Annotated in this window: 43 protein-coding genes and 1 pseudogene; 17 read left to right on the top strand and 27 right to left on the bottom strand. The window is 45.8% G+C overall.

The window, feature by feature from the left end:
- Positions 1-251: 251 nt before the first annotated feature.
- The 5 genes from JGK11_RS12045 to JGK11_RS12025 all read right to left on the bottom strand — a co-directional run bounded on the left by JGK11_RS12045 (position 252) and on the right by JGK11_RS12025 (position 6713).
- A complete protein-coding gene (locus JGK11_RS12045; protein WP_293192714.1) occupies positions 252-569 on the bottom strand; it encodes a hypothetical protein in 318 nt (105 codons plus the stop codon).
- Between the two features lie 307 nt (positions 570-876).
- A complete protein-coding gene (locus tag JGK11_RS12040) occupies positions 877-1407 on the bottom strand; it encodes a hypothetical protein (RefSeq protein WP_293207583.1) in 531 nt (176 codons plus the stop codon).
- A 17-nt stretch (positions 1408-1424) separates the two neighbouring features.
- Positions 1425-4739, bottom strand: coding sequence for a PAS domain-containing protein (locus JGK11_RS12035; protein ID WP_293211810.1), 3315 nt, complete (start codon positions 4737-4739; stop codon positions 1425-1427).
- Positions 4740-5067: 328 nt separating this feature from the next.
- Positions 5068-6198 (bottom strand): aldo/keto reductase, encoded by a 1131-nt coding sequence (locus JGK11_RS12030; protein ID WP_293184824.1) that lies wholly within the window; start codon positions 6196-6198, stop codon positions 5068-5070.
- Positions 6199-6203: 5 nt separating this feature from the next.
- On the bottom strand, positions 6204-6713 hold the full coding sequence (locus JGK11_RS12025; RefSeq protein ID WP_293184826.1) for a bifunctional nuclease family protein: 510 nt from the start codon (positions 6711-6713) through the stop codon (positions 6204-6206).
- Between the two features lie 235 nt (positions 6714-6948).
- On the opposite strand from JGK11_RS12025, the gene ribE reads away from it, so the two are divergent.
- Positions 6949-7665, top strand: a complete 717-nt coding sequence (ribE, locus tag JGK11_RS12020; RefSeq protein ID WP_293211807.1) for a riboflavin synthase — start codon at positions 6949-6951, stop codon at positions 7663-7665.
- A gap of 34 nt (positions 7666-7699) precedes the next feature.
- Here the strand turns inward: ribE and JGK11_RS32870 are convergent, their stop codons facing one another.
- The 5 genes from JGK11_RS32870 to JGK11_RS12000 form a co-directional block, all read right to left on the bottom strand.
- Positions 7700-7981, bottom strand: a complete 282-nt coding sequence (locus tag JGK11_RS32870) for a transposase (RefSeq protein ID WP_366053658.1) — start codon at positions 7979-7981, stop codon at positions 7700-7702.
- Positions 7982-8087: 106 nt separating this feature from the next.
- Positions 8088-8894 carry a transposase gene (locus JGK11_RS12015; protein ID WP_366053656.1) on the bottom strand — a complete coding sequence of 269 codons (807 nt, stop codon included), beginning with the start codon at positions 8892-8894 and terminating at the stop codon, positions 8088-8090.
- Between the two features lie 323 nt (positions 8895-9217).
- Entirely contained in the window at positions 9218-10135 is a 918-nt protein-coding gene (locus JGK11_RS12010) for a glycosyltransferase (RefSeq protein WP_293211804.1), read from the bottom strand.
- Positions 10136-10150: 15 nt separating this feature from the next.
- Positions 10151-12562 carry a hypothetical protein gene (locus JGK11_RS12005; protein ID WP_293211801.1) on the bottom strand — a complete coding sequence of 804 codons (2412 nt, stop codon included), beginning with the start codon at positions 12560-12562 and terminating at the stop codon, positions 10151-10153.
- A gap of 294 nt (positions 12563-12856) precedes the next feature.
- Entirely contained in the window at positions 12857-14629 is a 1773-nt protein-coding gene (locus tag JGK11_RS12000; protein ID WP_293211798.1) for a peptidoglycan DD-metalloendopeptidase family protein, read from the bottom strand.
- Positions 14630-15338: 709 nt separating this feature from the next.
- On the opposite strand from JGK11_RS12000, the gene pgeF reads away from it, so the two are divergent.
- Both pgeF and JGK11_RS11990 read left to right on the top strand, forming a co-directional pair.
- On the top strand, positions 15339-16220 hold the full coding sequence (gene pgeF / locus JGK11_RS11995; protein WP_293184835.1) for a peptidoglycan editing factor PgeF: 882 nt from the start codon (positions 15339-15341) through the stop codon (positions 16218-16220).
- Between the two features lie 181 nt (positions 16221-16401).
- On the top strand, positions 16402-17013 hold the full coding sequence (locus JGK11_RS11990) for a CPP1-like family protein (protein WP_293211796.1): 612 nt from the start codon (positions 16402-16404) through the stop codon (positions 17011-17013).
- A gap of 283 nt (positions 17014-17296) precedes the next feature.
- Here JGK11_RS11990 and JGK11_RS11985 read toward each other — a convergent pair whose 3' ends face one another.
- Positions 17297-17974 (bottom strand): HAD family hydrolase, encoded by a 678-nt coding sequence (locus tag JGK11_RS11985; RefSeq protein ID WP_293184838.1) that lies wholly within the window; start codon positions 17972-17974, stop codon positions 17297-17299.
- Between the two features lie 617 nt (positions 17975-18591).
- Here JGK11_RS11985 and JGK11_RS11980 point away from each other — a divergent pair.
- Together JGK11_RS11980 and JGK11_RS11975 are read left to right on the top strand one after the other, a co-directional pair.
- Positions 18592-20721: a diguanylate cyclase gene (locus JGK11_RS11980; RefSeq protein ID WP_293207597.1), complete on the top strand. Its 2130-nt coding sequence runs from the start codon at positions 18592-18594 to the stop codon at positions 20719-20721.
- Positions 20702-21235 carry a GNAT family N-acetyltransferase gene (locus tag JGK11_RS11975; protein ID WP_293207599.1) on the top strand — a complete coding sequence of 178 codons (534 nt, stop codon included), beginning with the start codon at positions 20702-20704 and terminating at the stop codon, positions 21233-21235. Before JGK11_RS11980 ends, JGK11_RS11975 begins: the two co-directional genes overlap by 20 nt.
- A 20-nt stretch (positions 21236-21255) precedes the next feature.
- Here the strand turns inward: JGK11_RS11975 and hppD are convergent, their stop codons facing one another.
- Positions 21256-22317, bottom strand: coding sequence for a 4-hydroxyphenylpyruvate dioxygenase (hppD, locus tag JGK11_RS11970; protein ID WP_293211794.1), 1062 nt, complete (start codon positions 22315-22317; stop codon positions 21256-21258).
- A gap of 645 nt (positions 22318-22962) precedes the next feature.
- Positions 22963-23670, bottom strand: a complete 708-nt coding sequence (locus tag JGK11_RS11965) for an SDR family oxidoreductase (protein WP_293184845.1) — start codon at positions 23668-23670, stop codon at positions 22963-22965.
- A gap of 31 nt (positions 23671-23701) precedes the next feature.
- Here JGK11_RS11965 and JGK11_RS11960 point away from each other — a divergent pair, with 31 nt between their 5' ends.
- On the top strand, positions 23702-23893 hold the full coding sequence (locus tag JGK11_RS11960) for a hypothetical protein (RefSeq protein WP_293211792.1): 192 nt from the start codon (positions 23702-23704) through the stop codon (positions 23891-23893).
- Between the two features lie 28 nt (positions 23894-23921).
- Here JGK11_RS11960 and JGK11_RS11955 read toward each other — a convergent pair whose 3' ends face one another.
- Positions 23922-25331: an NYN domain-containing protein gene (locus JGK11_RS11955; protein ID WP_293184847.1), complete on the bottom strand. Its 1410-nt coding sequence runs from the start codon at positions 25329-25331 to the stop codon at positions 23922-23924.
- Between the two features lie 42 nt (positions 25332-25373).
- Positions 25374-26645, bottom strand: a complete 1272-nt coding sequence (locus JGK11_RS11950; RefSeq protein WP_293192730.1) for an APC family permease — start codon at positions 26643-26645, stop codon at positions 25374-25376.
- Between the two features lie 353 nt (positions 26646-26998).
- Here JGK11_RS11950 and JGK11_RS11945 point away from each other — a divergent pair, with 353 nt between their 5' ends.
- Complete coding sequence (locus tag JGK11_RS11945) at positions 26999-27745, top strand: glycosyltransferase family 25 protein (RefSeq protein WP_293186060.1); 747 nt, start codon at positions 26999-27001, stop codon at positions 27743-27745.
- Positions 27746-28189: 444 nt separating this feature from the next.
- On the opposite strand, the gene pstB is transcribed toward JGK11_RS11945, so the two are convergent.
- From pstB to pstS, 4 genes are all read right to left on the bottom strand, one after another.
- Positions 28190-29041, bottom strand: coding sequence for a phosphate ABC transporter ATP-binding protein PstB (pstB, locus tag JGK11_RS11940; RefSeq protein ID WP_293186062.1), 852 nt, complete (start codon positions 29039-29041; stop codon positions 28190-28192).
- Positions 29042-29308: 267 nt separating this feature from the next.
- Positions 29309-30289: a phosphate ABC transporter permease PstA gene (gene pstA / locus JGK11_RS11935; RefSeq protein ID WP_293186063.1), complete on the bottom strand. Its 981-nt coding sequence runs from the start codon at positions 30287-30289 to the stop codon at positions 29309-29311.
- Positions 30290-30291: 2 nt separating this feature from the next.
- Entirely contained in the window at positions 30292-31293 is a 1002-nt protein-coding gene (gene pstC / locus JGK11_RS11930) for a phosphate ABC transporter permease subunit PstC (protein WP_293211790.1), read from the bottom strand.
- 139 nt (positions 31294-31432) lie between these two features.
- Positions 31433-32461 (bottom strand): phosphate ABC transporter substrate-binding protein PstS, encoded by a 1029-nt coding sequence (pstS, locus tag JGK11_RS11925; RefSeq protein ID WP_293186066.1) that lies wholly within the window; start codon positions 32459-32461, stop codon positions 31433-31435.
- Positions 32462-33014: 553 nt separating this feature from the next.
- On the opposite strand from pstS, the gene JGK11_RS11920 reads away from it, so the two are divergent.
- From JGK11_RS11920 to JGK11_RS11895, 6 genes are all read left to right on the top strand, one after another.
- Positions 33015-34523 (top strand): UbiD family decarboxylase, encoded by a 1509-nt coding sequence (locus tag JGK11_RS11920; protein ID WP_293186068.1) that lies wholly within the window; start codon positions 33015-33017, stop codon positions 34521-34523.
- 156 nt (positions 34524-34679) lie between these two features.
- On the top strand, positions 34680-34967 hold the full coding sequence (locus JGK11_RS11915) for a type II toxin-antitoxin system HigB family toxin (protein WP_293186069.1): 288 nt from the start codon (positions 34680-34682) through the stop codon (positions 34965-34967).
- The gene (locus JGK11_RS11910; protein ID WP_293186071.1) at positions 34964-35200 is read left to right on the top strand and encodes a hypothetical protein; all 237 of its coding nucleotides are present in this window, start codon (positions 34964-34966) and stop codon (positions 35198-35200) included. Before JGK11_RS11915 ends, JGK11_RS11910 begins: the two co-directional genes overlap by 4 nt.
- A 335-nt stretch (positions 35201-35535) precedes the next feature.
- Positions 35536-36057: a hypothetical protein gene (locus JGK11_RS11905; RefSeq protein ID WP_293186073.1), complete on the top strand. Its 522-nt coding sequence runs from the start codon at positions 35536-35538 to the stop codon at positions 36055-36057.
- A 150-nt stretch (positions 36058-36207) separates the two neighbouring features.
- On the top strand, positions 36208-36432 hold the full coding sequence (locus tag JGK11_RS11900) for an AbrB/MazE/SpoVT family DNA-binding domain-containing protein (RefSeq protein WP_293186075.1): 225 nt from the start codon (positions 36208-36210) through the stop codon (positions 36430-36432).
- Entirely contained in the window at positions 36429-36821 is a 393-nt protein-coding gene (locus tag JGK11_RS11895; protein ID WP_293186077.1) for a type II toxin-antitoxin system death-on-curing family toxin, read from the top strand. Before JGK11_RS11900 ends, JGK11_RS11895 begins: the two co-directional genes overlap by 4 nt.
- Before the next feature lie 39 nt (positions 36822-36860).
- Here the strand turns inward: JGK11_RS11895 and JGK11_RS11890 are convergent.
- The 3 genes and pseudogenes from JGK11_RS11890 to JGK11_RS11880 form a co-directional block, all read right to left on the bottom strand.
- Positions 36861-36950 (bottom strand): annotated as a pseudogene (locus JGK11_RS11890) (XRE family transcriptional regulator); the annotation flags it as partial.
- Positions 36951-36970: 20 nt separating this feature from the next.
- Positions 36971-37183, bottom strand: a complete 213-nt coding sequence (locus tag JGK11_RS11885; RefSeq protein WP_293186079.1) for a helix-turn-helix transcriptional regulator — start codon at positions 37181-37183, stop codon at positions 36971-36973.
- Between the two features lie 20 nt (positions 37184-37203).
- Positions 37204-37416, bottom strand: coding sequence for a helix-turn-helix transcriptional regulator (locus JGK11_RS11880; RefSeq protein ID WP_293186081.1), 213 nt, complete (start codon positions 37414-37416; stop codon positions 37204-37206).
- Between the two features lie 129 nt (positions 37417-37545).
- On the opposite strand from JGK11_RS11880, the gene JGK11_RS11875 reads away from it, so the two are divergent.
- Positions 37546-37788 carry a hypothetical protein gene (locus tag JGK11_RS11875; RefSeq protein WP_293211788.1) on the top strand — a complete coding sequence of 81 codons (243 nt, stop codon included), beginning with the start codon at positions 37546-37548 and terminating at the stop codon, positions 37786-37788.
- A gap of 260 nt (positions 37789-38048) precedes the next feature.
- Here the strand turns inward: JGK11_RS11875 and JGK11_RS11870 are convergent, their stop codons facing one another.
- The 3 genes from JGK11_RS11870 to JGK11_RS11860 form a co-directional block, all read right to left on the bottom strand.
- Positions 38049-39656 carry a glycosyltransferase family 39 protein gene (locus tag JGK11_RS11870; RefSeq protein ID WP_293211786.1) on the bottom strand — a complete coding sequence of 536 codons (1608 nt, stop codon included), beginning with the start codon at positions 39654-39656 and terminating at the stop codon, positions 38049-38051.
- Positions 39657-40222: 566 nt separating this feature from the next.
- Positions 40223-40435, bottom strand: a complete 213-nt coding sequence (locus JGK11_RS11865) for a helix-turn-helix transcriptional regulator (protein WP_293186085.1) — start codon at positions 40433-40435, stop codon at positions 40223-40225.
- Positions 40436-40455: 20 nt separating this feature from the next.
- Entirely contained in the window at positions 40456-40668 is a 213-nt protein-coding gene (locus JGK11_RS11860; protein ID WP_293186087.1) for a helix-turn-helix transcriptional regulator, read from the bottom strand.
- Positions 40669-40793: 125 nt separating this feature from the next.
- Between JGK11_RS11860 and JGK11_RS11855 the strand changes: the two genes are divergently transcribed.
- Both JGK11_RS11855 and JGK11_RS11850 read left to right on the top strand, forming a co-directional pair.
- Positions 40794-41036, top strand: coding sequence for a hypothetical protein (locus JGK11_RS11855; protein ID WP_293186089.1), 243 nt, complete (start codon positions 40794-40796; stop codon positions 41034-41036).
- Positions 41037-41394: 358 nt separating this feature from the next.
- Positions 41395-42180 carry a DUF4058 family protein gene (locus JGK11_RS11850; protein ID WP_293186091.1) on the top strand — a complete coding sequence of 262 codons (786 nt, stop codon included), beginning with the start codon at positions 41395-41397 and terminating at the stop codon, positions 42178-42180.
- 175 nt (positions 42181-42355) lie between these two features.
- Here JGK11_RS11850 and JGK11_RS11845 read toward each other — a convergent pair whose 3' ends face one another.
- A complete protein-coding gene (locus tag JGK11_RS11845) occupies positions 42356-43054 on the bottom strand; it encodes an ABC transporter ATP-binding protein (protein ID WP_293157252.1) in 699 nt (232 codons plus the stop codon).
- Positions 43051-43323, bottom strand: coding sequence for a hypothetical protein (locus JGK11_RS11840; RefSeq protein ID WP_293157255.1), 273 nt, complete (start codon positions 43321-43323; stop codon positions 43051-43053). Before JGK11_RS11840 ends, JGK11_RS11845 begins: the two co-directional genes overlap by 4 nt.
- Positions 43324-43734: 411 nt before the next feature.
- On the opposite strand from JGK11_RS11840, the gene JGK11_RS11835 reads away from it, so the two are divergent.
- Positions 43735-44568 (top strand): photosystem II D2 protein (photosystem q(a) protein) (locus JGK11_RS11835; RefSeq protein ID WP_293186092.1); only part of this gene is annotated, 834 nt, incomplete at its 3' end.

The following is a 44568-nucleotide window of genomic DNA, read 5'->3' as shown; positions in this document are numbered from 1 at the left end:
GTAGTTGCGCTTCAGCGCTCTTTCATAGATCTAAAAAACAAGCAGTAAAAAGTTAAGTACGTGTTGAGGTACGTAGTTGCGCTTCAGCGCTCTTTCATAAATCTAAAGAGCAAGTAGTGAAAAGTTAAGTACGTTTTGAGGTAAGTAGTTGCGCTTCAGCGCTTTTTCATAGATCTAAAGAGCGCTGAAGCGCAACTACGTACCTTGAAAATCATCAAAACTGACGCATCTTTAACCATAGAGTGTGTCAGTCACCAGTTGTACTTATAAGCTGCGTTAATTGTTAAATTCTTAACTACTACTAAGGGTGAATTTTCAGGTAGCCCAAAATTCTGACCTTTTTTGTGAGGCGTGTATCCTTGTGCTAAGGCATGGAGAATTACCTCACACACGAACACAGGAGTAATAGCTGGATAACCAAAAGAAAAAGCTGTCGTCAATTTCTGAGCAGGATTCTCGTATAACTCTATAAACAAACCAATGCCGCCGTAATCGTCACGTGAAATAAGCCAACGATATTTTTCATCGTTTATGATGATACTGCGTGATTTTTTTTGAGGAAGTGCCATTTTCTGCCTGTTGTTTTGCTAGTAATTTTTAATTTTAGGTCTATCTGGTTTTTGAAGAGGGCGAAGCATGACCGTATATAAGTTATTAGTTATAATCCCATATTGACTGCGGTCATGCTTCGCCCCTACAGATATAATTGCCTTGCGCCAGATGCACCCGTAATTTTTCTCACAATTTGTTGTCTATTTCGATATTAATTTTTTTTAATTCCGTTTTTGGAAACCGCATTTATCAGCTCAAATGCACGGTGCGTCACCTCTTAATTTATCGATTATCCCGAAAATCTCTCGCTGCTGGCGCACCCTACTAAAAAGCTTTGATTTTGCCTCGAAGACCCGGATTTGACAGAGATTCTAAATCTATTTTACAGCTCGATCGATCGCCCTTGCACGCATAAACCGCCAAAGCAGTCCCCTGACGGTTGCAAACTCGCAGGTTGTAACCGTACTCGCTAGAAGCAGCGCCGAAGCGGTTGACAAACTGATAGCGTTCCATATAATCCAGCAAACTCCACAGTTGGCGGTTGACGATGATGATAACCCATGTGTTGCTGCGATCGACAAACCAGCGATCGAGCAATTTGCCGCCAAACTGTTTTTGAGCCAACCACAGACTCGGCGTGCTCTTTTCGGCTTGCGAAAGCGGCGGCGACGGGAAATTGGCAGCGTCTCCACTCGGGCAGACTGGTTGCTGGGAAAACGCCGCAGATTGTCCCCACAGCAAGGCTGTGATGCACGTAGAACTCGCAATTAGGAACAAAAATAAACTTTTTGTCAAAATGCTAGGTCTGCGCCGGAAAACTTGATTTTGGTGGCTGAATTTGTGGTGATTCATCATAATTTATTGCGACAAAATTATTGAAATTCCGATCGCCTAAACAACGAAGCAGGCAGAAAAGCCGTAAAAGTAGAACCACAATCTAACTCGCTGGTAACTTCAATATCGCCGCCCATCATCTGACAAAAACGCTGGCTGATAGTCAATCCCAAACCAGTACCACCGTACTTGCGAGTAGTTGAATTGTCCGCTTGGGTGAAAGGTTGGAACAGTCGCTCTTGCTGTTCTTGTGTCATGCCAATGCCCGTGTCCGTCACTCGGAAAACTAAATATTCAGCATCCAAAATTAACATTTGAACAACTCGCGGTTGATATTTATTTTTTAATTCTTCACTGGTAATTCTTTCCACAGTAAGTACGATCGCCCCATTCTCAGAAAACTTAGCAGCATTGCTCAGCAAATTCAGGATTATCTGCCGCACTTTCATCAAATCGCTGTGCATGGCGCCGATATTCTCGGCACTCAATACTTGCAAGGTATTGCCGTTTTTCTCAATTAACGGTTTGATGGTTGTCGCCACCTCCTCGATCAGGCCGCCAACATCGAAGCTTTCGAGATAAATCTCCATCTTGTCAGCTTCAATTTTGGAAATGTCGAGAATGTCGTCAATCAGTTGCAGCAAGTGTTTCCCAGCAGTCCGAATTTTGTCTAAATCCGAAACTACCTCTAAGTTGCCCACCTCCTCGGCATCTTCCACCAGCAGATCGCTGTAGCCGATAATTGCGTTTAGGGGAGTCCGCAACTCGTGGCTCATGTTTGCCAGAAAAGCACTCTTGGCGCGGTTGGCGAGTTCGGCGGCTTCTTTTGCCAACTGCCACGCTTCCTCGGCGTCTTTGCGCTCTGTGATATCCCGCAGCGTGGCTACCACCGCTTCCACGCTACCGTCTGTCGCACACACCGGGCTGAGAATGTACTCGTAGTCGCGGGTTCCCCAGGCTGCGGTGGGGACGATTACTTCGCCTTTGGCGGGTTCGGCTGTGACAAATATGCGATCGCACTGTTGGTGAACCCGCTCCATAATGTTTGGAGGCCAGCCTAATTCCTGCCAGGTTTTGCGAATCATTTCTCTGGGGTTCATGCCGGCAGCTTGGGCGGCGGTGCGACTGACGTAAGTGTACCTTCCCGACTGATCCACTAGAAAAATTAGGTCGAGGGAAGCGCCGAGAATGCCGTCAACTGTTCTGGCGTGTCGGGCTACTTGAGCCGTCATTTGTCTGACGGTAATGGCGCCGCGGACTCGGGCGGCGAGTTCAAACTGCAAGAGTTGGTTGGCTTGTTTGAGGAATGCCGTGCGCTGTTCGACTTCTATTTCTAGTTCTACTTTGGCTTTTTCTAGGGTGAGTTCGGCTTTTTTGCGATCGCTCACATCTGTAGAAATTGTACCGACTGCATAAGCTGTACCTTCGGAGTTGCAGAGGGGAAATTTGAGAGACAGATAAGTGTGCGGCCCGTCGTCTTGAGGGATGACTTCTTCAATGCTTAGGGGCGAACAGGTTTCAATCACTTTTAGGTCGTTTTCTCGCAAGACTGATGCTTTGTCTTGAGGAAAAATATCGCCGTCGGTTTTACCAGTTATTTGTTCTTTTGCCATATGGCACAAATTGTCAAAATGGCTGTTTGTAAGCAGGTATTTTCCGTCAGCATCTTTGATGTGAATCATTGCTGTGGAGTTGTCTAAAATCGCTTGCAGCAGTTCTTCGCTCTTCCGCAGGGCTGTTTGAACCTTTTGACGTTCGAGTATTTCTCGCTGCAATTCCAAGTTGAGGCGATTTAAGTCTTGCCAAGCTTCCTGGACTTGATTTAAGGCGATCGAGCTTTTTGCTGGTTCTGTATTTGTCGGCTGTGGGTGGTTTGAACCCCAGTTGGCGGCCAATTCTAGGGTTGGGACAGTTAGCGAGATTTCGGGATTTGTGATTTGCGCGCGATCGCCCGCACAATTTCCATACTCAAAATCCATCGCTAATTGACTGTCTAAATTAGGTTGTTTCAGGAATAAACCGGGGAGTTCGCCCAAATTTAAATTGTCAGATAAATTGTCAGATAAATTTTCCGATAAATTGTCAGAAGTGCGATCCTTTTCGTTGGCTTCGCTAACACACTTCCCCGATTGCGGGTGCGCTTCGGCGGTGGAGTTAGAGCGTAAATTCCCGTCTGCTGTTAATAAATCTGAGTTAGCTGGTTTGGCCAGGAGGCGGGTGACTCCTACTGCTAAGGCCAGGGGTGCGGCGGCAGCCACAGACAGTGCTAGCAGCCAATTATTGCCCCACCAGGATGCGAGATCAGTTTGTGGCATTCCCCGCACTAAAATTGCTGCGGGTTTTCCGGCTAAATTGTCCAGGGATTGAGCAGCTACTGTATAAGTTTTACTGCCTGTTCGCATTTCCTGAGCGACAGGCTTGCCGGCGGCTGCGAGTGCCGATTTCAGCAGCGATTTGTCTGCCAGCAAATCTGGCAACTTTTGATTTTTGGTAAATATTTGCGAACTTGCCAACACAAATTTGCCGTCAGTTGGGACGGAGTAGATAGCGCGATATCCGCCACTTTGTAAATTGATGGTTTCGCTGCTAGCAACTGCCGTCGTTTGGCTCAAAATTTTTTCTAACACTAAGACACCAATCACCGTCTTAGTTTTGGGATCGTTTACAGGAGTTGCTATGTAGCGGATGAGAACGCTACCGTCTCCCGCAGCGCGCGGCAAAGATACCAATTGTTTCTGAAGTTCCGATTTGGCAATAATTTTGCTGGCGGTTATTGGCTTTTTGGCAGCGAATACTCGATCGACTATTTTTTGCAGGTTAACACTTTTTTCCTTGATGTTGGGGTTGACGCTAACTACAATCTGCCCGTTTTTTCCCACTAAGACAGCACTGTCTATTTCCCCTGTTTTAACTTGGGTTTCCAAAATATCCTTGACAGATTGTCGCAAATTTGATATATTCTTGCCGCTGTTATAAGCTGAGGCTATTTGGGCGATCGTTTTGCTGTCAGAGGAGTTTTGCAAACTGAATGCAGCGCGATCGAGTTTAAGATTGTAGTTACTTTCACTAAGGCTCAGTTCAGATTTAGCTTGATTTTGCAGTTCGCTGCTTCCAACAGTTGATGTTAGCCAAAGTGCTGCTCCCGTTAATCCGACTGGCAAGATGATTTGTAAAGCCAGCAATCCAATTAATTGTTTTCTGGTGACAGACAAGTTGTAGGTGGCAGGTCTGAAAACTGCTTTCAATCTTCTTTCGGAAGTCGCAAAATTAGTAGGCTGCGAACAGTTTTGCTGGCTGTCGTTTAACTGAGTTTGAGCCATAGTAGTAGATGCTAAATCGTTTGTAGATGACACGGGATATTAATCTGGAAGTATCAAGTTGAGATTTGGAAGTTGAGATTTTAGAGAGAGTTCCGTTAATCACCCATCAGAAAAATGTTGGCTCTCGCTGGGTCGAAGAAAGTCATAAAATAACTGGGGTATTGTCATAGAAATAAATTTTCTGGCTCTTCAACCAAATTTTGTAATTTAGTTTTTTTTACCAGAAAGAATTGGTTTAAAGCTGGAACCCGCGGAGAAATTAAAAGAAGACGATTCATTACTCCAATCCTCTTCCTTCCAGGTAGACTTTGCTGTCAACTGTCAACTGTCAACTGTCAACTGTCAACTGTCACCTTGTGTTTCAATCCCACAACCGCCTGCCCGCTTTGCCATTCAGTCGCTGGTGAGTGTCTTTGAGCAAAGTTGGGATGTCCAACTCTTCGGGACACCTGGGCAAACATTCGCCGCAATCGGTGCAGCGGTTGCCTTTGCTTCCAGGAAACCAATGTCCGGCATTTTCAAACATAGCATAACGGTATTTGCCAAACTCAGTCATGTCGCACCCGACAGCGAGATTCCGCAGCCGCAATACTTCGGGAATGTTGATGTTTTCCGGGCAAGGCAAACAGGCGTAGCACTGGCTGCATTTGTCAGTTTTCAAACGATCGGCAATCACCGATTCAATCCTCACAAACGCAGCAATTTCGGCCTGGGTGAGGGGAAAGTCGCGATCGGCATATTTTAGAGGTTGCTCTAATTCTGTCGGATTTGCAGGCCCCACACTCAGAGTTCCAATTCTAGTATCGCTCAGTAAAAACCGATAGTTCAACTCCAAAGGCGAGAAAGGCGAGCACAATTGTGCGAGAGTTTCTGGGGGCGTGTAGAGTTGCCCTCCTTTGTCTGCCGGAGAAATGATGAAAACGCCCATATCTTTGTGCTTGGCGAGTTCAACTGCCGGGGCGTTGCGCTGAAAAAAATAGTAATAATGCAGGTTGACAAATTCAAATAAATCTGTATTTATAGCAGCCAAAATCAGATCCAGAGGCCCGTGAGTCGAGAAACCGACGTGCCGAATTCGGCCATCAGCCAAGGCTTTGCGTACAGCTTCCATGCAGCCTGTGGGCGATCGCACCCAAGCCAAATGTTCCCAAGCATTCAAACCATGAATTGCCAGACAATCGATATAGTCTAGATTTAGACGTTTGAGAGACGAGTCGATGCAGCGTTCCGTGGCAGCAGCATCGTCCCCAGGAGGGATTTTCGTGGTGACGTGGAAGCGCGATCGATCGACAGACAAACCAGATGCGAGGGCCGCGCCTAGATATTCCTCGCTGCAACCGTAACCCGCCGCCGTTTCCAGGTGATTGATTCCCTGAGATACAGCTTGTTGTACAGTCTGAAAGGCAATTTCCTCAGAAGCCAAATAACGCATGGTTCCCAAGGAAAATACGGACAGGTGCAAGTTAGTTTTGCCAAACCGTCGATAGCGCATATCTGTTAGGAGGAAGTTTCGCTTTGGCCCAAGCCGCTTCTCTTGATCAAATCCTCCGGGCGGAGGTTTGAGATAAATTCGCGAAAGGCCCGGCGTTCGGCCTCATCAGCATCTCGATCGACCGGTATAGAAGCATCGGCGACGACTTCTTCCATCACCCAGATGGGGCTATTCGTCCGCAGAGCTATGGCGATCGCGTCGCTGGGACGGGCATCGATCTCTTTTTTCACTTCACCCTGACGGACAATCAGCACGGCATAGAACGTGTTATCTTGCAGCGAGTGAATCACTATCCGCTCCAAGGTAAGACTCCAGGCCTCTAGGAAATTGACCATCAAATCGTGAGTTAAAGGTCGAGGAGGCTTGTGGCCTTCCAGAGCACTAATAATAGCCTTTGCTTGCTCCTGACCGATATAAATAGGCAAAGCGCGACGCTCAGTAGCGTCTCTCAATAGGACAATAGGGCTGCGCGTGGCTGCATCTAAGGCAATTCCAGCGACTTTCATTTCAATCATTCGATCGGCCTCATAGAATTAAGAAACTGCAAGGCGGTGGAGAATTTGGACATAAAGATCACCTAAATCCAGTATGACTCGATCTTCGCCTGAATCTGCAACCGATCTGGGACTGTCGATTTTAGATTTTAGATTTTCCATTGACAATAGGGATAGAGGGGATGGCAAAAGCTCCTCCGTCTGGTTTGTGACTGTGGTTTGATTTAAATAAGCGATCGACTACCAAAAAATAACTATGTTTACAGGACTAATTCAATCTCTCGGAAAGCTGAAATCGCTAGGCAACGATTACTTCCAAATTTCCTGCACCTCAAGCAACTCCTATCAGATTTTACAAGATTTAGCCATTGGCGACAGCGTAGCAGTGGATGGAGTTTGTTTGACAGTGGTGGAAGTTCTGCCCCAAGGTTTTGTCGCCATCGCTTCCCCAGAAACCTTGCGCCGCACTAATTTGGGAGCATTCCCCGATGCTTGGGTGAACCTAGAAACCTCGCTGCGCGCCGGTAGCAAATTGGGCGGACATTTTGTGACGGGACACGTAGATGCGATCGGCACCTTAGCGACATCCACCCAAACCGCCAACGCTTGGGAGATGAGGTTTACAGCCCCACCAACAGCCAATTCGGGATGGCAGCGTCAAATTGCGCCATACATCGTTTCCAAGGGCAGCATCGCCGTCAACGGCATCAGCCTCACCGTAGCAGATTGCGATGCAGACGGAAATTGGTTTGAAGTTGCCGTAATTCCGCACAGTTTTTCCGAGACAAACCTCAGCTATTTGCAGCCGGGAAGTTTAGTCAATTTAGAAGCAGATATACTCGGCAAATATGTAGCCAAATTTCTCCGCAGCGGCGGCCGGGAAGCCCATCCCGAACCCTGGGAAGAAACCCCCGCCATGAACAGTTTGGGAACAATTACACCTGAATTCTTAGCAGAACACGGATTTATTTGACACTCCCCGATCTAAAGGTACAGGGATTCTTGGTTCAGCCAGTCAACTTGCCCGTTGATGTCACCACCAGCGAGTAGAGGTCGGTCTGTCCCCAAGCGTTAATTCCGGTGTGCCCCACCGTATTTAGATTAATCCCTACTTGTCTCAATCCCTTCGCCAGAATATTCAAGGCTGCATTGTGATCGCGGTCTAACACCGCACCGCAATTACAAATATGAGTTCTGACTGAAAGCGACTTCTGAACACGATTTCCACAACTTGAACAATCTTGGGAAGTGTACCCAGGTGCAACAGCAACCACTGTTTTACCGTACACTTTTCCAAAATATTGCAAATAATGATCAAGTCTGTGACCATGCTGCATCACTAATTGATTTAGCAAGTTTATGATTTTTTACCATGTTTCTCACTTGAAGGTCGACCTAGGCTACGAAATCGCTAGATTTCACCACGCACAACGCCGTCTTAATGGCGAAATCTTTGCGCTGCCTACTAACCTTTAAGTGTTTTCTCCCTAACTTATTAATCGCTTTAAAGCGATTACTGGAACCTTTCTTTTTTCGAGAAACTCGTTTCTGTAATCGCTTTAAAGCTTTTTCGCTTTTACGAAGATATCGGGGATTCGGGACTGTTGCTCCGTCACTATTGGTATAAAAGTGGTTTAATCCCACATCTATGCCAATCGCTTTCCCCGTGGGAACGACTTCCTCTGTCCGCTCCACATTTATGCAAAACTGAGCGTAGTAGCCGTCAGCACGACGAACTACTCTAACTCGTTTAATCTCAGTAGGTGCATAAAAATGCAAATCTCTACTACCGAGCAATCTAAAGGTTCCAGCAGCAAAACCATCTGTGAAAGTCAGGCATCTTTTATCGGTGGAAAGCACCCATCCCGATGTCTTGTACTCTACAGAGCGAGTGTGCTTTTTGAATTGCGGATATCCTTTTTTCCCTGGCTTTTTAGCCTTACAATTTGAGAAGAAGCGTTGAATAGCAAAAATGGCACGTTGGGCCATCGCTTGACGCGCCATTGAGTTAAGTTTACCTGCCCATTCAAACTCTTTCGCCATGATGGCGCATTGTTTGTAGAGATCGACTAACTTGACTCCCTGATTGTCGAGCCAATATCTAAGAGCTTTGTTTCGGACAAACTGTGCTGTGCGGATCATTTCGTCGATAACCCGATACTGCTGTGGCTTGCCTTTTAACTTGAACTCTAATACAATCATGAAATTATTCTATCACGTTTACAAACTATTGTGGGTATAAATCGACCGATTTATGAATCTTTACACTCGCAATTAAAGCCGTCCTAGAATGACGGGGCTTTAGACCCATTTTTTTGGTAATCTTGGGGTGTACGCGGAGTATTTAATCATAAAATACCCGGCAGTTTCAACCGCGTCTATAAAAACAAAACCTGCCTCCGCAGGTTGAAGAACTAGCGGTGAACATTGTGTTATTGTCTTCAGTCTGCGGAGGCAGACTATCCTTCGGGAAGGCTAACGCCTACGTTTTTGTAAACCTGGTTTCAACCGCCGTCTGCATCTGCTCAAAACTGACGCCCCTTACCAACGAACTCTTTCTCAACAAAAACATTTTTCTCCCAAAACAACCCCGCCGCAATTCCCGCCTGAGAAACCAAAAACAAAGCAGCAATTAATAGCTTTTGAAGACCCGATCCTTGGGAAAATGGATAAGTTAGCAAATTCAGATAAAATGACGGATGTTGCCGTTTCCCCTTAGCCCCACTTTTCGAGATAATTTCCCCAAACAAAAAAGCACCTCTACCGTAATTGAATTGCTGCCGCCAAAATTTCCGCGGAGTTAGTGCGTGGGAATGATAGACTGTCACTTCGGGAGCATAGACCGCGCGGCCTCCCAAATTGAGCCAGCGAAAGCAAAATTCCCTATCTTCTCCAGCCGCTAGCGAAAAAGTCGTGTCAAACCCGCCGATTTTCTCGAAAGCCTCAGCGGGAAGGGCAAAATTGTTAGAAGTGAAAAATTGTGCGCGATCGCCAATAGCATTGTAATAACTGTAAAGGTAATCGATCAGTTGCTGGCTGGCAGTAGAATAGATATTATCCGGCAGCGCGTTGACAGTTCGACCTCCGACTAAACAGTCTGGTGTTTCCCGAAATCGCTTTTCTAGATTTTGCAGCCAATCTGCCGCCACAGTACAGTCATCGTCTGTAAACACTAAAAATTTACCCTCGGCTGCAAAAGCCCCAGTATTTCGCGCCGTTGCGGGGCCTGAGTTGGGTTGTGTCAAAAGTGTGAGATTTAACCCATTTTGAAAAGGGGATATTGTAGTTTCTACAGATATTTCGGTGCTGTCGTTGACGACAATCACCTGAAACTTATCGCGCGGATATTCTAGTTCCACAAAAGACTGAAGACACTGCGCTAATTTCTCGGGGCGATTGTAAGTCGGAACTATAATTGAAAATAGAGTTTTAGTTGTGTTCATTCTAACTCATATATTTTAATATTTTAAGCGATACAGTACCGACTCAGTATTAAAATCTTTGCCGAAAACTGGTTGCAGCGGGCCCTCGGGACTTGTCAGCCAAGATAAAGCTAGTTTGGTGTATTCGTCCATCTCAGTCAGGGGCCCGAATCCTACCATCTTAATGTTATTTTTGTGGAGGTTGTCCATCCATGCCGGAAGTCGATCGGCTCTAAACGGCACATATAAAACTTGTCTGTCCAAATTTTTCCCGTAAAACAGGTAGCTGCGGTAACTTAAAAAGAAGCCGATTTTTTCATTGGGTACTGTATTTTTGTCAATATATTCGTAAATGCCGCGATACAGTTCGGCGCGAGCAACATCTCGCTTTTCCCTCGCCACCCAAGTAGCACTTACCATCAATGCTATGCAGACACAAATTATCATTATGTAACTTGATTTTTTCAAGCTAGCGAGTAGATTTTTCAAGCCAATTAAACTAGGATTGCGCTTAAATAGAATCCCAGCTAGTAGCAGTAATCCAACATAAATCAATGGGTATATTCCTAAATCTGGCCAACGGGGCGCTAATATTTTTATCACCAGATTGATGGCTTCGGCAAAATGAGATTTAAACCTGTCAATTAACCAACTTCCCCAAACAATACTCTTTCCGGTAAAAGAAGCATTTTTAATTAGGTCAAAAATTGTGTTGCTAATAATGCCGGAAATACTGCTAATTAAAACAACTGCTACAATTACTTGCTTGCGAGTTTTGAGCTCAGTCGCGGTTGCTGCTGCTGCGATCGCCAGTAAGCTTAAAAAGGGAAAGCCGTATCTGAGATTAAAACCGAGTAAAGGACTGAGTTGACCGATCGCCTCTCCGGCAGTCCCGGAGGTGTAAGGTGTAATGACGTACAGAATTCCGGTGCTGGCGAGAACTACGGTTAAAATGATATTGTTTTGATTGATTATTCTGGTTTTACCTTGGATCAAAGCTAGAGGTGCTGAAGAGGCCTGAAGTGCGATCGCCAGAAATGGCAGTTGCAATCTAATGAGGACTTGCAAGCCGAACATTTGCCAGTGGGAAATATTACTGGGATTAAATTGAGCGGCTAAAGTGCTTTGCCAAATCTTCAAAAGTGGCGAAGCTGAAGGCGCAGGTATGGTAGGTGTTGGCTGCTGTACGGGAGGTTTTGGTGACGCTACCGGAGGTTTTGGCCCAGGTACGGGAGGTTTTGGCGACGGCGTTATCGTCGGTTTTGGAGACGCTACCGGAGGTTTTGGGGATGCTACTGGAGGTTTTGGGGATGCTACTGGAGACGGTGGGGCAACAGGCTGTAAGGGAATGTTAATCTCGCGGGAATCACCAACAGGATAATTGATATGCAGCAAGTTTCTCGCATACCAAAAACCTCCTAAAAACAAGCAGCAAAGTATGCCGCACACCAAGACTGGTTTGATGTGGCGAATTCTAAAATTAGTTCGTGTAGAATTTTTATTAACGATGAATCTTTTAATTTCTAATATTGCTAATCCTCCTAAAAGTGAGGCTGCATAGACTAGGGCAGTGATTTTAATTCCGGCTATCATTCCTACAGATGCCAAAAATAGGGATAGCTCGGATTGCGATCGGCTGCTGTGATAGGATAAACCTAAATATAAAGCAACTGTAAATATCGCAGCTAGCGGTAAGTCTGGGTGAATGGTGTTAACTTGGTTGAGCATCATCGGTACTGTCAATACTAAAGATGCTGCTGCCATGCCATAAAATCTCGTTGCTCCAAATTTTATACTTAATAGATAGACGGCAATTCCTTCAAGTACCCAGGCAATTAGCATGGGAAAAGCTGTGAGAAAATCTTCTTTGAAGGGGAGTACGCACAAAGCAGACAAGACGTGCCAATTGTAGGGATATACTCGGGCTTGCTCGTGTTCAAAAATCCAATTTCCGGCGGCATCTAAGAATGTAAATGAGTGGGTTTGATACCATCTGGCAATTACAGGTAGGTGAAACCACAATGAGTCATAATTTGTTGTGGGTTTAGTTGCTAGGGTTTCCCACAACACAAATCCTGCAAATGCGGTGGCACCAATGATTAGGAGTTCGGATGGGATCAGAGGTTGCTTGAGTTGGGGAATCTGCCACTGCGAGAAGCTAAAAGATTTCTGGTTTTTGGCATAAATCAGAATTAAGCCGATCGCACAAATCAGCATTTCTGCTATAATGACCGCAGCAAGATTTAGGCGATCGGCACTTCCTAAAATCAAACCTATACAAATTTGTGCAAGACTCCATCCCGTCAAAAGTACGAGGAGAAAATGAGGAAATGAATAGTTACTGTTTTCCTTATGATTCTCGAAGGCCAGAGACAAGCTTAGGGGAATCGGCCCGACTATAATAATCAGAAATAAAATTAATTCCCACAAATACTGCGCTATTAGCATAAGCTACTATTTACCAATTTTTATGGGAGGCTCTTGCTGATTGTTTGTAGTGAGGACTTTAGTCCTTCTATGGATGCGGACTAAAGTCCTCACTACGAACCTATTTGATTGTTTGTAGTGTGTACTTTGAGTGCTTATAAAACAATACGCTTGGGTTAAGGCTGATCCACCCTAACCCCCCTAAAAAAGGGGGGGGGACAAGAACTCGATCAAAGTCCCCCTTCTTAAGGGGTATTTAGGGGGATCTCCGGGCAAGAAACAGTGTTAACTCAAGCGTATTGCCTGATAAAAAACCTATCTGCTAGCTTGCTTCTGAATTTTGGGTTTGGAGGCTTCTTTATCCTTGGATGCAGAAGTGTCAGTTTTTAACAATTCTGGGAATGGCGGCTGGAGGTTGTGAACTTCGATGTCCATTCCCAGCGGTAGAGGTGGAAGCTGGGGGAGATCGTTTTCCAAATCCTTGAGTGCACTAGCGCTTTGTGTTTCCACAAATTTCGGCATTAGGGGTATTTTGGCGGTTTCCAAAGTGCCGATCATTTTTGCTACAGCGAATTCTAGCTGAGCACCGGGGTCGATCGCCACCCAACCCTGAGCAGTCATTTGCCGAACCTCGAAGTGGAGGTGAGGCCCTGTAGACATTCCTGTACTGCCGACACGCCCGATCGTATCACCCTGTTTCACCCACTCTCCTGGTTTGACAAACAGTTCTGAAAGGTGTCCGTAGAGAGTTTCCTGAGACTGTTTGCTGTGGTTGAGAACCACCGTCAAACCGTAGCCGCCCAACCAATCGGCGATCGCCACTTGACCCGCATAAGCTGCCAGTACGGGCGTTCCCATCGGGGCTCCCAAGTCCGTTCCGGTGTGAAACCTACCGTAGCCCATAACCGGATGAGTCCGCCACCCAAAGGGTGAAGTAATTTCCGCAGCAATCGATAGCGGAAACAGCAGGCTGGTGTTGCCATTTCCAGGCCGGCCCAAGGGACGCGGCGTGAGATTGTAGTAAGCAAAACCTGTATTGCTGCCGCTGCTGACACTAATCGCGCCGACTTGCACTGGCCCTAGTCCCATGCTGGGTTCGGGTGGGCCAGCGGCGTAGGCTGCCGTGTTAATCGAGTATCCAGCATCTGCTGAGTATCCGGGGTTAGCTGGGTATCCGCTGTCTGCTGAGTAGCCCGGAGGTGTGTAAGCAGATTCCGACTGGTTGCCCTGTCCCCAAAGCTGGTTGCCTACTTGTTGAGCGGCCTGACCTACTTTACTGATAGGATTTCCGCTATTATTTCCGGCGACAGTTCCCCGAACATTGCCCGGAAGGTTCGGAACAGTCCCGGGGCTTTGTGGCAGATTTCGAGAAGGAGGGGTGGCAATATAAGGGCCAATTGTGCTGGGAGTTTGCGGGTTGTAGTTGGGCCCTCCGGCGATCGGCCTTTCTGGGCTGTAACTGGGAGGGGCTGCTTCTGCTGTCACGGGTTCGGGAACAGCGGCAGGCCCGCACAAACCGCCAACTCCTTGTCCTGCTGACACGGAACCTTCGCAGCCTGTCGATCTTTCTGCAAACTCGATCGTTGTAGGCGCTTCGTATTGGCTGGTAGCGCCAACACTGTAGTCTGTTTGGTCGGTGGCAGCGCGGGCTTCTGGGTTAACTGGTGCTTCAAAAGGAGGTTCCTGGGCCGTCGCTTCTGGCAAGGGAATCAGTGCGGGTTCCGGTAGATAATATTGGGCCGGAGGTTGTTCGGTGACGTAATCTGGCGATGGGGCCCGAACTTCTGCCTGGGGTTCGGGATCTGGTTCTCGCTGCACTTGGGCTTCGGGTTCCGGGGGCGCCAGAGGTGCTTCAAATAGTGGCTGAAGTTCTGCTGCGCCGGGGACGGCTTGTTCTGCTGGCGGAGTTTCAGTTTGGGCCCAAACTATGCCTTTGCTCAGCAGTCCCAGACTGGCAAGGCAACCTAGTCCCACCAGCATTGAGCGTTCGGACAAAAGGCGCGATCGAGTCCGGGCGCCTGTGGGGTGATTTTTTTGCTGTTTGGTGTTCAAATGGGCTGTTATTTGCTTGTCTGGAACTGGTTTCACGATTTTTTTTTCCCAACTCAACAGGGGGGGCGCAAGAAGATTAGTCGATTGTAGATTTTAGATTTTAGATTTTAGATTTACTCGCAGCTTTGAATTCTGGGAGGAGGAATCTTAGTCTAAAGTTTTGGGCTGCTGGCGACAGGAGTCGGAAAGCAAGTATCTGTTTTTTGGCATGGTCTGGATCGAAGTGTATGGCAATCCTTATCTTTATACAGACTTAACTGATTTTACCAGAAGTAATTGGTTGAAAGCCGGAACCCTGCTCGGGAGAAATGAAAATCAGACTATTCATTACTCCAATCCTCTTTCTTCTAGGTAGAGGTCGCTCTCAAACTGTCAACTGTCAACTGTCAACTGTCAACTATTGAACGGGCTTAAGGCAATTTTTTTTCCCGTCGAACAGCTCGAATGCTGCGTCGATTCGCGATCGATACCCTGGTTTTTCCGCTCCCAATCATTGCACTGCCAACTAGCCTGTGACGGCCACATTGATAATAGCGCTTTGGCGTTCGTGTCTGTGAATTAAGCTCCCCCATCTCCCCCATCTCCCCATCTCCCCATCTCCCCATCTCCCCATCTCCCCATCTCCCCATCTCCCCATCTCCCCATCTTTCCCAATTTTTGCCGATCGCCCATTTAAACTAAGTAGCAAAATTGTTAATTGTCTAAAATACAAAGGAAATGACTCACTTGGGGAAGGATAAGTTTCATGGCTTTAGCTGGCGATCGCTTGACAAATTTTCCTGACTCTGAACGTACCGGACAACCTGACGGTATTAGCTGGCAGTGGCAGCAGAGTGCCGAAGGCTTGCCCTATCTGACTTGCAGCTTGCTCGACCGATGGTCTCACGGCTTTTTTACTCGCGATTTCTCGCCGCGCGGCCCGATCGATCTCACGGAAGTTTTAGCACCAGGATCTCCCGTTTACCGTCTCCAACAGGTACACGGCAATGTCGTACTCAAAACCGATCTATTGCCCCCAGTTGTGGCTCTAGACCCGGAAACAGCTACCCCCACCTATGCCCAGGCCGATGGCTTGGTAGCATCGCGAGATTTTGAGGCGCTGTGGGTTTGCTCGGCTGACTGCGTACCGGCGCTAATTGCTGATAGCGGCACGGGACTCGCGGCCGCCGTTCACGCTGGTTGGCGCGGGACTGCTGCTAAGATATTACCAGAGGCGATCGCTCAACTTGTGGCACAAGGCAGTCAATTAGAAAATCTGAAGATTGCTCTCGGGCCGGCGATCGGTGGAGAGGTTTACCAGGTATCTGTGGAAGTGGCAGCCCAATTGGGAGCCACGATTACTCCTCAGAATGCAGTTGGTGCAACAGCCGACGGCATTCTGGAATTTTTACACCAACTACCCGAATCACCTGTGTTGACCGATCCAGAACCGGGAAAGGTACGGTTGGATGTTCGCCTCTGCAATGCTCTGCAATTGCAGCAGTTGGGAATTAATTCTTCTCAAGTGGCGATCGCTCCTTTCTGTACTTATTCTGACTCGGCTCGCTTTTTTTCCTACCGCCGCGATCGACTAAAAAAAATCCAGTGGTCGGGAATTGTCAGCACATCTAACACAAGTTCCTGCTAAAAGCATTCGGCACAAGGTAAAATTTAAGATTGCCGGCTTAAAAAATCACAATCTAAATAACAATCTTTGGATTGACAAATTTTTATTTCGGAATGCCGAATGCCTTCTACCTTCTAGCCTCGTTTCGTTGCAGCCCTCTCAGGTCTCAAGACGCTGAGTTTTCCGCATACCAAAAAGTTTTATGAGTGAGCAAACTCCCTATCAACTGCTTGAAGTCGATGAAGATGCTTCCTTTGATGAAGTGCAAGAGGCCCGCACCCGTCTAGCCGAGCAGCACAGCGGCGACAAGAAACGTTTGGAATCGATCGAAGTTGCTTACGACGCGATCCTCATGGATCGCCTCCGCCAGCGACAGGAAGGGAAAATAAAAGTACCCGAACGCATCCGCTTTCCCGAACGAGTGGCTCCCCCACCCGCCAGCTTTACTCCATCTGCTCCGTCCGGCAGCCCAGCTTGGTTGCAGCGCCTGATCGATACTCCTAGTCGAGCCGATATTTTGTGGCCGGCTGGAGTTTATGTGGGATTGGGCGGACTGAGTATTTATCCAGCGGCTAACGATTCTTTACTACAGTTGACTCTGGCTCTTGGGGTCGGCTCTTGTCTTTATTTTCTTAATCGCAAGGAACAAAAATTTGGTCGGGCTGTGCTGCTGACTGTGGCTGGCTTGGTTATAGGCTTGGTGCTGGGAGGTCTTATGAGCCCTTTGCTCAGTACGGCATTTATCACAACAGAGAAATTTATCGCTTTGTTTACGTTTTTAATTCTTTGGCTGGTCAGCAGTTTTCTGCGATAGTCGGTTGTCAGTTGACAGTTGACAATTGGCAGTTGACAGTTGGCAGTTGTTAATTATTGTTATTGGTTAATTGTTATTGGTTGGTTCGTAGCTCTTAGGTGTTAGTAGTTAGTTGATTGTTACCAATTACCAATTACCAATTACCAATTACCAATTACCAATTACCAATTACCAATTACCAATTACCAATTACCAATTACCAATTACTAATTAACAATAACTAATGACTATTGACTGTTGACTAATGATTGATAACTGTTGACAACTGACAACTGACTAATAACTATCCTAAAATAATCTCAACAGCTTCGCTCAAATTGTTAGCAATTAAATCCGGTTGGTGCATTTCTAGTTGGGTGCGATCGCGAATGCCGCACAAAACACCAATTACCTTGACACCGTGAGTTTTTGCTGCTATAATATCCGCCTCCGTATCCCCCACCATCCAAAGCTCAGAAGCAGGCGGCAGTTCGGCGAGAGCTTTTGCCATCAGCAGGGGCTTATCTTTGACATCCCCGGTTTTGACATAATCGTTGGGGAGGCAATAGCGACGGTTTTCTGGGAAAAAATGCCCTAAATTGCAGCGGTTGAAAGCCTCGTCTAGTTCCCTGACGCGACGCATAGTCATCACCGCCAAGTCTATTCCAGCGCGCTGCACCTTTTCCAGGGTTTCCACGGCTCCAGGGGCTGGTTTATCGTAAATCAGGAACGGCAGCGTGTGGACAGTTTGACGCCGTTTCTGGGCAAATTCGAGGGCTTGGGCTGCGTCTAATCCTGAGAGAATGCCGATTTCGGTTTCGGGAACCCGCGCCCGCTTCATGTCCCAAAACTCGGCTTTTGGGAGTTCGTGCACTGTTTGGCCCTCACGCTGAGTCTCGGCCAGACACTGCTGGTAAACTCCGTAATAGCGATCGGACACGTCCATAATCGGGCCGTCAAAGTCGGTGATAAGTCTCAGCATTGAGCAGAGTATTTTGAAAATTTTATACAAATTGTTAGAGATTATATCACTTTAATGTCACAGATCCTTTACAAAACTTGACACAAATACCCAGGGGAGGTAGTGTCTATAGGAATGGTGCTAATTAAAGGCAATAGTTTAATTCAACTGTGCCAATCATCAACTGTAGCGGTTGTAACAAATATTATCAGGGAGCATCTCAGTTTTGATTTTGTAGTGCTGTCCCCGCTCGCTTGCTGTTAAAACAAAGCGAGCTCTTAAGCTCTCACTACAACAAAAAAAAGCTTTTTGCCAAAATGAGATGCTCCCTATTATCAGGGAATCTACAATTTAAAATTTGCTGTACAAATACGGCCAACCGCTAGGTATTGTTAATAAATCCAAACCTCAATAGAGGCTGATTTTGACTGCGCTTGCTCACAAAAAAGTTGGTCTAAGTAATAATTTTAAATAAAAAAAAGCTTGGAGAATCCCAAATTTATTGTGTCGATAAATTAGCCAGCGAGAATAGTTGCTGGCATCCAGCAGAATCAAAATTTCTATGAGAAATAGCAAGCACCAAAACAACAACTAATTTTATCTGCTAACCCTAGAGTCTGATGGTTTATAATAACGAGATGCTTCCCAAATTAAGTTTACAGATTAGCTCCCAAAACATTAACAATCTGCTTGACAAATTGTTATCCTTGCGTCGCATTGAATACCTTGCAGTCGATCGGGAACTGAAGATTCAAGAAACATCCTTGAACGTACAAGATTTTGCCCAAATTCCTGATGAATTGGAACAAGGCAAAGATGTGCGCGATAGTTTTCCCGAACTGATCGGAATTGAAGAACTGCTAGACGATATTCTAGAACAACGACAGCCAAGTTTCCAATTAAAATCTGTTACCAGAGTTTTAAATGATGGCTCTTATTTTTATCTAGATTTGTATATTTTTGGTCAGAAAGAGCAGCTCAATCCTGAGAGATTAATTATTTTCTGCGAAGATGTAACAGACACTGCTGCTCTTCAGCAAAGTATGGTTCAAGCAGCCAACGAAAACAGTATTAAAGTCGATTACTTGGCTAACGCTCGCGACTATATTGATAAAATTCTTAACTCCATAAATGATATTTTATTGGTGACAACGCAAGCGGGAGAAATCAAAAAGGTCAATCAATCCACCCAACTATTGTTTGGATATACCGAATCACAATTAATCGGTCAACCAATCTCGATGATTACGGCGGACGAGGAATTATTGCGTCAAGTTAGTCAGCTACCTCTTGAACTAAAAAATGAATCTTGGCATCAAGTAAAAGTAGCTTGTACAACTAAAAAAGGTTCAAAGCTGACAGTTGCATTTTCCTGCTCTACTATTGAGACAAGTATAGAAAGCAAGCACTCAGACAACAAAACTATACAAGATTTTGTCTATGTGGGCAGAGATATCACCGAGCAACAACGGACAAAAAAGCGTCAAGCAGCACAATATGCAGTAGCTCGCATCATGTCAGAATCTGGTTCTTTAGAGAGCGCCACTCCGAAAATTATGCAAGCTATTTGTGAAAGTTTGGGGTGGGATATCGGTGAACTTTGGACGCCTGTGGATGAAAAACATACTAAGTTTGATGCCGAAGATACGCACGATCGAATACCATTTTTGTTTGCTGCACCAGATAGTAACGTTGAAGATATTCTCCCTTTTTTGCTTCGAGTGGGAGTTTGGCGGCGGGGAAGTGAAGTTGGGGAGTTTGTGGAAAATTGCCAGCAGATTACCCTAGAGCCTGGTACGGGTTTACCGGGAATAGTGTGGAACACCGGTTATCCGCAATGGATTACGGATCTTCTTAAGGATGGCAATTTTATGCGATCGCACTTAGCTGCTAAAGCAGGATTGCGATCGGCCTTCGGTTTCCCAATTCGTGCTAGCGGTCAAGTTGTAGGGGTAATGACTTTTTTCTGCCGGGAAAAACAGCCGTCGGATGAAGACTTACTGCAAATGATGGCGGCAATAGGTTCCCAATTAGGACAGTTTGTCAAGCGCAAATATGCGGAGCAAGAATTGCAAGAAGCCGAAGCTTCCATCCGGTTTTTGTACGAGCAAGAAAAACAGCAAAGTGAAAAATTGGCTCAGCAAAATGTAGCATTAGAACAGGCTAAATTAGAATTAGAATCTGCTAATCAGGCATTGCACAGACTCGCATCTGTGGACGGCTTGACTCAGATTGCTAACCGTCGCTGTTTTGACAAAACATTGCAATCAGAATGGCAGCGGATGACTAGAGAGAAACAGCCAGTGTCTTTAATTTTGATCGATTTAGATTTTTTTAAGCTTTACAACGATCGCTACGGGCATCAAGGAGGCGATGAATGTCTCAAAAAAGTTGCTGAAATTTTAGACAGAAACGCTCACCGGGGAGGTGATTTAGCGGCTCGCTACGGTGGGGAAGAATTTGCAGTAATTTTGTCCGGGACTGATGCTAAGGGAGCAATGCGGGTAGCTGAATCAATTCGCAGCGATTTGAATGCTATGGCAATTCCCCACGAAGCTTCAAAGGTAAGTGAGTCTGTGACGGCGAGTATGGGCGCAGCTAGTGCTGTGCCCGCTGCTGAACAATCTTTGGAGTGGTTGATTGGGGAGGCCGATCGCGCGCTGTATCGAGCTAAACTAGAAGGGCGCGATCGTATTGTTTGCGTAGATTCTCAAATACGATGCCTGGGCGAGAAAGGAGTTTTTTCTGATGATTGTGAGAGAAGCTAAAATCGCTGATGCACCTGCAATTGCACAGGTTAATCTCGACACTTGGCGGACAGCTTACCGAAACATCATACCGGCAGATTACCTCGCCAAGCTGTCCTATGAAAAACGAGAAAACAATTGGCAAGAAATCCTGTCAAACGTCAAAAATACTGGCGATTATGTCTGCGTTGCTGAAAATAACTCGGGACAAGTTGTAGGTTTTGCTGCCGGCGGTTGCGAGCGCACGGGCAAATATGTTTATCGAGGAGAATTATTTGCCATCTATATTTTGGAGGAATATCAGCGTCAAGGAATTGGGCGACAACTCGTGCGATCGGTTGCCACAAAATTGGCTGAATTAGGATTGAATTCGATGCTCGTTTGGGTACTCGGAGACAATTCAGCCTGCAAGTTTTATGAAAATTTAGGAGGAAAAAAAGTGGAGGAACAACAGACAAGCAGAGCCGGAACTGCACTCAAAGAAATTGCTTACGGGTGGACGGATATTGCACTGCTGCTCGACAAGGCTGCATGAACTCAAAAGTGGAAGTTTTATCAATTATCGATCAAGCTTCCCCGCTTCATTTGTTCCCGTTCAATTGCCTCAAACAAAGCTCTAAAATTACCCGCCCCAAAACCTCCAGCTTGCACCAGTTTGTCATTAACTAAAGTAACTCGACGCTCAATAATCTCGAAAAAGAAAGTCGGTTCGGCAAAAATTGGCTGGGTAAAGATTTGCAGCAGCATCGCAGCGGGAGTATCTTCTTGCCAATCTGCCAAAACTTCGGAAGCTGCAATTGCTTGCCAATCTGCGGGCAAATAGTTTTGCCGCCGCCGCAATTGCGAGTAATATGTTGGAGGAACTGGCAAAAAAGGCAAACCGCGCGATCGCAAATCGGCAACAACCTGCACAATGCGATCCGTTTGCAAAGCCATGTGCTGAATTCCCGGCCCTCGATTTGCACTCAAAAACTCTTGAATTTGAGAATTAGATGATGCCGGTTCATTAATCGGGAATTGCACCCCACCTTCAGCGTGTACCATAACTTGGCTTCGCAAAGCAGACTTCTCAGTCTGAATATCAAAATTTTGCTGCGGCTCAAAACCTAATATTTTTTGATACCAACTAACCGCACTTGACAAATCGCCAGATTCAACATTTAACACTACATGATCGATCAGAGTCAACAGTGGCGGCCCAGAAGAAGCACGCAGCAGTGAATTCTCGCCAATTCGCTCAACAAGCGTGTGGCTTAAATCTCCCCAGCCAGAGATTTGTGCGAGTTTAAAACCGCCTCCTGCCTTTAGATCTTCTTGAATCGGTTTCAGGATTTTAGCACCTGCCACCTGCGCTCTAGCGATCGCTAATTCGATATTTTTAACCCGAAAGCCCACATCGGCAATCCCCGGAGGATGAAACTCCAACCAAGTAGCAGCGGGACTAGCGGGTGTCAGAGGCGAAGATAAAACAAAACATATATTGCCGCTGCTGACAACCTCAGTGCGAGTGTCGCTGTTGGCATAACCTGCTATTGATTGAAAGCCTAAGTGGCTGACAAACCAGTCGCGGGATACTCGAGCATTTTCAACGTAAAACTGAATGCGGTCAAACTCCATAATCAATAATTGAAAATGGAACGTGAAAAGTTGAAAATCGGCTGATTTTCACGGTTAAATGGCAAGGGAGAGACTGAGAAATGGAGATTTTTCATTGTTTTTTTGTCTAATCGCTTAATAATAACCCAAAAATTGAATATCTTAGCTCCCTCTGAAGGCAGAAATACATCGGCACTTAAAAGAAAGACGGTGTTTGGGATGACTTTGACAGTTGACAGTTGACAGTTGACCTGGGACAGTACGAGCGATCGCTTGCGATATTGTAGGGTGCGTCAGCGATTAGTCTAATTTTCAGGTGGGGAACCAGAAGTGACTGACGCACCCTACTACTTCATTCAGTTGACAGTTGACAGTTGACAGTTGACCTGGGACAGCCAGAGGGCAACCTCTACATGAAAGTCTGAAGATTGGAGTAATGAATCCTCTAATTTTAATTTTTACGCCAAACCCAGAGGCTTTCAACCAATTATTTCTGGTAAATCGTCTGTGGGATACTAGAAGGAATCAGCCATGAGATTTACTCCACAGATAAATCTCGAAGATTGAACTTTTTTCTAAAATCTGGGAAGTATCGAGTTGGGTAAATCAGTGCTATGAAAGCACCATACAAACTCATTTTTCGCGTGTGGAACACCAAACAAATTACTAAAAGAACAAATGACTTTCTGGCTGAATATTAATTTCTAGTGGCACAGCTTGCGGGTCAGAAGCAAGAGCAAACATAATTGCATTGGCAGCGGTTTCGGTACTCAGCATTTTTGACCTATCTACCTTCAAACTCACATTATCCCAAAACGGAGAATCCACCCCACCAAAATAGAATAGCGTAAACTTAATGCCGTAGCGTCGCAGCTCATCTGCCATGCACTTGCTAAAACCAACTACCCCAAACTTTGAAGCACAATAGGCCGTTCCCATCGCCATCGAATGCTTGCCCAAAATCCCGATGACATTGCAGATGTGACCGGATTTGCGGTCTTTCATCACATTTGCGGCTGCTTGAGATGTGTAAAAACTGCCTTTCAAGTTCAAGTCAAGCATCGCATCTAAATCAGCGGGTTCTAACTTGTTCCACTGCTTGAGAATTCCCGCACCGGCAGCGTTTACGAGGGCATCAATTTGCCCGAAATGCCCCGCAGCTTTCTGCATCAGCGTCTCGACTTGCGACAAATCGGTGATATCTGTCGGTACACACAGTACCTCTGTTGTCGAAATTTCGCTGGCTAAAGCGTCTAATTTGGTGCTGTCTCTGGCGGCGAGCACTAGCGTCGCACCCGCGTCGGCGAGTTTTCGGGCTACTGCTGAACCGATGCCGCCAGTCGCACCCACCACAACTACAACTTTGTCCTGCATATCCCTTTACATTTCTTTACGTCCAGATTGTATGATAACTCAAGTTATGGGAATTGGGCGAAGCGAAGCGGAGGGATGGGGAATGGGGCATGGGGCATGGGGCATGGGGAATTGGCAATTGGCAATTGGCAATTGGGAATTGGGAATTGGGAATTGGGAATTGGGAATGGGGAATTGGGAATGGGGAATTGGGAATTGGCAATTGGGCATGGAAAACAAATAACAAATAACCAATAACCAATAACCAATAATTAATTTAGGGAAACTTGCCAACCTTTTTCGGTTTTTTTTAATTCGAGAGAAGTGCAGGATTGTAAAAATTTAGGAAACTTTCTACCGAGATTAAACTCTTTAATTATTTGGGTGATTTGTTTGCCGTATTGTTTGTGAAATTCGCTGCCAACATTTGAGAGAAATACAGAATTGTGAGGAGAGTTGTCGGTTAAGTCGCCAACTATTTTGACCAGAGCTTTTTCCAAATCTTCTAAGGAATTGATATCTGTCAAACTTGCTGATGCTGCTTGGTTGTGATTGAGATTTTCTTTGTTGAGTATTGGGGGTGGGGGCGATAATTTAACTTCAAAAAGAGTGACATAAGTTTGAGATGCTTCTGAGGGTTTGTGGAGAACGAAATCTGTGGGATATTTGAGAAATATATCCCTAGTTTTAGTACCTAAGGAATGATTGGCAACAACTTGATTGAGGACTAAGCCGTAATTTTCCCGATACAAAGCTGAAAGTGTAGAAATTTTTATCCACTGAGATGAGGTACGTTGTTGCTCTTTTTTAATTAATTCTTTTAGCTGAATAACTAATTGTTCTACAGGTGTAATTTCCGGTACTGTTACGAGGGAATAGGTTTCCATTTGTCCGGTTTTGCTGTTTAAAATTATGATTTTATCTATTTGCTTGCGGACTTGAAAGACGGTTAGTCCGTGGGCTTGCAGTGTGTTGCTGAGGTGGGTGAGGGCGCGATCGGACGAACAGACAAAAATCTCCTTGGCTGTGGGATAATGTACGAAAATTGAGGCGCCTACTGTTGCCATTTTCAAGTCGGCGCTGTCTTTGCCGGGGGGAACGTGAATCAGTTGATAGCCGCGCTGGTGAAATTCGGCATCTTTTTTGCCCATGCTGCGCCAGTTGGCAAAGGCTACTTTGATTTGGATGGGATAGTGAGAAATTCCTTCGAGGAATTTTTCGGTTTCGATGTTGAGTTGCAAGTTTTCGACATCTAGCAGCAAGATAGCAATGCCGACAGGAAGCGAATTTGTTTGGTGGGCGGTGGGAGTTGGAGGTTTTGCTGAAACTGAGTTTTGTGATTGGGCTGGTGGTGTTTGGGGTACGGCTAGCTGCTGAATTTTGGCAAATAATTTGCTGAATTGAGGTGAATTGATGAATTCGGGAACCAGCAGAATTTGGAGATATTTTTTTGCCGTCAGCAGCAGCAAATCTGTATCGCTGGCTACTTTAAAATTTTTTGTTAATTTTCCAATCAAAACTGACTGAAAAGCAGGTTTGGCCCAGGGGGTTTTCCTGTATTTTTCAGCTATCCATTCGGGATGCTTTTCCTGGATGGATATTAGTGTTTGAGCGATATAACGACTGATGGCGCTGACTGCGACTGATTCTTGAGTCGCCAGTAAGGGAGTTCGATCGGGCATGGCCCTCTACAATGCGGGATGGTGTCTCAATCTATCATAGTGTTAGTTTCTCGCTAGGAGCCGGACGATCGCCCGCCAAATTAAACCGGCGATAATTAAACCCAAGCCTGTCAACCAAATTTGCCTCTCCACCCAGAAAGCTAGAAACAGACATGAAGCCAAGCCCACCCAAGCCAACCATTGCGGGTAAAGCCTTTCGGCGGGGGACAGTTGTAGCGCGGCTGCGTTGGTGATAGCGTAGTAGATCAAAACGCTAAAGGCACTGAACGACCAAGTGGTTTTGACATCGCCGATGAGGATTAAAAGTGCGATCGTAATTTCGACAACCACGACAGCCACATAGGGAGTTGTCCCCGCAGGATTGAGACGCGCCAGGACTCTCGGCATATCCAACCGTCGCCCCATCGCCAGCCACACGCGCGACAAGCCTAAAATTAAGTTCAACAAGACTCCTAGCATGGCAGTAATGGCGCCGACGGCTAGCAGTTGGGAAACTCCGGGAATTGGAAAACTGCGGGCGATGACTTCCAAGGGTGCAGCAGTGGTTGCTGCTTGCAGGGACAATTTATCGGCTCCCCCCGCACCTGCAACAACTACCGCTACCGCCACGTAAAGCACCATTGTCAGCACTAAACTGAAAATTATGGCTTTGGGAATGGTTTTGCTCGGTTCCCGCACTTCCTCGCCCATGGTGGCGATGCGACCGTAACCGGTGTAGGCGACAAACATCAGGGCCGTGGCGTGGAGGATGGAGCCGATCGCGCTATCGTTCTGTAGCGTCGGCATTTCCCACCTGACCTCTGGCAAACCCGCAGCAATAAAGACAGTCAGAGATAAAAGTGTAACTGAGACTATGGCAGTATTCGCGATATTCGATCGCCTGATGCCGGTCAAGACAATTAAAGTTAGGGCGGCCAGGGCAATTAATGCCGTTAGGATGAGATAAGTGCGATCGGCTACACCAAGTGCACTTAAAAAATACCCCGCAAAACCCAAAGCAGCAGTAGCAGCCGAAGCCGTTTTAGCTACAAGAAACATCCAGCCGGCAGTAAAACCCAGCCAAGGATTGAGATATTTGTAACCATATTCATAAGTACCGCCGCTAACAGGATGATTCGCCGCCAACTGAGCGCTGTTAAGACCATTGCAAACAGCAACTAAAGCAGCAACAGTCACAGCCCAAATCACTCCCGGCCCCGCAATTTCCGTAGCTATCCCGATACTCACAAATACTCCCGTGCCCACAATCGAGCCGAGGCCCATGAGAGTTGCACCGAAAACACCTAATTCTCGCTTTAACAGAGAGGGAGACATAATTACACTAGGGTTAGTTTAATACAAATATGTGCCTGGAGACACCATCATGCTTATTGTTCAGGACTTTCCTGCGGGGTTCGGAAACCGAGTTTCTTTCTGGATAGCTCGTTACCAAACTTAATAGTTATCTGTAAGCCTTGCGAACAATTTGGGTGGCTGCAAAACTTTTAAACGTCCTAATTCTTGGTATAAAATAGCTCATCATTCCAGCATTGTCGTGGTGATTTTACTTGGGAATCATGTAGGAAATCACCGTTGATCGCTTGTGGTGAACAAGATATTTTGTACTTAGCGTTTAGGATATGTAAAGATGTCCGACATCATAGTAACGGTTAACAGAATCATAATTTATGAAACTGACGGATTTTTTTGAACGGACTTACGTGGTGAATTTGCCAGAGCGCCAGGATCGCCGCCGTGACATTACCAAGGAACTTGCCAATGTGGGGATTTCCTTGGCAACTAATAGTGTTGAGATTTTCCCAGCGAGTCGTCCAGAGACGGCGGGTGAATTCCCTAGTATCGGAGCGTGGGGCTGCTTCCTGAGCCACTTGAGCATTTTGAAACACGCCAGACAGCAAAACTTGTCCAACGTTTTGGTCATGGAAGATGATTTAGCAATTTCTCCAACCCTAATCGCTCAGCAATCGGCGTTAATCGAACAACTGCAAGGGCAGGATTGGGGGATGGTCTACTTGGGGCATTATTTGACGGATAGTAATTTACCCAAGGTAGATCCGAATGGGCGATCGTCCGAAGCAGCAGTGCTGTTAAAACCATACACTCGGGCGATTCAAACCACCCATTTCTATGGTGTAAACGGACAAATTCTCGATCGGCTGATAGCTTTTCTAGAACAAGTGCAACAGCGTCCCAGCGGACATCCCGATGGCGGGCCCATGCACGTAGACGGCGCCTATTCGACCTTCCGTGCCCAAAACCCAGATATCACGACGCTGATTGCAGAACCAAATTTAGGCTGGCAACGCAGTTCTCGCAGCGACATCAATGCGAGTGCCTGGTATGACTACGTACCCTTAGTCCGCGATGTGGCAAATGCCGCCCGTGGCGCTAAGGTTTGGTTGTCCAACAAGTAAATGGAGGTTTGAAAATCTAATTAAATTGCTCGACCAAGCTGGCCATTGGTTACTGTTGTCTTGGAGTAGCGAGGAGAAGTGAGAGCTTCAATAACATCAATTGTAGCTATTTACAGCTAGTTGAATATCCGCACAAGTACCGAGAAACCTGTTGTTTTTCGGGAGTGCTTCCAGAATAGGGGTATACTGCATCTCACTTTTGCAAAAAGTATTTTTTCTTTTAGTGTGAGTTCGCAAATGCTTGCCAGATAATAAAAGCAAGCGAAAAATTGCGAACTCGCACTATAAAATGCAAAACGGAAGCATCTCAGTTTTGCATTTATTATAGTGCTGTCCCCGCTCGCGTATTTTACACTACGCGAGCGGGGACAGCACTATAATAAAAAATGCTTTTTACAAAAATGAGATGCTCCCATCCAAAACAGAGATGCTCCAATTTAAGTATCAACCGAAGCGACCTTGAATGTAATCCCTCGTACTAGAATTACTGGCAGAAGTGAAAATCCGGCTTGTCGGCCCAAATTCCACCAAGCGGCCGATGCGACTTTCATCAGTATTAAAGAAAGCCGTATAATCAGAAACCCGAGCCGCCTGCTGCATATTGTGCGTTACAATCACCACAGTTAACTGTTCCCGCAGAGTTTGAAACAACTCCTCAATCTTCATAGTAGAAATCGGATCGAGAGCAGAACAAGGCTCATCCATCAGTAAAATTTTCGGTTTAACAGCCAAAGCGCGAGCAATACAAAGTCGCTGTTGCTGTCCGCCCGAAATTCCCTGAGCCGACTTCTTCAAATTATCTTTCACCTCATCCCAAAGCGCCGCACTTTTCAGGGCAGATTCCACAATTTCGTCTAACTCTGCTTTGCTTTTTCGACCAAAAATGCGGACTCCGTAAGCAATGTTATCGTAAATGCTCAGCGGAAAAGGATTCGGTCTTTGAAACACCATGCCAATTTGGCGGCGCAAACTATTAATATTTACCTTAGGACTGTAAATATCCTGTCCAAAAAACTCAACCCTGCCTTTGATTTGAACTTTTCCCTCCAATTCGCCGATGCGGTTGAGAGCTTTCAGAAAAGTTGATTTGCCACAACCTGAAGGGCCGATAATCGCCGTCACTTGCGGGTGAGGGATATTCATCGATAGATTTTCGAGAACTTTGTGAGTGCCGTAGTAAAAGCTCAAGTCCTGAACCCGCAATGCTGGCATAGCATTGGGGTCGATTTCAGGAGTCGTATCTTCGAGGAATTGGTCGCTATATTTTTCAGCTTTTAAGTTACTTTTGGATTTCATTATTTGGAGTTTTTCTAGTGTGAGCAGTAGATTTTTAGTAGATGCAGAATATGGCCTGATGGCTTTATTTAGTTAGGTGTTCTATCTATGCACTTGTTTCGTAAATCACGGATATATTGATACATAAACCGCAGATTTAAGGCAGATAAACAGAGATAAACGCAGATATTTTGAAGAGAGGAAAGAGAATGAATGCAATCTTGTCTAACATTAATCCGTTAAATACATTACATCCCATACGGTTGCCGAACTTCCTTCTCAAGCAATTTACCGATTTTGCAAGCGTTTGCGAGTGACGGCACGAGAAGCTAAGCTGGTGAGCAAAACCATACCCAAAAGGACAGAAGCAGCAGTCCACGCCAATTCGTTCTGCTCCTTGTAAGGAGAGCTGGCGTAACTGTATATTAATACAGACATAGAAGGAGTCGGAGTTAGCAGTGTCTCGGGAATTTCTTGGATTTTTGCCATGGTTTCTGCGCCGACGGGAGACTGAACTATCTCGCCCAATTTCTCAACTAAAGGAGGCCAAAATTGGCTGGACAAGGCAGTTACGATTAGCGGTGCAGTTTCGCCGGCGGCGCGGGAAGCTGCGAGTAAAATGCCTGTGGTAATAGTTGGAAGTGCTGAGGGAATAATAATCCGAAACATTGTTTGAAAGCGTCCGCCTCCCAAACCAGCAGAAGCGAGGCGGTAAGAAGCAGGCACTAATTTTAATGCTTGTTCTGTTGTCAGCGCTACAACCGGCAGCATGATAATCCCCAGCGCGAAACCGCCGGCCAATCCTGAGAATGACTTAGTTGTCACAACAATTAAAGCGTAAGCAAACACGCCGACAACAATTGAGGGAACGCTACTTAGAATGACGGTGATAAAGCGGATAGTATTTGCTATAGCTTTATTGTCTCTGCCAAACTCTGACAGAAATATTCCGGTCATTACGCCGATTGGCACGCTCAATAATGTGGCAATTCCTACCATTAATGCTGTGCCGAGAATCGCATTGGCAAAGCCGTTGGGCTGGTCTTCAACTCCGACGGGTGCGGGTAGAGACACTAGCACTTCCCAACTCAAATGTGTCAGTCCCTCGCCCAAGATTTTGTACAAAATAGCGAACAAAGGCAGCAGAGCCAGACCTGTGAGAGAGAATGCTATAACTGTCATTCCCCGGCTGAACAAATTTCGGCTCAGCGACAGCGAATTGTTGATTTCTACATCTAGAATATTGTGGGACTTTTGTGTTTGAGTCATGGTTAATTCTTAGCTCCCTTAACGCCGATTAGCTGCACCAGCAATACTGCGACTGCGTTCACCAATAGGGTAATCACAAATAGAATTAGGGCTAAATACATTAAAGAGCCGATGTGCAGTTCTTCTTGAGCTTCCCGAAATTGACTTGCTAAAACAGCGGGGATTGAGTAGCCGGGAGCTAATATAGATTGGTTGATTTGAATCGAGTTGCCGATTACCATTGTGACTGCCATGGTTTCGCCCAATGCGCGTCCCAATGCTAAGATAGTCGCTCCGATAATTCCCGAACTTGCTGCTGGTAATAACAGCTTAAATATGGTTTCCCAGCGGGTAGCGCCCAGTGACATTGAAGCACTTCGCAAATCTACGGGAACTGCCATCAAGACATCGCGGCTGATGGCGGCGACTGTCGGCAAAATCATAATCGATAAAAGTATGCCGGCGGGCAGCATTCCCGGCCCAAAAGGTTCGCTGCTGAATAGGGGAAACCAGCTAAAATTGTTGAACAGCGACTGCTGTAAAGGCAGCAGGAAGGGAATTAAGACGAAGATGCCCCACAGGCCAACGATGACGCTGGGAATGGCTGAGATTAATTCAACCATGAATCCTAAGGGCGATCGCACCCAAGCCGGTAAAAAGTTCTCGCTGGTAACGATCGCGACTGCAAGTCCTAGAGGAATTGCTATGATAATGGCGATCGCAGAACTAACTACCGTACCGTAAATAAACGGCAGAGCCCCAAACTGCAACTCACCGATATCCCATTTGGGATTCCACAAAAACTCCAATCCAAATTTGCTAATAGCCGGCCAAGCATCCTTAAAAATTATCTCGCTCATCCAGAACAGCGTACCCGCCGTGGCTATAGCAAAAGCCCATACAAATCCTGTAAATCCCGACTCCAGCCATAAACCTTCACCCTTCGTATCAGTCAAGTCTAGGTGGGTGGTGATTCCAGCAGACTTCTGAGTCAATTTTTTCGGTTTCTTTGAAGAATTGGTCATACCCAAGTTATGGCGTAAACAGCGAAATCTTTGATTAATGAAATAGATAGCATAGTGCCTGCACCTTAAATAAATGCAACGTATGAGTTTTGAGCCATACAATTAACTCAAAACTCATAACTCCCTGAAAATATTTGAATTAACCTTTAGCAACCACACTCTGATTCACTGTTTGAATCACCTTTTGAGCTGTAGCTTGCGGAATCGAGGTAAACTCTAATTGTTTGTTCAAACCTTGACCTGTAGTCATCACCCAATTAACCATCTTTTTAATAGCATCTGCTTTCGCAGCAGGATACTGTTTGTAGATTAACAACCAAGTCAAGCCAACAATCGGATATCCATCATTAGGATTTCCTTCAACCAAGCGGAAGTCTGCCGGGTATGTTTCCCCTGCTAAAGCTTTTTCGGCTTCTGCCAAGTTAGCATCTACAAATCTGCCAGCTTTATTTTGAATAAACGCTGTTTGCAGCTTGTTTTGTCGAGCAAAAGTATCTTGAACGTAGCCAATTGCACCGGGTGTTTGTTTCACCAAACCTGCTACGCCGGGGTTTCCTTGGCCGCTGAGGGGGCCACCGGGCCAACTCGGTTGAGCGGCACCCTTGATGCTGCTGCCAATAGCCTGCAAGTGGTTGCTAAAAATAAAGCTAGTACCGCTGCTGTCTGCCCGCACAACTACTCGAATGGCAGTATTTGGCAAATTTTTAGCTTGTCCAGAAATCCCTGCGATTTTCGCATCATTCCAGCGGGTAATTTTGCCTTCAAAGATGCCTTTCATGGCATCGGCACTCAGCCTGACATTGTTAACTCCGGGCAAGTTATAGACAACTGCAACCGCGCCGCCGGCTGTCGGAATTGCCATGACGCCACGGCTTACCTGAGAGATTTGTGCAGAAGTCATCAGCGCGTCGCTGCCTGCGAAATCCACAGTACCTGCAATTAATGCTTTGATACCAGCGCCGGATCCTGTACCTTCGTAGTTTACAGTAATTTGATTTGCGCTTCTCATCTGAGAGAAGTAGCGATCGTACAAAGGTTTAGGGAAAGTTGCTCCCGAACCGTTTAATGTTACCGCAGCTACAGCGGAAGTAATCAAACTTAGGGAAAATGTTGCTACTGCTAGGGTAACGATAAAGCCACGTCGCCAGCCTTTAGTGAAGAAAACCATAACTCCTCGTCCTTAAATAATTAGATAGCAGACTTTGCAAATCTATGACCTAGGATAGACTGAATTTCCCAGTAAAAACAGCTACTATAATAAGCTTGTTTTAAATTATGATTAAAGTTAGGTTAAGCTTTTTATGATTCAAAAATGAGAGCAATAACAATAATCTTTCCTTAATCTCTGGTTAACATTAGATTAAAAAGATTAGGAAGTAGCGTTAGCGAAGCCATGGAAGAGGATCGCTCTTCGATCGCCCTTATTATTTTCTTAACCTTAGGTGTCGATCGCAGTTCAATGTCACAAAATTTGAAATTTCGACCATCCTGGACGCAACTGGCATTCTGATACGGGTTAATTTTTAGGTATGTAGTTGCGCTTCAGCGCTCTTTTCTATATCAAAGAGCGCTGAAGCGCAACTACATACCTTTGGACAATTCCTGACGGGATAGCTACCGTTTGGGGACACCGTGCGTACTTTCCGCGCATTTGCGACTCGATCCCAAACAGCCCGACGGCCATCATAATAAATAAATAACGTTAACAAATCTTAAAAAAAATGGCTAGAGACTTGCGAGGCTTCCTCAAACTGCTAGAAGACAGAGGACAACTGCGCCGGATCAGCGCTTTAGTCGATTCCGACCTCGAAATTGCCGAAATTTCCAATCAAATGCTAGTCAAAGGCGGCCCCGGATTGCTGTTTGAGAACGTCAAAGGGGCAGAATTCCCCGTCGCCATTAACCTGTTGGGCACGGAAGAACGGGTTTGCTGGGCGATGAACATGGAAAAGCCGATCGAACTTGAAGAACTCGGCAAAAAATTAGGTATGCTACAACAGCCCAAACCGCCGAAAAAGATTTCCCAGGCGATCGAATTTGGCAAAGTGCTGTTCGACGTAGTGAAAGCCAAACCAGGCCGCGACTTCTTCCCAGCTTGTCAGCAAGTGGTATTTGAGGGAGAAGGCGTCGATTTGAACAAAATCCCGATGATTCGCCCCTATCCGGGAGATGCGGGCAAAATTATCACCCTCGGTTTGGTAATTACCAAGGATTGCGAAACCGGTACGCCGAATGTGGGCGTTTATCGGTTGCAGTTGCAGTCAAAAAACACGATGACTGTACACTGGTTATCTGTCCGTGGCGGGGCGCGGCACTTGCGGAAAGCTGCACAAGCTGGTAAAAAGTTGGAAGTTGCGATCGCCCTGGGAGTCGATCCTTTAATCATCCTCGCAGCAGCAACACCGATTCCTGTAGATTTATCCGAATGGTTATTTGCCGGACTTTACGGCGGTTCCGGCGTAAGTTTAGCGAAGTGCAAAACCGTAGATTTGGAAGTACCCGCAGACTCGGAAATCGTGTTAGAAGGAACGATTACACCGGGGGAAGTGTTACCCGACGGGCCTTTTGGCGACCACATGGGTTATTACGGCGGTGTGGAAGATTCGCCGCTGGTTCGCTTTAACTGCATGACGCACCGCAAAGATCCGATTTATTTAACGACATTTAGCGGGCGGCCACCGAAAGAAGAGGCTATGATGGCGATCGCGCTGAATCGCATTTACACTCCTATTTTGCGGCAACAAGTATCGGAAATTGTCGATTTCTTCCTACCAATGGAAGCGCTGAGTTATAAAGCTGCAATTATCTCGATCGATAAAGCTTATCCCGGTCAAGCGCGAAGAGCTGCTTTAGCATTTTGGAGTGCATTGCCGCAGTTTACTTACACCAAGTTTGTGATTGTTGTCGATAAAAGTATCAACATTCGCGACCCGCGTCAAGTAGTATGGGCAATTAGTTCTAAAGTCGATCCAGTTCGAGATGTATTTATCTTGCCGAATACGCCTTTTGACACGTTAGATTTTGCTAGTGAAAAACTTGGTTTGGGAGGCAGAATGGGGATTGATGCTACTACGAAGATGCCGCCAGAAACCGAGCACGAATGGGGTAAACCTTTGGAATCCGATCCGGATATGGCGGCGATGGTTCAGCGGCGTTGGGCTGAGTATGGTTTGGCTGATTTGAATTTGGGTGAAGTCGATCCGAATTTGTTTGGATATGAGATGAAGTAGGGAAACGGCAATGCCGTATCCGGCGCGGGGAGAAGGGGAGAGTGAGAATTTCTCCCTTTTTTTCTGGAATTTGATAAACTGGAATTACACAAAGCGTATATGTCATGCTGAGTAAAACGCCAAGAATTAAAGAGGAGGAGGCATGAGCAAATTAATATGCACGTAATTACCCGCAAACGGCTTAATGAGTTTGCTAAACTTCATCCAGATACACAAAATGCCTTGGTTCAGTGGTACAAACTTGTCAAACAAAATGAATTTGCGACCTTCGTTGAACTCCGCGAACTATTTCCGTCTGCCGATCGAGTAGGGAAATTAACTGTATTCAACCTAGGAGGAAATAAAGTTCGACTCATTGCTGCTATTCATTACAATCGGAACAAAGTCTACATTCGGGCTGTATTAACTCATGCAGAATATGATGAAGAGAGGTGGAAAGAATGATGCAAAATCTTGATATCGATCGAACAATTGCTGCTTGGTCATCTATTGCTAAAACGGTTTTTGTCCCTTGCACGGAAGAAGAATACGAGCATTTAGTCGAGCTTCTAGATAGTCTAATCGATCGAATCGGCGAGGATGAAAGCCATCCCCTTGCTTCGATGATGGACGTTATTAGTGTCTTAATTGAAAACTATGAAGCTGAACATATTCCTGAGTTAGAAGAGGTTGCGTAACCTACTATTTCACATGGACTTATGCACTCCGACAAAGAAACCGGGTTTTTACCGAGTCTTTGCACTGTCGCGAATTAGTCTCGTAAAAACCCGGTTTCTGGGTTCCTATGCGTAAGTTATATTATATTCTAAAGTTTGTGTCACAATTGAGGAACGATCGATTAATCCTACTGACGAACAAGCCCAAGCCTGTCTGCGCGTCTGCCAGATGTTCTCTAGCTACTACCGAGATATTCAACTATTCCGTTTTAATGCTCGAACCAGAGAAGTATATATTTTCGTAAGTGATGAGCTGCAAGTAATCGTATCTAGTAATGGATTTTGGAGGTTTTTGGATGAAACCGAACTTTGATGAAATGAGCAGATCCGAATTAAAAGCTTATGTCCTATCGCATCGGGATGATGATGAAGCGATTCGGATATTTTTTGGTCGTCGCAATCCCCCAGATTCAAAAGCGACATGGTACGGGCCGATGACTACTCCTGAAGGTTTACCCATTGAAGAAAATATTCGCATCGCTGAGGAAGCAATTAAGCAAAGAGTTGAAATCGATCGCGAAAAACAACAACAACGGGAAAAAGCACAGGAATATCGATTACGCCAAACATTAGAACGGGAAATTGAGGCTAAACTTCGATCGCAAATTGAATTAGAAGTGGAACAGAAGTTGCAGGAAAACTTAGAAAAAGAAATTGAGGCTCTGATAAGTGCGATCGCCCAATTTTTAGCATCAACTAGCGGGTTTTCATCAAGATTGGCAGGGTCGATTCCCTGCGGGATAGCTACGCTTCACGCACTTTTGGCAATTCGTGCCGGAATTGAGGATTTTGGAGATTTTGAGGATTTGCGGAATTAAGTGCGATCGACACTTACGCGTTGCGGCAGAGAAACCGGGTTTTTTCTGAGTCTTTGCACTGCGGCGAATATGCTGGAAAAAACCCGGTTTCTGGGAATGAGGGCGATCGAATAGGTTTATATTAGGTAAGTAATCTTTTTAGGTAATGCTATGTACGCGGTCAAAATTCAAAAAGTTGGAGAGTCTTTAGTCATAACTCTGCCTGAAGAAGTATTGCAACAACTCAAAATCGGTGAGGGAGATAATCTTTTCCTCACAGAAACTCCTGATGGAATTCAACTCACTACCTGCAATCCTCAAATCGATAAAGCAATGAAAGCTTATAGGAAAGTCAGCGAAAAGTATAAAAATGCGCTGCGGGAACTTGCTAAATGAGCGAACCATTTTGGATGGGAGAAGAAATAGCAACAATCATTCATGCAGATCAAATTGCTCAGCATGGGGGTAGTCCGGGAATTAGAGACGACAATCTTCTCTCAGGTAGTTTAGCCAGACCGAGGCATCTATTTGGCTATGGTGAACCGACTTTGTTTGATTTAGCAGCAGCCTATGGCTATGGCTTGACAAAGAATCACCCCTTTATTGACGGAAATAAAAGAACAGCGTTTGCTGTGATGGCAACTTTCCTGGAAGTAAATGGATATTCTCTTGAGGTTCCTGAGATGGAAGTTGTGGGTATAATGGAACGCTTAGCATCTGATGGGGAAACCCAGGATACGTTAGCGAAGTGGTTGGAAGAAAATTCTGTTCAGTCTGTTGATTGAATTATATTGCAAGTTACGGTCTTCCCATAGCGGGTTTTTATAGGGAATACCTGTTCTTTTGGAGACTTCTGTCAGATTCCAACCCTTTTCTTGAGCAAATTCCCGAACTCGCAGCCTAATTCGTCCCATATTCCCGCTGACAAATCAGTTTATTCCTCCAAAATCTCAACCAAATCTTCGATCGCAATATCGAACGCACGGGCCAATTTGTTCAAAGCCGTATAATCGACAGTTGCCAACTTGGGAGAATGGGCATAACTTCTAACGGTACTGTAAGGAATGCCCGATCGCTCAGAAACCTCTTTAAGCGTCCAACCCTTCTCTTGGGCTAGTTCTCGAACCCGCAACCGAATTAACCCCATTTTCCCGCTAACAAATCAGTTTAATATTCCAAAATTTCTACTAAATCCTCGATCGGAATCTCAAATACACGGACTAATTTGTCCAATGCCGTGTAGTCTACAGTTGCCATACCCGGAGAACTGGCATAGGTGGCGATCGTAGTATATGGAATGCCTGTTCTGTTGGAGACTTCCCTGAGAGTCCAACCCCTTTCTTGAGCAAGTTCTCGAACTCGCAGTCTAATTCGTCCCATTTGGCCCTTGACAATTACGAGTAGTCGTAATTGTATGAATATACAGTCAATAGCGATCGCCCTCAGACCTGATAAATCAAGAGCGATCGCCTTTCATTCACCACCCACAAAAGTGGGAAGGATACTCCTATGATACCAAAACAACCGACATATCGCGATCGACTTCAACCTTGGCATCTAATTCGCCACCTCCCCAAGTGTCAGCGGTTAAAAGTCGCCCGCTTCGCCCGTCGCCGCGATGCCGAATCTTACCTAAACGCACTGCGCCGCTTAATGCCCGCAGTCCCGCATACAATTGTTTTCGTGAATGCGGTGTCTGTGTTAGATGAAAACAGCGTGCCAATTCCGATGCAATTGCCGATCGAAGTTTAATGCGATCGAACTGATATCTTGCATTTGTTGCCAGATTCCGGCGGGGGTTTAAACCCCCGACGGACTGTTGGAATAAGTGCAAAATGTGCGATCGACAAATTAGTTTACTGTTCCAGAATTTCGACTAAATTGTCGATCGCAAATTCAAACCCACGAGCCATCTTGTCCAAAGCCGTATAATCTACAGTTGCCATACCCTGAGAATTCCCATGAAAAAAGTCAGCATTTGAGATTACTGCACTTAGATGCGCCATAGCCACTCACTTATCAATAAGTTCCCAAAGCCGCGTATCGTAAGTCACCTCTGAATTAAGAAAAACAGGCTTTAACTTGTATTTATATTCTTTTTTAAGCCTCTCTTGGAGTTCCTTACTGGGAAGAAATGCAAACAAATTGCTGTAATTTTTAGGATGCTGAGCAAGCTTAAGTCGATCTCCCCACAGAATTTTCACTTTCGGATCGAGCCGACGGCTCAAAGGAATGAGTTCACCGATCGGAGTATCAGTAATCAACAGCGGAGAATTAGCTTGATTTACGATGCGGGCTATAGGAATAGTGAATTTGCCTTGATCCAGACCTTTATTCCACCAAACTTCTGCTTGAGAACTCAGGGTGCAAGACAGGACTCCAGCCGAAAACACTCCTATTGCAACCAACTGCCAAAACTTCTGCCGCCAGGTATTAACAGTAGAAGAAGTAATTTTCGCAGTCAGCAAATAAGCCACAGCCAACTGCAAACCCAGATAAGTAGGAATTAGATATCGAGCGTAGCCTGAGAGCCGCCGTCCACCTAAAATTAAATCTCCCATCATCAGAGGCACGGATGTAAAAATAATCAAAGCCAAGATGAAAGCGTAAATCGGTTGGGAAGTGTGGCGGCAGACAAAATAAATCGAATATCCCACTAAAAGTAATAAAAATAAAATCACAGGAATCGCAGGGAGCATCTTTTTGAATGAGCTCATCGCATCAATATTTATATCAAAAAAAATCCTGCTACTATTCCCGATCCACCTTGCCATTAAAGATGTCAACGCTATTTTAGGTTCTGGTTGCAGCAGGCTTGGATTAGCGTGCAGAGGTCGGCAATAAATGATTGTCAAATACCAGATTAAACCTGCGATTAGCGTGACTGCAAAGGCGATAGCATAAGAAAAAATGGTTTTACTCAATCGCACTTTTTCAATTATAAGTAGATAGATTCCATGTGCTGTCAACACAAGTAAACCATAAAGATGAGTGTAAACACTTACTACTGTAATTGCTGTATAAATTCCCCATTGCAGGTTAGTTTTAAGTCGCATAGCCCGCAGCAAAACTGCACTGGATAGCAAAGTTAACACAGTCAACAAAGAATAGGGTCGTGCTTCCTGAGCGTACAGCACGTGGATGGGCGAAACCGATATCAATGCCATTGCTACCCATCCCACCATCGGAGACTCAAACAATTCCAGGCAGAGCCAATAAGCGCATGGAAACTGTAGTAAACTAATCACAGCAGGCAAGCTTCTCATGGCTGTAACGCTAGTTCCAAACAATTTAGCCCAAAATCGCGCAATCAAAAAATAGAGTGGTGGCAGTTGACCTTCTTCTGCTGCTAAACCCTTAATAGTATCGATTTCGTTATTTTTATTATTAATGCTCTGATATTTCAGTAAATCTTGGCTAGTGACTGCTGGCCCATTGAATACTTGCTCCTGAACAGATTTCCCTGAGTAGCCAGACACTCGCAAGGAAGTGTAAGTTTCATCAAACCAGTAGAATTTGCGATCGATATTGACAACTCTAAAAAATATGCCCATCACCAACAGCACAAAAAGTAAAAACCGCAGCCCAGTTACAGGTAGTCGCCAATTATTACGATTCATTAAATATCTCCTTGAACAGGACTTAGGCACAGCCCCTACATATAGGGTGAAATAAGGGGCAATCCGCTGTCGTTGACTTACACCTGGCTATGGTGCGTAAGTGCTACTGGAAGCTATTCGCGCATTATTGCATTATCCTAGTCTGCAATAAAAAATCATGCAACCTCTATGGACTAGAGATGCTATGCCAATTGCAGAAAATATTTACATAAGTCAGGAAGCTAGTCGCCCAAAAGCTGAATGAGATAGAGAAAAATTAAAAATTAAATAGTTAACCGAAAAAGTTTTGGTTAAAGAGAGGGAAGGGTGCATCTGGTTTTTGAAGCCTGAAGAAGCATGACCGCATATAAGTTATTAGTTATAATCCCATATTGACTGCGGTCATGCTTCGCCCCTACGGATATATTCGCTTGCATTGAGATGCACCCAGAGGGAAGAGGGAAAATGTGTTGATTCTGAATAAAACAATATCAATTTAGTTGAAGAATCGGAGATTGAACAGTTATCTTGAGCAAATTATATAACTGGCAACGGAATTAATTCCACGTTGCCACCTAAAAATTAGTTTACTGTTCTAATATCTCAACCAAATCCTCGATCGCAATATCGAACACCCGAGCCATTTTGTTTAAAGCCGTATAGTCTACCGTTGCCAGTTTGGGAGAATGAGCATAGCTTCTAACGGTACTGTAAGGAATGCCCGATCGCTCAGAAACTTCTTTCAACGTCCAACCCTTCTCTTGAGCAAATTCTCGAACCCGCAATCGAATTAGACCCATCTTGCACTTGACAAATCAGTTTACCGTTCCAAAACCTCAACCAAGTCTTCCACCATCACATCGAAGACTTCAGCCAGTTTCTGCAAAGCCGTATAGTCCACCGTTGCCATTTTGGGAGCTTGGGCGTATTTTTTAACAGTGCTGTAGGGAATTCCCGTTCTGTCAGAGACTTCTTTGAGCGTCCAACCCTTCTCCTCAGCGAATTCTCGAACTCGCAACCGAATTAATCCCATTTATGCTTGACAGCAGCTATGCTCATAGCTTTAAATAAATAGTTAACAGCGATCGCCCCGTGACCTGAGAAATCTAGAGCGATCGCTTTTCATTCACCACCCACAAAAGTGGGAAGGATTTTCCTATGATACCAAAAGAACCCACATATCGCGATCGACTTCAACCTTGGTGCATAATTCGCCACCTCCCCAAGTGTCAGCGGTTAACAGTCGCCCGTTTCGCCCGCCGCCCCGATGCGGAATCTTATCTTAATGCACTCCGCCGCTTAATGCCCGCTGTCTCCCATACAATTGTGTTTGTGAATGCGCTGTCGGCAAATGAAACCAGCGTGCCAATTCCGATGCAATTGTCGTCGATCGAACGTTAGGACGATCGAACTTATATATGGCGTTTGTTGGCACATTCCGGCACTTGTTGCTGCAATATTCCGGCAGGGGTTTAAACCTCTGCCTCATAGCTAAAGTCCACGCTTTGTGGACTAAAGAAAGAAAGGATTGAAAAAAAGATTGAAGTTGCGATTTCTTGCATTTTCAGTCGGCGACGGACGACTTTAGCTATGAGACGGGGGTTTAAACCCCCGACGGACTTTAACCATGAGACAGAGATTTAAACTCCCGGTGGACTGCAATAAATGCCAGATGTGCGATCGATTAATCTTTTACAGCATTGGCGCCCCAAAAAAGCTTGCTAAACTATAAATAGACTTAAGTCAAGGAGTCAAATCAATGCCATCTCCCTTTCCCGGTATGGATCCGTATTTAGAGCATCCAGAACTCTGGCCTGCCCTACACCACTGGCTAATTATTGAAATTGCCAGATTGTTATCTCCACAACTACGTCCTAAGTATTTAGTGTCTGTAGAAGTGAGAATGTATGAAACCGCTGACGACAATTTATCAATTGGCATTCCTGATGTAAACGTAATTCAGCCAAGAACCACAACCGAATTAATAACATCAAACGTAGCCGTTGCAGATCCACCAACACAACCATTAACAGTGAATATTCCCATGCCATACCAGGTTCGGGAAGGCTATTTAGAAATTAGAGAAAGGGGAAACCAAGAATTAATCACCCTCATTGAAATTCTCTCGCCTAGCAATAAACGCACAGGAAAAGGACGACAAATGTACGAAAAAAAGCGAGAAGAGATTTTAGGTAGCCGCACTCATTTAATTGAAATAGATTTATTGCGGCGCGGTGAAAAAATGCCAGTTATTGGTAATGACATTGAAAGTCACTATAGCGTTTTGGTGTGTCGGGGAAATCGCCGCCCCAGAGCAGATTTGTACGCTTTTAACGTGCAGAACCCGATGCCAGCTTTTCCTTTGCCACTGCGATCGGGTGATACGGAACCTGTAATCAATTTACAGGAGTTATTCACTGAAATTTACGACGTAGCAAGTTACGATCTCAAGATAGATTATCGTAACTGGGAAGTCATACCAGCGCTGTCAGAGGCTGATACAATTTGGGCTGACGCTTGGTTGCGCGATCGAGGATTGCGATGAATGTCATTGCGAGTCCTTGAATATCATTGCGAGTCCTTGAATGTCATTGCGAGCTCTTAGCGAAGCAATCGCAGAGCCCAGAGATTGCTTCGCTAAGACGCTCGCAATGACAACATATTTTCAAGAACAATGACACCATATTCTAATGACACCATATTCTAAAATTGCTCGATCGCTAAACATCTTGGCTTTGCATCAACCGCTGCTTCAAACGCGCCGGATCTCCCCGATCGACAACCTGGCCTTTTTCCAACAAAAAAGCCCCATCACAATAATTCAACTCATCCAAACGGTGAGTCACCCACAAAGCCGTAATCCCGCGATTTTTCACCAACCGCTGCACCGCCGCCACCAAATCCAACTGAGAATCAGGATCTAACAAAGCCGTAGGTTCATCCAACAGCAAAATTTCGCAATGACGGGCGATCGCCCCAGCCAAAGCAATCCGCTGCTTCTGGCCCCCACTCAAAGCATAAATCGGCCGCCGTTGTAAATCCAGCAAATTCACCGCCTCCAAAGCCTCAGCCACCCTCTGGCGCACCTGAAGATTAGAAAGCCTTTCCTCAACCAAACCAAAAGCCACATCCGCACCCACCGTCGGCATTACCAACTGGTGATCGGGATTTTGGAACACAAAACCCACGCGCCCGCCCAGATCAATTTCGCCCGATTGGGGGTGCAGCAGCCCAGCCATCAGCCTCAGCAGCGTAGATTTGCCGCTACCGTTAGTACCCAAAAGCATCCAAAACTCACCCTTGGGTACATCCAGAGAGCAACCTTGCAAAACTCGATCGCCCGACGGCCAGCAAAAACCCAAATCCCGCACAGCAACCGCTGACTGGCCCATATCGGCGCCCACACCCCCAGCCCTCATTCTGCCAAAGTCATCGAAACAAAACCCGGTGCTCTTCCCGTAGAAGCACTTCCCGATTTCTGAGAAATCACCACCCCAGAAATCTCGCTGCTGAGAACAGCTACCTTTTTCTCAGTATTTTTCTCACAAGTAAGTTCCAAAATTTGCGGTTGGGAGTTACGCATTGCCTCTAAAACCTGCTGGTAAACAGCCTCAGCGTCCTCCACCGATTTCCGCTGCACCGACAGCGAGACGGGCGTGTTCTTCACAATCATGTCAATGCTGAACATATAGTCTTAAAAACCTAAGTTTGGAACTCTACCCTCAGTATATATATAGGACAGGACTTAGGACAGGACTTACGCATCAAGACTCAAAAAACCCGGTTTTTTACTTTTCCGACGGGCTGTAACAAAGTATTGCGGTAAAAAACATCGCTTGCTGTAAGGGCGCTGTCCCCGTGCCGGCAAGGATTCCGGGTTTATTCGAGAACTTAGAGGACTTCCCGAACCAGTCAAGATCCCGAACTTCTTGAAGAAATGCTTGCCATTGTAAAGAATTACCCCTATAATCTTAAATACGGTAAAGAAAAGTAAACTCTGTTCATAATTCAACCCATTTTCTGTTAAGCAGATCAACATTTGGGCAATAATGACTAGAGACAAATCCGTCGTAATTATATCTATTTGGAGATTAGCGTAATGACAATCGCAGTCGGACGCGCCGAGAACGAAAGAGGCATCTTTGATGTACTCGACGACTGGCTCAAGCGCGATCGTTTCGTCTTCGTAGGCTGGTCTGGCATCCTGCTATTCCCCTGCGCTTACATGGCAATCGGTGGCTGGTTAACCGGCACCACCTTCGTTACCTCTTGGTACACCCACGGTTTGGCAAGTTCCTACCTCGAAGGAGCCAACTTCCTCACCGTAGCAGTCTCCACCCCAGCCAACAGCCTCGGACACTCCCTGCTGTTCCTGTGGGGCCCCGAAGCACAGTGGGACTTCACCCGCTGGTTCCAACTCGGTGGCCTGTGGGCATTTGTCGCCCTCCACGGCGCCTTCGCACTGATCGGCTTCTGCCTGCGTCAGATCGAAATCGCCCGTTTAGTCGGCATCCGTCCCTACAACGCCCTCGCATTCACAGGCCCCATCGCCGTGTTTGTGTCGGTGTTCCTGCTCTACCCCTTGGGTCAATCAGGCTGGTTCTTCGCACCCAGCTTCGGCGTCGCAGCAATTTTCCGCTTCCTGCTATTCCTGCAAGGCTTCCACAACTGGACGCTCAACCCCTTCCACATGATGGGCGTTGCAGGCATCTTGGGCGGTGCGCTGCTGTGCGCTATCCACGGTGCCACCGTGGAAAACACCCTGTTTGAAGATGGCGAAGGTGCTAACACTTTCCCAGCTTTTAACCCAACTCAGTCCGAAGAAACCTATTCAATGGTTACAGCTAACCGTTTTTGGTCGCAAATCTTCGGAATTGCGTTCTCCAACAAACGTTGGTTGCACTTCTTCATGCTGTTCGTACCCGTCACAGGC

The sequence above is a fragment of the Microcoleus sp. PH2017_34_RAT_O_A genome (assembly GCF_020737885.1).
In the GTDB taxonomy this organism is placed as follows: Bacteria; Cyanobacteriota; Cyanobacteriia; order Cyanobacteriales; family Microcoleaceae; genus Microcoleus.
This window is presented reverse-complemented; position numbering and strand designations above follow the sequence as displayed.

Coding starts and splice junctions, on each gene's coding strand:
- JGK11_RS11965 (WP_293184845.1), bottom strand. CDS start 23,670: ATGCAGGACAAAGTTGTAGTTGTGGTGGGTGCGACTGGCGGCATCGGT.
- JGK11_RS12025 (WP_293184826.1), bottom strand. CDS start 6,713: ATGATTGAAATGAAAGTCGCTGGAATTGCCTTAGATGCAGCCACGCGC.
- JGK11_RS11855 (WP_293186089.1), top strand. CDS start 40,794: ATGATACCAAAAGAACCCACATATCGCGATCGACTTCAACCTTGGTGC.
- pstA (WP_293186063.1), bottom strand. CDS start 30,289: ATGACTCAAACACAAAAGTCCCACAATATTCTAGATGTAGAAATCAAC.
- JGK11_RS12030 (WP_293184824.1), bottom strand. CDS start 6,198: ATGCGCTATCGACGGTTTGGCAAAACTAACTTGCACCTGTCCGTATTT.
- JGK11_RS11900 (WP_293186075.1), top strand. CDS start 36,208: ATGTACGCGGTCAAAATTCAAAAAGTTGGAGAGTCTTTAGTCATAACT.
- JGK11_RS12005 (WP_293211801.1), bottom strand. CDS start 12,562: ATGCTAATAGCGCAGTATTTGTGGGAATTAATTTTATTTCTGATTATT.
- ribE (WP_293211807.1), top strand. CDS start 6,949: ATGTTTACAGGACTAATTCAATCTCTCGGAAAGCTGAAATCGCTAGGC.
- JGK11_RS11950 (WP_293192730.1), bottom strand. CDS start 26,645: ATGTCTCCCTCTCTGTTAAAGCGAGAATTAGGTGTTTTCGGTGCAACT.
- JGK11_RS11845 (WP_293157252.1), bottom strand. CDS start 43,054: ATGAGGGCTGGGGGTGTGGGCGCCGATATGGGCCAGTCAGCGGTTGCT.
- JGK11_RS11865 (WP_293186085.1), bottom strand. CDS start 40,435: ATGGGTCTAATTCGATTGCGGGTTCGAGAATTTGCTCAAGAGAAGGGT.
- JGK11_RS11895 (WP_293186077.1), top strand. CDS start 36,429: ATGAGCGAACCATTTTGGATGGGAGAAGAAATAGCAACAATCATTCAT.
- JGK11_RS11975 (WP_293207599.1), top strand. CDS start 20,702: ATGATTGTGAGAGAAGCTAAAATCGCTGATGCACCTGCAATTGCACAG.
- JGK11_RS11960 (WP_293211792.1), top strand. CDS start 23,702: ATGATAACTCAAGTTATGGGAATTGGGCGAAGCGAAGCGGAGGGATGG.
- JGK11_RS11910 (WP_293186071.1), top strand. CDS start 34,964: ATGATGCAAAATCTTGATATCGATCGAACAATTGCTGCTTGGTCATCT.
- JGK11_RS11980 (WP_293207597.1), top strand. CDS start 18,592: ATGCTTCCCAAATTAAGTTTACAGATTAGCTCCCAAAACATTAACAAT.
- JGK11_RS11985 (WP_293184838.1), bottom strand. CDS start 17,974: ATGCTGAGACTTATCACCGACTTTGACGGCCCGATTATGGACGTGTCC.
- JGK11_RS11860 (WP_293186087.1), bottom strand. CDS start 40,668: ATGGGATTAATTCGGTTGCGAGTTCGAGAATTCGCTGAGGAGAAGGGT.
- JGK11_RS11945 (WP_293186060.1), top strand. CDS start 26,999: ATGAAACTGACGGATTTTTTTGAACGGACTTACGTGGTGAATTTGCCA.
- pstS (WP_293186066.1), bottom strand. CDS start 32,461: ATGGTTTTCTTCACTAAAGGCTGGCGACGTGGCTTTATCGTTACCCTA.
- JGK11_RS11885 (WP_293186079.1), bottom strand. CDS start 37,183: ATGGGGTTAATTCGGTTGCGGGTTCGAGAACTAGCCCAAGAGAAGGGT.
- pstC (WP_293211790.1), bottom strand. CDS start 31,293: ATGACCAATTCTTCAAAGAAACCGAAAAAATTGACTCAGAAGTCTGCT.
- JGK11_RS11875 (WP_293211788.1), top strand. CDS start 37,546: ATGATACCAAAACAACCGACATATCGCGATCGACTTCAACCTTGGCAT.
- JGK11_RS12015 (WP_366053656.1), bottom strand. CDS start 8,894: ATGATTGTATTAGAGTTCAAGTTAAAAGGCAAGCCACAGCAGTATCGG.
- JGK11_RS11840 (WP_293157255.1), bottom strand. CDS start 43,323: ATGTTCAGCATTGACATGATTGTGAAGAACACGCCCGTCTCGCTGTCG.
- hppD (WP_293211794.1), bottom strand. CDS start 22,317: ATGGAGTTTGACCGCATTCAGTTTTACGTTGAAAATGCTCGAGTATCC.
- JGK11_RS11920 (WP_293186068.1), top strand. CDS start 33,015: ATGGCTAGAGACTTGCGAGGCTTCCTCAAACTGCTAGAAGACAGAGGA.
- JGK11_RS11915 (WP_293186069.1), top strand. CDS start 34,680: ATGCACGTAATTACCCGCAAACGGCTTAATGAGTTTGCTAAACTTCAT.
- JGK11_RS11905 (WP_293186073.1), top strand. CDS start 35,536: ATGAAACCGAACTTTGATGAAATGAGCAGATCCGAATTAAAAGCTTAT.
- JGK11_RS11955 (WP_293184847.1), bottom strand. CDS start 25,331: ATGCCCGATCGAACTCCCTTACTGGCGACTCAAGAATCAGTCGCAGTC.
- JGK11_RS12010 (WP_293211804.1), bottom strand. CDS start 10,135: ATGAACACAACTAAAACTCTATTTTCAATTATAGTTCCGACTTACAAT.
- JGK11_RS12040 (WP_293207583.1), bottom strand. CDS start 1,407: ATGATGAATCACCACAAATTCAGCCACCAAAATCAAGTTTTCCGGCGC.
- JGK11_RS11990 (WP_293211796.1), top strand. CDS start 16,402: ATGAGTGAGCAAACTCCCTATCAACTGCTTGAAGTCGATGAAGATGCT.
- pstB (WP_293186062.1), bottom strand. CDS start 29,041: ATGAAATCCAAAAGTAACTTAAAAGCTGAAAAATATAGCGACCAATTC.
- pgeF (WP_293184835.1), top strand. CDS start 15,339: ATGGCTTTAGCTGGCGATCGCTTGACAAATTTTCCTGACTCTGAACGT.
- JGK11_RS11880 (WP_293186081.1), bottom strand. CDS start 37,416: ATGGGACGAATTAGACTGCGAGTTCGAGAACTTGCTCAAGAAAGGGGT.
- JGK11_RS11850 (WP_293186091.1), top strand. CDS start 41,395: ATGCCATCTCCCTTTCCCGGTATGGATCCGTATTTAGAGCATCCAGAA.
- JGK11_RS11870 (WP_293211786.1), bottom strand. CDS start 39,656: ATGAATCGTAATAATTGGCGACTACCTGTAACTGGGCTGCGGTTTTTA.
- JGK11_RS12045 (WP_293192714.1), bottom strand. CDS start 569: ATGGCACTTCCTCAAAAAAAATCACGCAGTATCATCATAAACGATGAA.